The 57,671-nt window shown below is 58.7% G+C and carries 48 protein-coding genes and 2 pseudogenes (1 of these 50 running past the window's edge); 36 read left to right on the top strand and 14 right to left on the bottom strand.

Going from position 1 to position 57,671, the window contains the following annotated elements:
• From NTD87_RS00250 to NTD87_RS00225, 6 genes are all read left to right on the top strand, one after another.
• A protein-coding gene (locus tag NTD87_RS00250; RefSeq protein WP_262111061.1) for a hypothetical protein crosses the window boundary here: on the top strand, positions 1 to 251 show its 3' portion. Its footprint begins 13 nt before the window's first position; 251 of the gene's 264 nt are visible here — the last part of the coding sequence; the start codon falls outside the window, past its left edge; it ends in the stop codon at positions 249 to 251.
• Positions 244 to 894, top strand: coding sequence for a DUF2931 family protein (locus tag NTD87_RS00245; RefSeq protein ID WP_262111060.1), 651 nt, complete (start codon positions 244 to 246; stop codon positions 892 to 894). The genes NTD87_RS00250 and NTD87_RS00245 overlap by 8 nt, the downstream gene beginning before the upstream one ends.
• Before the next feature lie 19 nt (positions 895 to 913).
• Positions 914 to 1,138 (top strand): hypothetical protein, encoded by a 225-nt coding sequence (locus tag NTD87_RS00240; protein WP_262111059.1) that lies wholly within the window; start codon positions 914 to 916, stop codon positions 1,136 to 1,138.
• A 317-nt stretch (positions 1,139 to 1,455) separates the two neighbouring features.
• Positions 1,456 to 2,013, top strand: coding sequence for a hypothetical protein (locus NTD87_RS00235; RefSeq protein ID WP_262111058.1), 558 nt, complete (start codon positions 1,456 to 1,458; stop codon positions 2,011 to 2,013).
• A 216-nt stretch (positions 2,014 to 2,229) separates the two neighbouring features.
• Positions 2,230 to 2,493 carry a DUF2790 domain-containing protein gene (locus NTD87_RS00230; RefSeq protein ID WP_262111057.1) on the top strand — a complete coding sequence of 88 codons (264 nt, stop codon included), beginning with the start codon at positions 2,230 to 2,232 and terminating at the stop codon, positions 2,491 to 2,493.
• Positions 2,494 to 2,585: 92 nt separating this feature from the next.
• A complete protein-coding gene (locus NTD87_RS00225; protein ID WP_262111056.1) occupies positions 2,586 to 2,984 on the top strand; it encodes a hypothetical protein in 399 nt (132 codons plus the stop codon).
• Here the strand turns inward: NTD87_RS00225 and NTD87_RS00220 are convergent.
• The gene (locus NTD87_RS00220; protein WP_262111055.1) at positions 2,981 to 3,250 is read right to left on the bottom strand and encodes a DUF1652 domain-containing protein; all 270 of its coding nucleotides are present in this window, start codon (positions 3,248 to 3,250) and stop codon (positions 2,981 to 2,983) included. The two genes, NTD87_RS00225 and NTD87_RS00220, sit on opposite strands and share 4 nt — an antisense overlap.
• A gap of 306 nt (positions 3,251 to 3,556) precedes the next feature.
• Between NTD87_RS00220 and eco the strand changes: the two genes are divergently transcribed.
• Positions 3,557 to 4,036, top strand: a complete 480-nt coding sequence (gene eco / locus NTD87_RS00215; protein ID WP_262111054.1) for a serine protease inhibitor ecotin — start codon at positions 3,557 to 3,559, stop codon at positions 4,034 to 4,036.
• A 51-nt stretch (positions 4,037 to 4,087) separates the two neighbouring features.
• On the opposite strand, the pseudogene ilvA reads toward eco, so the two are convergent.
• Positions 4,088 to 5,089 (bottom strand): annotated as a pseudogene (ilvA, locus tag NTD87_RS00210) (threonine ammonia-lyase, biosynthetic); the annotation flags it as partial.
• A gap of 245 nt (positions 5,090 to 5,334) precedes the next feature.
• Here ilvA and NTD87_RS00205 point away from each other — a divergent pair.
• Positions 5,335 to 5,670 (top strand): DUF2834 domain-containing protein, encoded by a 336-nt coding sequence (locus NTD87_RS00205; protein WP_262111052.1) that lies wholly within the window; start codon positions 5,335 to 5,337, stop codon positions 5,668 to 5,670.
• A 5-nt stretch (positions 5,671 to 5,675) separates the two neighbouring features.
• On the opposite strand, the gene NTD87_RS00200 is transcribed toward NTD87_RS00205, so the two are convergent.
• Positions 5,676 to 7,304, bottom strand: coding sequence for a mechanosensitive ion channel family protein (locus tag NTD87_RS00200; RefSeq protein ID WP_262111051.1), 1,629 nt, complete (start codon positions 7,302 to 7,304; stop codon positions 5,676 to 5,678).
• 125 nt (positions 7,305 to 7,429) lie between these two features.
• Positions 7,430 to 9,016 (bottom strand): RimK family protein, encoded by a 1,587-nt coding sequence (locus NTD87_RS00195; protein ID WP_262111050.1) that lies wholly within the window; start codon positions 9,014 to 9,016, stop codon positions 7,430 to 7,432.
• A gap of 92 nt (positions 9,017 to 9,108) precedes the next feature.
• Here NTD87_RS00195 and NTD87_RS00190 point away from each other — a divergent pair.
• Positions 9,109 to 10,200, top strand: a pseudogene (locus tag NTD87_RS00190) (GNAT family N-acetyltransferase/peptidase C39 family protein); the annotation flags it as partial.
• Positions 10,201 to 10,295: 95 nt separating this feature from the next.
• On the opposite strand, the gene NTD87_RS00185 reads toward NTD87_RS00190, so the two are convergent.
• The 4 genes from NTD87_RS00185 to NTD87_RS00170 form a co-directional block, all read right to left on the bottom strand.
• A complete protein-coding gene (locus NTD87_RS00185; RefSeq protein WP_262111048.1) occupies positions 10,296 to 10,637 on the bottom strand; it encodes a nuclear transport factor 2 family protein in 342 nt (113 codons plus the stop codon).
• Between the two features lie 51 nt (positions 10,638 to 10,688).
• The gene (locus tag NTD87_RS00180; protein ID WP_262111047.1) at positions 10,689 to 11,405 is read right to left on the bottom strand and encodes a helix-turn-helix transcriptional regulator; all 717 of its coding nucleotides are present in this window, start codon (positions 11,403 to 11,405) and stop codon (positions 10,689 to 10,691) included.
• A 173-nt stretch (positions 11,406 to 11,578) separates the two neighbouring features.
• A complete protein-coding gene (speB, locus tag NTD87_RS00175; protein WP_262111046.1) occupies positions 11,579 to 12,538 on the bottom strand; it encodes an agmatinase in 960 nt (319 codons plus the stop codon).
• Between the two features lie 13 nt (positions 12,539 to 12,551).
• Positions 12,552 to 13,643 (bottom strand): polyamine ABC transporter substrate-binding protein, encoded by a 1,092-nt coding sequence (locus NTD87_RS00170; protein ID WP_262111045.1) that lies wholly within the window; start codon positions 13,641 to 13,643, stop codon positions 12,552 to 12,554.
• 101 nt (positions 13,644 to 13,744) lie between these two features.
• Here NTD87_RS00170 and NTD87_RS00165 point away from each other — a divergent pair, with 101 nt between their 5' ends.
• The 4 genes from NTD87_RS00165 to NTD87_RS00150 all read left to right on the top strand — a co-directional run bounded on the left by NTD87_RS00165 (position 13,745) and on the right by NTD87_RS00150 (position 17,870).
• Entirely contained in the window at positions 13,745 to 14,650 is a 906-nt protein-coding gene (locus tag NTD87_RS00165; protein WP_262111044.1) for a LysR family transcriptional regulator, read from the top strand.
• Between the two features lie 521 nt (positions 14,651 to 15,171).
• Positions 15,172 to 15,537, top strand: a complete 366-nt coding sequence (locus tag NTD87_RS00160) for a DUF6124 family protein (RefSeq protein WP_262111043.1) — start codon at positions 15,172 to 15,174, stop codon at positions 15,535 to 15,537.
• A gap of 328 nt (positions 15,538 to 15,865) precedes the next feature.
• Positions 15,866 to 17,338 carry a nucleobase:cation symporter-2 family protein gene (locus NTD87_RS00155; protein ID WP_262111042.1) on the top strand — a complete coding sequence of 491 codons (1,473 nt, stop codon included), beginning with the start codon at positions 15,866 to 15,868 and terminating at the stop codon, positions 17,336 to 17,338.
• A gap of 58 nt (positions 17,339 to 17,396) precedes the next feature.
• Positions 17,397 to 17,870, top strand: coding sequence for an LEA type 2 family protein (locus NTD87_RS00150; protein WP_262111041.1), 474 nt, complete (start codon positions 17,397 to 17,399; stop codon positions 17,868 to 17,870).
• 25 nt (positions 17,871 to 17,895) lie between these two features.
• Here the strand turns inward: NTD87_RS00150 and NTD87_RS00145 are convergent, their stop codons facing one another.
• Positions 17,896 to 18,816 carry a carbon-nitrogen hydrolase family protein gene (locus tag NTD87_RS00145; protein ID WP_262111040.1) on the bottom strand — a complete coding sequence of 307 codons (921 nt, stop codon included), beginning with the start codon at positions 18,814 to 18,816 and terminating at the stop codon, positions 17,896 to 17,898.
• A gap of 85 nt (positions 18,817 to 18,901) precedes the next feature.
• Between NTD87_RS00145 and NTD87_RS00140 the strand changes: the two genes are divergently transcribed.
• The gene (locus NTD87_RS00140; protein WP_262111039.1) at positions 18,902 to 19,816 is read left to right on the top strand and encodes a LysR family transcriptional regulator; all 915 of its coding nucleotides are present in this window, start codon (positions 18,902 to 18,904) and stop codon (positions 19,814 to 19,816) included.
• A gap of 12 nt (positions 19,817 to 19,828) precedes the next feature.
• Here NTD87_RS00140 and NTD87_RS00135 read toward each other — a convergent pair whose 3' ends face one another.
• Positions 19,829 to 20,080, bottom strand: a complete 252-nt coding sequence (locus NTD87_RS00135; RefSeq protein ID WP_262111038.1) for a hypothetical protein — start codon at positions 20,078 to 20,080, stop codon at positions 19,829 to 19,831.
• A gap of 165 nt (positions 20,081 to 20,245) precedes the next feature.
• On the opposite strand from NTD87_RS00135, the gene NTD87_RS00130 reads away from it, so the two are divergent.
• A complete protein-coding gene (locus NTD87_RS00130; RefSeq protein ID WP_262111037.1) occupies positions 20,246 to 20,563 on the top strand; it encodes a YqjD family protein in 318 nt (105 codons plus the stop codon).
• Positions 20,564 to 20,796: 233 nt separating this feature from the next.
• Here NTD87_RS00130 and NTD87_RS00125 read toward each other — a convergent pair whose 3' ends face one another.
• Complete coding sequence (locus tag NTD87_RS00125; RefSeq protein WP_262111036.1) at positions 20,797 to 21,837, bottom strand: Ldh family oxidoreductase; 1,041 nt, start codon at positions 21,835 to 21,837, stop codon at positions 20,797 to 20,799.
• 252 nt (positions 21,838 to 22,089) lie between these two features.
• Here NTD87_RS00125 and NTD87_RS00120 point away from each other — a divergent pair, with 252 nt between their 5' ends.
• Entirely contained in the window at positions 22,090 to 26,895 is a 4,806-nt protein-coding gene (locus NTD87_RS00120; RefSeq protein WP_262111035.1) for a dermonecrotic toxin domain-containing protein, read from the top strand.
• 332 nt (positions 26,896 to 27,227) lie between these two features.
• Positions 27,228 to 27,608: a fe2+ zn2+ uptake regulation protein gene (locus NTD87_RS00115; RefSeq protein WP_262111034.1), complete on the top strand. Its 381-nt coding sequence runs from the start codon at positions 27,228 to 27,230 to the stop codon at positions 27,606 to 27,608.
• 15 nt (positions 27,609 to 27,623) lie between these two features.
• Here the strand turns inward: NTD87_RS00115 and NTD87_RS00110 are convergent, their stop codons facing one another.
• Positions 27,624 to 27,812 carry a hypothetical protein gene (locus NTD87_RS00110; RefSeq protein WP_123424768.1) on the bottom strand — a complete coding sequence of 63 codons (189 nt, stop codon included), beginning with the start codon at positions 27,810 to 27,812 and terminating at the stop codon, positions 27,624 to 27,626.
• Between the two features lie 593 nt (positions 27,813 to 28,405).
• Between NTD87_RS00110 and NTD87_RS00105 the strand changes: the two genes are divergently transcribed.
• The 5 genes from NTD87_RS00105 to NTD87_RS00085 are packed head-to-tail and all read left to right on the top strand — an operon-like array spanning position 28,406 to position 35,524.
• Entirely contained in the window at positions 28,406 to 29,647 is a 1,242-nt protein-coding gene (locus tag NTD87_RS00105; RefSeq protein ID WP_262111033.1) for an MFS transporter, read from the top strand.
• A gap of 23 nt (positions 29,648 to 29,670) precedes the next feature.
• On the top strand, positions 29,671 to 30,798 hold the full coding sequence (locus NTD87_RS00100; RefSeq protein ID WP_262111032.1) for an acyl-protein synthase: 1,128 nt from the start codon (positions 29,671 to 29,673) through the stop codon (positions 30,796 to 30,798).
• 1 nt (position 30,799) lies between these two features.
• Positions 30,800 to 33,232 carry an acyl-CoA reductase gene (locus NTD87_RS00095; RefSeq protein ID WP_262111031.1) on the top strand — a complete coding sequence of 811 codons (2,433 nt, stop codon included), beginning with the start codon at positions 30,800 to 30,802 and terminating at the stop codon, positions 33,230 to 33,232.
• 34 nt (positions 33,233 to 33,266) lie between these two features.
• The gene (locus NTD87_RS00090; RefSeq protein ID WP_262111030.1) at positions 33,267 to 34,559 is read left to right on the top strand and encodes a phenylacetate--CoA ligase family protein; all 1,293 of its coding nucleotides are present in this window, start codon (positions 33,267 to 33,269) and stop codon (positions 34,557 to 34,559) included.
• On the top strand, positions 34,556 to 35,524 hold the full coding sequence (locus tag NTD87_RS00085; protein ID WP_262111029.1) for a GNAT family N-acetyltransferase: 969 nt from the start codon (positions 34,556 to 34,558) through the stop codon (positions 35,522 to 35,524). Before NTD87_RS00090 ends, NTD87_RS00085 begins: the two co-directional genes overlap by 4 nt.
• Here NTD87_RS00085 and NTD87_RS00080 read toward each other — a convergent pair.
• Positions 35,482 to 36,408, bottom strand: coding sequence for a LysR family transcriptional regulator (locus NTD87_RS00080; protein WP_262111028.1), 927 nt, complete (start codon positions 36,406 to 36,408; stop codon positions 35,482 to 35,484). The two genes, NTD87_RS00085 and NTD87_RS00080, sit on opposite strands and share 43 nt — an antisense overlap.
• 116 nt (positions 36,409 to 36,524) lie before the next feature.
• Between NTD87_RS00080 and NTD87_RS00075 the strand changes: the two genes are divergently transcribed.
• Positions 36,525 to 37,520 carry an aldo/keto reductase gene (locus NTD87_RS00075; RefSeq protein WP_262111026.1) on the top strand — a complete coding sequence of 332 codons (996 nt, stop codon included), beginning with the start codon at positions 36,525 to 36,527 and terminating at the stop codon, positions 37,518 to 37,520.
• Positions 37,521 to 37,795: 275 nt separating this feature from the next.
• Here NTD87_RS00075 and NTD87_RS00070 read toward each other — a convergent pair whose 3' ends face one another.
• Entirely contained in the window at positions 37,796 to 38,326 is a 531-nt protein-coding gene (locus NTD87_RS00070; protein WP_262111025.1) for a hypothetical protein, read from the bottom strand.
• Positions 38,327 to 38,731: 405 nt separating this feature from the next.
• On the opposite strand from NTD87_RS00070, the gene NTD87_RS00065 reads away from it, so the two are divergent.
• From NTD87_RS00065 to NTD87_RS00005, 13 genes are all read left to right on the top strand, one after another.
• A complete protein-coding gene (locus tag NTD87_RS00065) occupies positions 38,732 to 40,726 on the top strand; it encodes a methyl-accepting chemotaxis protein (protein ID WP_262111024.1) in 1,995 nt (664 codons plus the stop codon).
• Positions 40,727 to 40,880: 154 nt separating this feature from the next.
• On the top strand, positions 40,881 to 41,327 hold the full coding sequence (locus NTD87_RS00060; RefSeq protein ID WP_262111023.1) for a DUF411 domain-containing protein: 447 nt from the start codon (positions 40,881 to 40,883) through the stop codon (positions 41,325 to 41,327).
• On the top strand, positions 41,327 to 41,761 hold the full coding sequence (locus NTD87_RS00055) for a YqaA family protein (protein ID WP_262111022.1): 435 nt from the start codon (positions 41,327 to 41,329) through the stop codon (positions 41,759 to 41,761). Before NTD87_RS00060 ends, NTD87_RS00055 begins: the two co-directional genes overlap by 1 nt.
• 78 nt (positions 41,762 to 41,839) lie before the next feature.
• A complete protein-coding gene (locus tag NTD87_RS00050; RefSeq protein ID WP_262111021.1) occupies positions 41,840 to 42,865 on the top strand; it encodes an alpha/beta fold hydrolase in 1,026 nt (341 codons plus the stop codon).
• Positions 42,866 to 43,505: 640 nt separating this feature from the next.
• On the top strand, positions 43,506 to 45,074 hold the full coding sequence (glgA, locus tag NTD87_RS00045) for a glycogen synthase GlgA (RefSeq protein WP_262111020.1): 1,569 nt from the start codon (positions 43,506 to 43,508) through the stop codon (positions 45,072 to 45,074).
• Positions 45,075 to 45,087: 13 nt separating this feature from the next.
• Positions 45,088 to 46,896 carry a malto-oligosyltrehalose trehalohydrolase gene (gene treZ / locus NTD87_RS00040; RefSeq protein WP_262111019.1) on the top strand — a complete coding sequence of 603 codons (1,809 nt, stop codon included), beginning with the start codon at positions 45,088 to 45,090 and terminating at the stop codon, positions 46,894 to 46,896.
• Positions 46,889 to 48,970 carry a 4-alpha-glucanotransferase gene (gene malQ / locus NTD87_RS00035; protein WP_262111017.1) on the top strand — a complete coding sequence of 694 codons (2,082 nt, stop codon included), beginning with the start codon at positions 46,889 to 46,891 and terminating at the stop codon, positions 48,968 to 48,970. Before treZ ends, malQ begins: the two co-directional genes overlap by 8 nt.
• Positions 48,967 to 51,753: a malto-oligosyltrehalose synthase gene (locus NTD87_RS00030; protein WP_262111014.1), complete on the top strand. Its 2,787-nt coding sequence runs from the start codon at positions 48,967 to 48,969 to the stop codon at positions 51,751 to 51,753. The genes malQ and NTD87_RS00030 overlap by 4 nt, the downstream gene beginning before the upstream one ends.
• A gap of 21 nt (positions 51,754 to 51,774) precedes the next feature.
• The gene (locus NTD87_RS00025; protein ID WP_262111013.1) at positions 51,775 to 52,077 is read left to right on the top strand and encodes a DUF2934 domain-containing protein; all 303 of its coding nucleotides are present in this window, start codon (positions 51,775 to 51,777) and stop codon (positions 52,075 to 52,077) included.
• Positions 52,078 to 52,162: 85 nt separating this feature from the next.
• Positions 52,163 to 54,322: a glycogen debranching protein GlgX gene (glgX, locus tag NTD87_RS00020; RefSeq protein WP_262111012.1), complete on the top strand. Its 2,160-nt coding sequence runs from the start codon at positions 52,163 to 52,165 to the stop codon at positions 54,320 to 54,322.
• A gap of 242 nt (positions 54,323 to 54,564) precedes the next feature.
• The gene (locus NTD87_RS00015) at positions 54,565 to 55,323 is read left to right on the top strand and encodes a PIG-L deacetylase family protein (RefSeq protein WP_262111010.1); all 759 of its coding nucleotides are present in this window, start codon (positions 54,565 to 54,567) and stop codon (positions 55,321 to 55,323) included.
• A 97-nt stretch (positions 55,324 to 55,420) separates the two neighbouring features.
• Entirely contained in the window at positions 55,421 to 56,221 is an 801-nt protein-coding gene (locus tag NTD87_RS00010) for an endonuclease/exonuclease/phosphatase family protein (protein ID WP_410017443.1), read from the top strand.
• A gap of 320 nt (positions 56,222 to 56,541) precedes the next feature.
• The gene (locus NTD87_RS00005) at positions 56,542 to 57,609 is read left to right on the top strand and encodes an autotransporter outer membrane beta-barrel domain-containing protein (RefSeq protein ID WP_262111009.1); all 1,068 of its coding nucleotides are present in this window, start codon (positions 56,542 to 56,544) and stop codon (positions 57,607 to 57,609) included.
• Positions 57,610 to 57,671 lie beyond the last annotated feature (62 nt).

Genomic DNA, 57,671 nt, shown 5'->3' with positions numbered 1-57,671 from the left:
CCGAGGGGGCGCAACGGCTGGCGCTGCCTGCCGAACTCGTTCCAATTTCTGAAAAACTGATGAACTACGCATTGGGCAAAAATCCAACAGCTGGGCTGAGTCTGCAAGAAGAAGAGCTGCTTTTTCAACGGTATGTTCACCTGTCCGACAATTGGAATGCAGCCAAGAACCTCAATAACAGCGATCTAGACGTGGTCTTCATCAACCGCCCCAACGATGACTCCCTGCGCACGGTGCACCCTAATGAGTAAACCTTTACGTGTCGTCATCGTCGCGTTCTTGCTAAGCGGCTGCACTTTTGCCAATGGCGGCTCCTTACCCTACGACGCTTGGCGCTTGGGCTTCTATTCACCTAGTTATATGGACGTCTGGATCGAAACTGCTGACGTCATAGATATGCAGGGGAACGTCTACAGACGTGCCATGAGCGGAACTGCTGAAACCTTGAGGCCTCCGAACAATACCGGGAACCCCAAAGGCTGGCCTGCAAGACCAGGTTGGGGGAAGGGCAAATATGTAATGCGGGCGGACCTGCCGAAGAAAATCTATGTCCGCTGGCAGTCACTGGTAGAACCCCAAACGTACAAAATGGCTATCGACATTCCCGAGTCAACCAGGGAGATCATGCGAAAGGGTGAAAAGACCTTCTGTGCTGCCGATGGGAAATGGATTACCGGCTACCGGGAAGCGCTTGTCGTTGGCTTGGCCCCTGGCGGCATCGCCAAAGTCTGGGTAGTCGGTCCCTGCCTGACACCCATTGAAGTCACACGGGTACAAGCCGAGATTGATCCACGTGGGCCGTATGAAGGGCAATCGGGTGGAAAATACGACCCGCCCTCCGACGAGTCGAAAGCCTATGTCGAGAAGTTTGGTGTGCCGTATGGCTCTTGGTAACTGAAAAAACGGAGATCCAATGAAAGGAATCGTTCAACTGGCCTACAGCCTCGCGCTGATCAGCTTTGCCAGCGTGCAGGCATCAGAACAGAAAGAGTTGGCGGGACACTACTACCTTCAAGGTGCGATGGAAATGGGTTCGGAGTTGTTGCTGCGCGACAACGGTCGGTTTGAAGCGGGCATGGTGTATGGCGGTGCCGAAGGTTATGCCAAGGGTGACTGGACGTGGAGGGGCAGAATCTGACGCTTCATCGCGACCCTGCCGGCTCCGTTTCGACGGACGATATCGGGCAGTTGTTCGATGGCCTGATACTCCTCGTTCGTCCTGGCTGCCTGGCACTGCAAGAAAATGGCGGGTGTTACGTCAAAAGCGTCAAGAAAGGTTCGGCCAAGTAGTCGACGGCAACCCTGTAAAATCACCGTTCCGACACCAACCTCCGCATCAAAACATCCACCACTGCCCGCACGCCAGGCAGTTAGCCGCGCAGGTGCGAAAAACATCCCTTTTGCGCCCCTCCCCCTGTAGCTCGACTCAACGCAGGTACTCAGGAGTATGGTCAGATGAGACAGGTTTTACTTGGTTTTTCGCTCACCCTACTCACCATTCAGGTTTCTGCTGCACAACTTCAGCTAAAGACAGTAGCCCACTGTGAATTGGCAGGCTCCAAGAACACGATCGAGCTGTTACGCGGCTCATCCATTGCTGACTCTTACGTCTATAAAGTCCGCTACACCCAAAAAAACCGATTCATCTTTGACGGCCCAGATGCCTCTCGAGGTGCCTCAGTTCAGTGGCAGTGCACATCCAATCAATCGAACATGAAGGTGTTGGTGGTCTCCGGTGAGTTCACCGCAAACTTTCTCCAGGGTGCGTTCTTCTACTTTGACCCAAAGGCAGGCCAAGTAGAGCGTGTCGATTTCGCCGAAAGAAATCGCCCGCGCTGGGTGCAAATGTCCGAACAAGGACCCCGCGTGATTTTCGAGAACACGGGTAATGAGAGCTCGTACAAGTATTTGGTCTACGGAAAAGGTGATACTTATCTGGAGCTCAATGAGTTGCCGCACGCATCTGATGCAAATGAGGGGCCTCTGATCGAACTGAATGATCCTCAGCAGTAAGTCGATCACCATCAAGCCCCACTGCAGTAGGCGATTGAGCCCAAAACCTGCTCCCCCCTCTTCATCTCCTGAACACCCGCCGAACTTAACTCTTGGTTAATCCTGCGGTCCAACAGTAACTGGACCGCGTTCGCGCCGAACCTTCTGACGCCCTCCGCGGCAGGGCCGACATCTTCAGGTGTCGCGCTGACTTTTAGTCTGCATCGGAGATTTATTATGAACATGCGTATTTTGCTGGTGGCCTCTGCCCTCGCCTGCACCGGGTTTGCCGGGTTGGCGCTTGCCGACACTGCGTCGACTCAGCCTGTGCCCTATCACTACGGAATGCCGCTGGACATCAAGCAAGTGACTTCGATGACCGAACCCGCGACGCACGACTGCGTGGTGGTGACGGCAGAAATGAAGTTTATCGACAGCGCGGGTAAACAACAGGACATCAGCTACCTCAAGCTGTCAGATGCCTGTAAGTACAACAGCTGAGTGTTCGCTGTGCGCAGCAGTCATTGACGGTGGGCGTAAGCGAGGCCAAAGGTTATGCTTTGGCCTCCACCCTCCTGCCGCAAGGATCCGCCATGCAGTTGTCGTTCCGCACACTGTCTACCTTTACTGCTGGTTTGTGTTTTGTTCTGGCGCTGGTCTGGGGCTTGATGCCTGAAGTGATGCTGTCGATCTGGAGTGTCGGGTACTCAGGAGCAACAGGTTTGGTAGCCAGACGCAGCGCGGTGTTGTTTGTGGCGTTGGGGGTGATGTTTTACCTGGCGCGAAACACGCCACCGTCCGCTTCGCGCGGTGCACTGAGCAGCGGTTTGATGGTGGGGGTTTTCGGCCTCGCAGCGCTGGGTGTCGGCGAATGGCTTAACGGCCATGCCGGCCCCGGCATCTTGCTGGCGGTGGCGGTGGAGATCGCGCTGGGTCTGGCATTTCTCCAGACCCAACGTGCACCCGCTGAACTCACAGAAACCGTGGATTAATGCGTACGGGCTTTTAACTCGGTCAGGTGGCTGACGGGCTTGTGTTCCAGATCGTGGCGCAACTCGGCGATCAGTTCGTGGATTTCACGACAGCTGTTAAGAGCGGCCGCATCGATACCGGTCACCACCAGATCCAACTGGTCCGTCTGGTGGTCACCGTAGACTTTGACGGTCATCGACTGGTCCGGCGCCAAGGTGCATTGGCAACGTTTAGGTAAAAAACTGCTTTCAATGATATTGCGAAGTTCCAAGGCAGACAGAAACATGACAACCCTCCCTTATTATGAGACCGCCGATCAATTGTCGGGTTAACCGCAGTCGGTTGTGCCAGTCCTTATCTCGCGGTTTTTCCTGAGCTGAATAAAGCATAAAGCATGCCCGGAAACTCGCACGACGGATCGTCGGCAAATCATCAGTTTGTGCAACGAGCCGCCCAATGGTCTCATGCAAAACGCACGGATCGCCGCAAAGGATCCTGTGATTTTCCTGCTTCGCCGTCATGGTTTACATTGAACGGCCAGCACAGTAAGAATGCTCGCGTTCACTGACTCAACCCAGAGCAAGGAGGCGTCATGCGCTCAACTACCCTCACCGCGGCGGCGGTGCTGCTGTCCGGTCTGTCCACCCTCGCCAGTGCTGCGAAACTCGAAGACGTGGCCCCCTACCCCAAGGCTGAAAGCGGCTTTACCCGCCAGGTGATTCACCTGGCGCCGCAAACCCGGGAAGACAACTACCAGGTCGAGATCCTCGCCGGCAAGACCCTGACCGTAGACTGCAATCACCAGCGCCTGGGCGGTGTACTGGAGGAGAAGAACCTCGAAGGCTGGGGTTATCCGTTTTATCGGCTGGAGAAAGTCATCGGCCCGATGAGCACCCTGATGGCGTGCCCGGGTGGCCAGAGTAAACAAGACTTCGTGCCGGTCGTCGGCGATGGTTTCCTGCTGCGCTACAACAGCAAGCTGCCGATTGTGCTCTACGTTCCTAAAGATATCGAAGTGCGCTACCGGATCTGGTCGGCATCGGACAAAGTCGAGAAAACCGCTCAGGAGTAAGCCGGCCTTTCCGGTAACAATACCTCCAGCAGCTTACACCGGGGCGCCGCTCAATGCGGCGCGCTCGGCCACATGGCGCAAGCTATCAAAATTGATGTTGGCCCCTGAGTCGATCGCCACCAGGGTCTGTCCCCGGACACCGGTTTGCGCCACGTACTTCTTGATCCCGGCCACGGCCAACGCGCCGGATGGCTCGGTGATCGAGCGGGTGTCGTCATAGATGTTCTTGATCGCCGCGCAGAGCTCGTCGTTGCTGACCGTCAGCACTTCATCGACGTGATCGCGACAGATCTCAAACCCGTAAGCGCCGATCTGCGCGACCGCTACGCCATCGGCAAAGGTGCCCACGCTCGGCAGAACCACACGCTCGCCCGCCAGCATCGCGGCTTGCAGGCACGCGGAATGTTCCGACTCGACGCCGACGATACGGATCTCCGGCCGCAGGTATTTGACGTACGCGGCAATACCGGCGATCAACCCACCGCCGCCCACCGGGACGAAGATCGCGTCCAATGAGCCTTGGTGCTGACGCAGGATTTCCATGGCCACCGTACCTTGCCCGGCAATCACGTCCGGGTCGTCGAACGGCGAAACGAAGGTACGACCGGTTTGCCGGGCCAGGCTCAGCGCGTATTCCAGAGCGAACGGAAAGCTCTCGCCATGCAACAGCGCATCCGCCCCACGACTACGCACACCGATGACCTTCAGCTCCGGCGTTGACGTGGGCATGACGATGCTCGCCTCGATCCCCAACTCCCGCGCCGCCAGTGCCACGCCTTGGGCGTGATTACCGGCAGAGGCCGTGATAACGCCACGGGCCTTCTGTGCGTCACTCAACTGGGCGAGCTTGTTGTAGGCGCCGCGAATCTTGAAGGAAAAGGTCGGTTGCAGGTCTTCGCGCTTGAGCAAGATCTGATTGCCCAACACCTCGGACAGCGCCGGAGCCGCTTGCAAGGGCGTGCGCACTGCCAGTTCATAAACCGGTGCAGCGAGGATTTTTTTCACGTAGTGCTCAAGCAGAGCCTGCTTGGCGGTTGCAGTGTCGGTGTCCATCAACGTCTCCTTGCTGGGTTCACAACCCCGGAGACAGAAAATGAAAACCCGCCTCCAGGGCGGGTTGGGTGCAGTCGTCAGCTAGCCCGCCAAATAAGGAATGGCGATAATAATGCTTGGCTGGCGGCGCGATACGGTCGTAGTCATGGCTCGAAATTAGCCGCGTGCGAAAGGCAAGTCAATGACCATTTTCTGTCGAATGCGATAGTCTTCGAAAATCGTTCATCGACCCAAGGAAGGAACACATGAAGTCTGTCGCACTCCCGTTAATCGCCCTGCTCGCCTTCACCGGCTATACCGCTTCGGTGATGTTTCAGGCCGAGCAGTCGCTGATCGATTTCGGCATCAGCCTGATGTCCCGCCCCGACACTGCCCAAGTGGTGATCGACCTTTATCTGCTGGCCACCCTGGCTGGCGTCTGGATGTACAGGGACGCCCGTAGCCGTGGCCAGTCAGCGTTATCAGTGCTTCCGTACCTGCTGATCACCGCAGTATTCGTATCTGTCGGGCCACTGCTGTACCTGGTGGTGCGTGGGCTTCGCACCAGTAAAACCAGTCCCGTCTCCCATCAGGAAGCCTGACCCAGTCAGGTGTCATTGCGATGTTGCGCCGGTGCGGCGAACCACTGTTCCTTGGGTACCCGCTTGGCCTGAAGGGGGTCGAACATATAGTGTGGCGACATGATCTGCACGCCGTACTCGTTGAACACATCCTGAATGTTGGCGTGGAGCATGGTCAACAGCTCTGCTCGCGGCCGGGCCTGGGTCGGAATGGCCTGGGCCACCAGACGGTATTCGGGGTAGAAGTCGCTGAGTGCGATCTGGAACACCTGCGCCGGTGGTATTTCGAGAATCCCCGGCGTGCGCTTGGCCGCCTCCAGCAGCAACCCTTCGACCTGCCGCCACGGCGTGTCGTAGCCGATGGTGACGGTGGTGTCGACGACATAACCCGCACCTTGCACCGCGCGTGAGTAATTCTTGGTCACGGTGCTGGTAATCATCGAATTGGGGATCGTCAGCACTTCACCCAGCCCGGTGCGAATCCGCGTGGTGAACATGCCCAGCTCAGTCACCGTGCCTTCATGCTCGCCAATGCGTACGAACTCACCCGGTCGCAGTGTCCGCGTGTACGTCAGGATCAACCCGGCCGCCGCTTGCCCAACCACACTCGACGCCCCCAGCGAGATCATCAAACCGATCAACACCGAAAGCCCTTTGAACGCATCCGTGCCCGCACCCGGCAGGTAGGGATAGGCCATGGCCAACGCAAACAGCCAGATTGCCAGCGAGGTCAGGCGTGTGGTCGGCTGCAACGTCTCGTGATTGAGCCAGCTGAGGGTGCCGGGAGCAGCCATGCGTTTGAGCAGCCGCTGACTGAAACTGACGCCACCGCGGGCGATGAAGAAAATCGCCAGGGCAATGCCGAGCCCGGGAATGGCGCCGATGATCCCTTCGAACAGATAGCCGGTAACATTAAGCAGGTAACTGTTGAGGCTCTCGCCCCACGGACGGGTATAGGGAAAACGCGACAGCACAAAGCCCAGCCATTCGTAGCTGAGCAGCAGCACCAACACCCAACGCAGCATCCACAACAGACGACGGATCAACGGGTAAAAATAGTGGACGTCGACCACTTCTGTTTCGCCGACCTTCAGTGCATGGGGATGCCGCGTCATGATCTCGGGCAGAGCCTTGAGCATTTTGCGCCGAATGAAATAAATCCCCCACAGCAAACCAAGGTACAGCGCCGTGGCCACTGCGCAACCGATCAGGGCCTGAACGATGAAGCGTACGCTACGCGCTTCCTGGGTTTCCCCGACCACTTGGTGCAGTTTGTTCGCGGCGCCTTCGGCGGCCTGCTGGACCGAGCCATATTCCAGCTCATCGACATCCTTGGGCGTGACGATAAAGGCACGTTTGGAGCCCAACAACACCAGGTAACTGCTCTGGATCGGATCGATGCTGACACTGAGATCGTCCGTGCTATCGAGCGCCTCAGTGATCACCGCTTTGGCCCGTTTGACACGGAACTCCGGTGTTTCGCCAAGCAGCGACGCACGAAACACCATGATGCTGCGGTTGGCGACTTTGAGCTCGACGGGGGTCTGCGCAGCGGGTGCGGGCGCATCCGATGGCAGCGGGTCTGCCGCCCAGATCAGCATCGACCACAACAGACTGCCCCCAATCACCAGCCATTCACGCGCCCTACTTCGCATTTCTATCCCCCCGTCAGGACTCCTGACGACTGCCTGTGCTGCGCATCAGTCCATGTGCGGATTGCACCGCACTTCTGCTGGGGAGCGTAGTTCAGCTTAGGGAGGTTGTCGGCTGTCGCATCGGGTCACCAGGCCTGTCCGCGACGTTTGAGTTCGAGCCGGCGGACAAACTCTTCGAGCACCAGCGAATACAGATCGTCGTGCAAGTAGGCGTCTTCGATACCGGCGTCGATGTTGGGGTTGTCGTTGACCTCGATCACCACCACTTTGTCGCCGGACTGCTTGAGATCGACGCCGTACAGGCCGTCGCCGATGAGGTTGGCGGTTTTCACTGCAAGGTCCACCACGGCCTTCGGGGCCTCATGAACCGCCATCGTGCGGCACTCGCCGTTGATGTCCTGACCCTTGGCCTTGTGGTTGTAGATCTGCCAATGGCCCTTGGACATGAAGTACTGGCAGGCGAAGATCGGTTTGCGGTTGAGTACGCCAATGCGCCAGTCGTACTCGGTGTAGAAGAACTCTTGAGCCAACAGCAATACCGAATGCTCGAACAACTCGGCAGTGGCTTCGAGCAAGGCTTGCTGGCTTTCGACCTTGATCACCCCGCGAGAGAAACAACCGTCGGGAATTTTCAGTACCAATGGAAAGCCCAGGCGCTCACCCACCCGTTCGAAATCTTCCGGTCGCTCCTTGTAGAGAATTTCGGTGGCCGGCATGCCCAGTTGGTGACTGTTGAGCAAGTCGGTCAGGTAGACCTTGTTGGTGCAGCGCAGAATCGACGCCGGGTCGTCCATCACCACCAGCCCTTCGCTTTCGGCTTTCTTGGCAAAACGGTAGGTATGGTTATCGACACTGGTCGTCTCGCGGATCAGCAACCCGTCGTATTCGGCGATACGGGCGTAGTCCTTACGCTCAATCAACTCGACGTCGATGCCCAAACCTTTGCCCACTCGGACGAAACTTTCCAAAGCCTTGGCGTTGGATGGTGGCAGCGCTTCCTGCGGATCGTGGAGGATTGCCAGGTCATAACGGGCCAGGCGTCGTGAACGCGGCATACGCCAGATCTTGCGACTGAAACTGTCCAGGGAGTTGGCAAAGTGATCTTCCTGATCTTCTCGCAACTTATGTAACGCGCCGGACTTCACCCCTTCGATGTGCCAGCCGTTACTTCGACGAAACTCCACCAGCAATATCGGACACGGAAACACTTCAAACAATTGACGCGCCAAATCCTGCAACGGCTCGATATTCGTCTTGCCGAAATACAGCGTCAGGGTAAACCCTTCAGTGTCGCTGTAAAGATGATGATTCAGCGCCTTGTCCAGGGTTTTATCCAGATCATCCAGGGCCAGCCCGTACAGGGACTTGCGCGTCAGCTCACTGATGGTTCGCACCGAAGGAATCACTTTGTGTCCACGGGCTTCGGCCAGCAAAGAGCAGTAGTAGCCATGCCCCAGGTACTTGTAGCTGCGGCACAGGTTGATCACCTGAACCCGCTTGCCCTGCTCGCTGCCTCGGGTTTGCTCAAGGTATTCCTGGGCACTGACGATGTCTTCACTGGGGAAATAAGACGCCCAGTCTTCCTTGCGCTCGACAATAATAATCAGCTGACTGGAAGTTCTCGAAGCCTCTGATAAATAAGTGGCTTGGGTTATTGCTGTCGGCAATCTTTGCTCCGATACTTCACGCCAATGACCTTGTAGCGCTGACATAGTGATTGATCCGTTGGAGAACATGACACTTCTTATTAAGCACGAACTTTTTCGAAAGTCCCGTTTCGTTACGCAACTTTTACGGCGGTCATATGAATCTTGTCTTTCGCCTTGCAGTACTGGATGACCTGACAGCACTCCTGGAACTTGAGCAGCAATGTTTCACCACCGACCGGCTCAACAGCCGTAGTTTCCAGTGGATGATCAACCGTGCCCACGGGCAGTTGATCGTCGCCGAGCGCGCGGATCAATTGCTCGGCTACGCCCTGGTGCTGTTTCACCGAGGCACCTCGCTGGCGCGGCTGTATTCGATTGCCATCGCGGTTCAGGCTCGCGGCACCGGCCTGGGCAAACAGTTGCTGGAGCGAATCGAGGCCTGTGCGCTGGAACATGACTGCGCCTATCTGCGACTGGAGGTCCGTACCGACAACCCGGCAGCGATTGCGCTGTATGAGCGTAACGGCTACCGGCGTTTTGCACTGATTCACGACTACTACGAGGATCACGCCGATGCCTTGCGCCTGGAAAAACGCATCCTCGAACACCGCGATGGCCGCAGCATCAGCGTGCCCTACTACGCGCAGACCACCGACTTCACCTGCGGTCCGGCGTGCCTGTTGATGGCCATGAGTGCGTTGCAGCCGGCTCGCGTCATGGAGCGTCGCGAAGAAGTACAGCTCTGGCGGGAAGCGACCACCGTGTTCATGACCTCTGGCCATGGCGGTTGCAGCCCACAGGGCTTGGCACTGGCAGCCTGGCGGCGAGGTTTTCGCGTGCGGTTGCAGGTGAGCATGGCGGGGGCGTTGTTTCTCGACGGTGTACGCGATGAGCATAAGAAAGACGTGATGCGCCTGGTGCACGATGAGTTCGAAACTCAGCTGAAACAGAGCGACGTCGAGCAAGTGCCGGGCGGCTTGCTGGACCTGCCTCGGTTGCTGGCCGATGGTGGGCAACCGCTGGTGTTGATCAGCAGCTACCGCCTGACCCGCTCCAAGGCGCCGCACTGGGTGATCATCACCGATTGCGACGAAGAATTCGTCTACCTGCACGACCCGGACATTGACCACAGCCAGCACCGACAGCCGATGGACTGCCAGCACCTGCCGGTCAGCCATGGCGAATTCGACAAAATGTGCAGTTTTGGGCGCGGCAAGCTGCGGGCGGCGGTGGTGGTGTATGACCGAGGGTTAACGCAAACCCTGCAGGAAGCCCGACTCACCGGCGATAGCGATCTCATGGACGCCACCGCTGGTCAGCCTGCTCCCAAAGGGGTGATGGGTTAGAGCGAAATATCCAACCGGGCTATTTTGCCTTGCTCGTTCAGGCGGAACACATAGCGCAACGCCAGCGGGCTACCGGGGAACGTGCCGGAAATCAGGTTGCTGACCAGTACTTTGCCAGTGCGTTGCTGTACATCCAGCACCTCGACCCGAGGCTGGTAGCGGCGCGCGGTGTCTTCCATCCATTGCGCAATGGCGTGGGTGCCGACCTGATGGGCGCCTTCATCGAAAACATTGGCGTCCTCGGCGAAAAAACTGGCGACCGCCGAACTGTCACGGGCATTGGCGGCAGCGATATAGGCGGCAATGGCAGGTGCGAGTGAAACGGCTGGGTTCGACATGGTACGGCTCCTTGTTGGTTGATTCTGGAGCCATTTTAAAGCAGTGCTGTGTCAATTCTTGTCAGGAGTGAAACGCCCCGCTTCATCCAGTTGCATCGCCTTGCGCCAGGCCCGCAACAGGTCACTGCGACGCCCCGGATAGCGTTCACCCAGCTCTCGGGCGGCGGCAATCCGGTCGGTACGAAAGGTTCGAAAAGCCTCGCGCAACTCGCACCAGGCGACGATCACGCGCGCTTCATTGAGAAAACCCAGCGCCAACGGCCAGATCAGCCGCTGGCTGGGGGTTTTGTTCACGTCGGCGTAATCGATATGTAACTTGGCCTGCGCACGAATGGCCTGACGAAATACGTTCAATTCCACGGCGTTTTGCGGATAGCCGTAACCCGGCGGCCCTGGCAAGACCGTCGGGTTGCGCAAGGCCTCCTGGGCATCGGGGGCCAACACGGCGGCAATCTTCGCCAAGGCATCGGCGGCGGCTTTGCTCAACACCTCATCGCCACGCTGATCGACATAGCGCAAACCCAGCACCACCGCTTCGGTCTCATCGGCATTGAGCATCAGCGGTGGCAGAAACAAACCGCTGCGCAATACATAACCGATGCCCGCTTCGCCAAAGATCGGTGCGCCGAGGGCCGTCAGTTCGGCGATATCGCGGTACAGCGTGCGCTCGGATATCTCCAGTTCGCTGGCCAGTGTCGCCGCCGTCACCGGACGACTTTTACCGCGCAGCACCTGCAACAAGGTCAACAAACGACTGGTACGCGACACGATCAGTTGCTCTGTGGAATGTAAGTCGACGCAGCTTAGCAGAGGGTGCTGTCAGAAACTGTCAGCAGCAAAAAGCCCCCTGTGGGAGCGAGCCTGCTCGCGATGACGGTTTTACATTCGGCAGCAATGTTTACTGTCACACCGCTATCGCGAGCAGGCTCGCTCCCACAAGGTTAACGATCGACCTTATGCCTGGCTGCGTACAAGCACAGCATCTCCATCGCCAACGTCGCTGCCGCCAGTGAAGTGATTTCCGCGCTGTCATAAGCCGGTGCGACTTCCACCACATCCATACCCACCACGTTGATCCCGCGCAGCCCGCCGAGAATCTCCAGCGCTTGCACCGTGCTCAAGCCACCGCACACCGGGGTGCCGGTGCCCGGTGCGAAGGCCGGGTCCAGGCAGTCGATGTCGAAGGTCAGGTACACCGGGTTATCGCCGACCCGGGCGCGAATCGCTTCGATGATCGCGTCACAGCCGCGCCGATGCACCTGCCGGGCGTCCAGCACTTCAAAGCCCTGGTGATCGTTGTTGGTGGTACGCAACCCGATCTGCACCGAACGCGATGGATCGACCAAACCTTCCTTGGCCGCGTGCCAGAACATCGTGCCGTGGTCGATGCGCTTGCCCTCTTCGTCCGGCCAGGTGTCGCTGTGGGCGTCGAAATGAATCAGCGACAAGGCGCCATGTTTGCGGGCGTGGGCCTTGAGCAACGGGTAGCTGATGAAATGGTCGCCGCCGAAGGTCAACATCGCGCAGCCAGCCGTGAGAATTTTCTCGGCGTGGGCTTCGATGCTGTCCGGTACCGACGCCGGCGTACCGGAGTCGAAGGCGCAATCGCCATAGTCAATCACTGCCAGATGGTCGAACGGGTCAAACGTCCACGGCCAGTGACGTTCCCAGGCAATGCCAGTCGACGCAGCGCGAATCCCGCGTGGCCCGAAGCGTGCGCCGGGACGGTTACTGGTGGCGGTATCGAACGGCACACCACTGACCACCACATCCACACCGCGCAAGTCGCGGGTGTAACGGCGGCGCATGAAACTGGTGATGCCGGCGTAGGTGCTTTCGGCGGCGGTCCCGTAAAGACTGTCGCGGGTGATGGCCTGGTCGTTCTGTTCAGAGATATCCATGAAGCAATCCTTATTATTCGCGGCTACGGAAAGTGGCCCACAGGCGGGTGCGCTGACGCATGTCCTTGAGGCTCATGCTCTGGTCGGCGTACAGCCGGCCGCGCACGTCATCGGGTGGAAAGATGTCCGGGTCATTGCGCACCGCCGTATCAACCAGGGGCGTGGCGGCCTGGTTGGCGGTAGCGAAAAACAGCGTGTTGGTCAGCGACGCGACGGATTCGGGGCGCAGCATGAACTCGATGAAGGCCCGTGCGGCTTCCGGGTGTGGCGCGTCCTTGGGAATCGCCAGGTTGTCCTGCCAGACCAGCGTGCCTTGCGTGGGAATTCGGTAAGCGACCTCGAAGGTTTTATTGGCCTTGCGGGCCTGATCTGCGGCCATACTGGCGTCGCCGTTGTAGGTCAACGCCAGACATACATCGCCATTGGCCAGATCAGTGATCTGTCGGCCCGTGGCCACGTATAACACTGAAGGCTGCAATTGATGCAACAAGGCTTCGGCAGCCGCCAGATCGTGCTTGTCGGCGGTGTAGGGATCTTTACCGAGGTAATGCAGCGCCAGGCCGATGACTTCCTGAGGTGAATCGAGAATCGCGATGCCGCAATCCTTCAGCTTGCTGGCATATTCAGGTTTGAACAGCAGATCGAGGCTGTTGAGTGGCACTCCCGGCAAACGCTTTTGTACCGCTTCGACATTCATACCCAGACCCAGCGTGCCCCAGGTGTAAGGCACGCCGTAGCGGTTGCCCGGATCGACCGCCGCGAGTTTCTGCAACAGGTCCGGATCAAGGTTGGCATAACCCTTGAGCCCCTCATGAGGAATTTCTCTGAGTGCCCCGGCTGCCAGCCCACGGGCCAACACACTGGAAGACGGCACCACCACGTCATAACCGCTGCCACCGGTAAGCAGCTTGGTTTCCAGCACCTCTGCTGTATCAAAGGTGTCGTAGCGCACATGGATGCCGGTTTCCTGCTCGAATCGCTGCAGGGTTTCGGGTGCCACGTAATCGGCCCAACTGTAGAGATTGACCACCTTGTCTTCGGCCTGAGCCGACAAAGCGACGGCAAAAACCAGTGCCGGACAACACAACCTGAAAAACGTACTCATGACGACTACCTGCAGGATTGGAGTCGTTGCAGCTTGCGCGCACTGATACATTGGTAAAATATTAAGTTTATTATCCTGACTTTAACCATGAGTAATGTTTGATGCTAGGTCAACTGCACGATCTGGACCTGCACCTGCTGCGCCTGTTCGTCAGCGTCGTCGAATGCGGCGGCTTCAGCGCCGCCCAAGGCGAGTTGGGCCTGAGCCAGTCGAGCATCAGCCAGCAAATGGCCAAGCTGGAAACCCGCCTCGGCTATCGGCTGTGCAGCCGTGGCAAAGGTGGCTTCAAGCTGACGCCCAAGGGCGAACAGTTGCTGCTGGCGACCCGTGGGTTGTTCGAATCCATCGAAGCCTTCCGCCATCAATCCAACGGCGTCGCCGGGAGGCTGATTGGCGAGGTGCGTGTGGGACTGTCCGAAGCCCTCGAACAGTCCGTGCTGCAACAGGTGGCCGAAGCGATTCGACGCTTTCGTGAACGGGATGAATCGGTGCGCATCGAGCTGATCAGCGCCATGCCTGCGGAAATGGAACGGTTGCTGTTGCAGCAACGGCTGGACCTGGCGATTGGTTACTTCTCTCAGGTGCAAAGCGCCTTCGACTATCGCCCGATTTTCGCCGAAACCCAGCATCTGTATTGCGCTGTCGGACATCCCTTATTCACCAACAACGCCCCGAATGAAGAAGCGTTGCGCAACACCGACCGGGTCGATCACCCCTACCGCTTCCTGCGCAGTGACGAGCCGCTGCACAGCAAACTCAGCTCGGCGCGCTCGGAACAGGTCGAAGGCACCCTCGCCTTCATACTTTCCGGCAAACACGTCGGCTACCTGCCCGAGCATTTCGCCCGTTCGTGGGAAGACAAAGGCTTGCTCAAGGCTGTTGGCCAACCGGAGCTGAGTTTTGACGTGACCTTCCACCTGGCCCGGCACCGTGCTCAGGTGCCGGGGGATGCACAGTTGGCGTTTGAAGAGGATTTGCTGGCGGCGTTTGCACTTTCGGTGCAGTAGCGCCAAACCCGACCCCGTACCTCGTACCCGTAGCAGCTGTCGAGCCCGCGAGGCTGCGCTCGGCCGCGAAGCGGTCGTAAAATCAAGCAACACGTTCTTTCAGGCAAACCGCATGCACAGGATTTACGAGGACTTCGTCCTCGAACGCAGCCTCGCGGGCTCGGCAGCTGCTACGGGCGTTTATGCTTGCCCACGCAACCTCCGTCGCGGGCTACAACGCCTTGCGTCGCGCCCTACACCTGCGCCAGAATCCGCCGGCTTGTGCGCTTGGGTCCTCGCCTCTATCGTTTCCGTGTCGCTGATTATCAGCGATCGGGTTTGGTAGCCCGGGTAAGGCGCACAGCTCCGACACTTCCATTCAGTGACGCTTTTTTTCGTCTGCTGTTTGTTATGGCGGCTGTGCGCAGGGCGCCTTCGGGTGCGCCGGTTTCCTTACCCGGTCTACCAACCTGCGTTCAGTCGTCACCCTATCGTTTGGTAGCAATAGGTTGCGACTCCACTTTTAAGTAAGGAGTTTCACCATGTTCAAAGCCACACCGAATCCCCCCGAAACCGACCCGGTTTCCCCCTACGCCTCCCTCGATTCAAAAGAACTCCACGCCGCCGCGCACCGTGCGCTCGATCATTACCTGGTACTGCCTGAGACCAAAGCATTGCTGGCCGACCGTCGCCCCGGCTGCATTTTCGTCATCGCCCCCGACGTCGACAACGAAACCCTGCTGGCCCACGTCTGCGAGACCCTTGCTTCGGCCAATGTCATGGCCAGCGATCTGGCGTTCGACCTCGAAGGCCCCAAACGCAATACCGCGCTGGCGATTCAGCAGATGATTTCCCTGGCCGAATTGGCCGTTAATCGCGCACTGGATCACCTCGATCCACCGGAATAACGGATAAGAACGCAGCTCCCGTAGCAGCTGCCGAGCCCGCGAGGCTGCGTTCGAGGACGCAGTCCTCGCCAATCCTGCATACGCGGTTCACCTGAAAGAACGCAATGCCTGATTTTACGACTGCTGCGCAGCCGAACGCAGCCTCGCGGGCTCGGCAGCTGCTACGGAGTGTGTAGCGGATTAACTGATCGATAGACCCCGAACAACACAAAACCCGCCACCTTTTCACCAGGCTGGCGGGTTTGTCGTTTCCGTGCGTTGCCCTCGATGCCCGTGGCTGGCATCCTGCGCCTCCATTTTCTGACCTGGCCTTATTGGCACCCTCCCCGTGACCTCATCTGACCACTCGAAAACTACGCTTCGTTCCGACCTGATCTACGGTCTCTACGACCGCCCGCACTTCACCGCGACCGTCTTTGCCGCCCTGCAACACGTGCTGGCGAGCTTCGTCGGGATCATCACACCGACCCTGATCATGGGCAGCGCCCTGGGTCTGCAAAGTGAAATTCCGTACCTGATCAGCATGGCGCTGTTCGTTTCCGGCCTGGGCACTTTCGTTCAGGCACGACGTTTCGGCCCGATCGGCTCCGGCTTGCTGTGCCTGCAAGGCACCAGTTTCTCGTTCATCAGCGTGATTCTCAGCGCCGGCTTCATGGTCAAGGCCCGTGGCGGCGGCACCGATGAAATCCTCTCGACGATTTTCGGCGTGTGCTTCTTTGCCGCGTTCATCGAAGTGGTGCTGAGCCAGTTCATCGGTAAGTTGCGGATGCTGATCACCCCGGTGGTGACCGGCACCATCATCACCCTGATGGGCTTGTCGTTGGTCAAAGTCGCCATGACCGACATCGCCGGCGGTTTTGGCGCGCCGGATCTGGGCGCCGCGAGTCACCTGGCCTTGGCCGCACTGGTGCTGGGCACCATCGTGGTGCTCAACCGGGTCGACGTACCCTTCTTGCGCCTCGGTGCCATCGTCATCGGCCTGACCCTCGGCTACGTCGTCGCGTGGCTGATGGGCGACGTCGATTTCGCCAACATGACCGCCGTGCCGCTGATGAGCGTCCCGGTGCCGTTCAAGTACGGCTTCAACTTCGACTGGGTGGCGTTCGTTCCGGTGGCGGTGATTTTCCTGGTCTCACCGCTCGAAGCAGCCGGCGACCTGACCGCCAACTCGATGATTTCCCAACAACCGGTCAAAGGCCCGATCTACATTCGGCGGATCAAGTCCGGCTTGCTCGCTGACGGCCTGAATTCGGCGATGGCGGCGGTCTTCAACAGCATGCCAATGGTGACCTTCGCGCAGAATAACGGGGTGATCCAGCTGACCGGCGTGGCCAGTCGTTATGTCGCGTTCTTTATCGCCGGGCTGCTGGTATTGCTGGGGCTATTCCCGATGATTGGCGCCGTGCTGCAACTGATGCCCAAACCGGTATTGGGTGGCGCTGAGCTGGTGATGTTCGGCACCGTGGCGGTGGCCGGGATCAAGATTCTTGCCGAGGCCGGCCTGCATCGGCGCAACATGCTGATCGTGGCGATTTCGCTGGGTATGGGCCTGGGTGTCGCCGCCGTACCGGAAGTACTGCGTGAGTTGCCCAAGGCGTTGCACAACATCTTCGAGTCGCCGATCACCGTCGGTGCGTTGTGCGCTATCGTGCTGAATATCTTCCTGCCCGAAGAATTCATGGCGCTTGAAGAGGACGATTTCGATCCGGAAGCTTCGATCCTCACGGTCATGGAGAACCCGGATGTCACACCTCACGGCGAACCACTCAAGCCTGCCGTGGTCGCACAGGTGAACCGCTAACGCCGCTCGAGGGTCGAGCCGCCAGCGCTTCGACCCTTATCTTTTCGAGAGCTCGTTCATGCGCAGATTCCTCGCTTTAAGCCTTTCCCTGCTGTTGCTCAGCTTGAGCGCCTGCGCCCTGTTTCCCAATCGCGATCCGCTGAATGTCAACGTGGTCGGCATCGAACCGTTGCAAAACCAGGACCTGGAAGTGCGTTTTGCGGTGAAGCTGCGCCTGCAAAACCCCAACGAAACCCCCATCGACTACAACGGCGTGGCCCTGAGTCTGGAGGTCAATGGCCAGCCCCTGGCCTCTGGCGTGAGCGATCAAACGGGATCGATCCCGCGTTTCTCCGAAGCAATCATTACCGTGCCGGTAAGCATTTCGGCGTTTTCCGTGCTGCGCCAAACCCTCGGCCTGAGCCAGACGCAATCCCTCGACAACCTGCCTTACGTGTTACGCGGCAAGCTGTCTAACGGCCTGTCAGGCACCCTGCGCTTTGTCGACAAAGGCACACTCAACCTACCGGGCTCGACTGCAGGCACCTGGTGATTCACCGACAAAGACTCGCAACGCCTCAGATAAACCGAACACCCGGCTTGGCCCGTTCATCCACGGTCAACTCGAACACGTCCGGGCGCGCATAGTGCCCGACCACGTCGTAGTCGTAGCGCGCACGCACCAGTTCATCGGTGTCGATTTCGGCCGTGAGCAATCCCGCGCCACCTAATAGCGGCCCGGCCAGCACGTCGCCCATCGGGCCGATGATCACACTGCCACCGGCAATCAATGGGCGCTCGGCCGGCCAGTTGGCAATCTCCAGTCCCAAGGCTTGCGGTGATTGCTGGACCTGACAGGCGCTGACCACGAAGCAACGCCCTTCATGGGCAATGTGGCGCATGCTGACCTGCCACATTTCGCGCTCGTCGACCGTTGGCGCGCACCAGACTTCCACTCCCTTGGCGTACATCGCCGTGCGCAGCAGCGGCATCATGTTTTCCCAGCACACGGCGGCGCCAATGCGCCCGACCTGGCTGTCGATCACGGGCAGCGTCGAGCCGTCGCCCTTGCCCCAGATCAACCGCTCGGTGCCGGTGGGCATCAGTTTGCGGTGCTTGGCCACCAAGCCGGTTTGCGGTTCGAAGTACAACGCGGTGCAGTACAAGGTGCTGCCTGAACGCTCGATCACGCCCAGTACCAGATTCGCACCGGTACGCGCAGACAATCCCGCCAAGGCTTCGGTTTCAGCGCCCGGCACATCAATGGCATTGGCGAAATAGCGCGCAAACGCCTCACGACCTTCCGGCAATCGGTACCCCAACTGCGTGCCGAAGCCTTCGCCCTTGGGGTATCCGCCGAGCAGAGCCTCGGGCATGACCACCAGCCCGGCGCCGGACTCGATGATCGCCTGTTCATACGACAGAATCTGTTCCAGGGTCTCGCCCTTGCCACCTGGCAACGAACCGATTTGCAACGCAGCAACGATGGATTTTGGCATCGCGGTATCTCCCTGAGCATTGAGGTATTGCTCATTCTCCGGCCACCGCCGATCATGAATAAAGCCCCATTCACTGCTGAATGATATGAGCCAAATGAATATCGCCGACATTGACCTCAACTTGCTCAAAGTCTTTGAAGCCCTGCACGACGAGTCCAGCGCCAGCCGCGCTGCCCTGCGCCTGGGCATCACGCAGTCTGCCGTGAGTGCGGCATTGCGCCGTTTGCGCGATGTTTACGCTGATCAATTGTTCGTGCGCACCGGCCGTGGCTTGGCGCCGACGTTGCGCGCCAATCAATTGAAACCGGTGGTAAGCGATGCACTGAACAAGTGTCGACAAAGTCTGGCAATGGTCGACCCGACCGCCAACCAGTACGAAGGCCGCTCAGTGATCGTGGGCTTGTCGGATGATTTCGAGATTGCCTATGGTCGGCGATTGATCGAAGAGATCGCGCAACGAGCGCCGAAGCTGCGGCTGATCTTTCGTCAGACTCACAGTCAGATCGCTGCCAACGCCTTGATGGAGCGTAGCCTTGACCTGGCAATCACTGCCGGTGGTTTTACCGAACGCTTGCTCAGCCGTCAGGTGCTGGGTGAAGGCGGCTATCAGTGTCTGGTCGACCCCGACAGCCTGGACGATGGGCAACAGGAAATCAGCCTCGACGAGTTTGTCGCCCGCGAGCACATTCTGGTGTCGTCTGGAGGGTTTATCGGGATTACCGATGAGGGTTTGGCTGGCCTGGGGCTGAGTCGGCGAGTGTGCGCGTCAACCACGCATTTTGCCGCGCTGCCGTTCTTGCTCAAGGGCAGCCATGCCGTGGCGACCATCCCGGCCCATGCCGCGCAGAGCATCGCCGCACTCAGCGGGCTGGCACTGCTGCCCTGCCCGCTGAGCCTGCCGCGCTATCCAATCGAGCTGGGCTGGCGGACCAACAGCCAACTCGACCCGCTGCTACTGAAGGTGCGCGAAGCGATCGTCGCCAGTTTCAAGACACCCTGAATGAGCTGAAGGTTACTTGGCAGCCATCAGGCGATTGACTTCGCTGCGGACCATGTTCGCGTATTCCGGCGGCGACATGGCGTCCAGCTCGGAACGCACCCATTCAGACCATTTACCTTTGCGCTTGGAGCGCTCGCCGAACAACCGTGCCGCTTCACCTTTGGATTTACCCAGGTTGCTCTGCCAGAGGTCGAACAGACGGGACTTTTCATCTTCAAGCGCAGCGCGCTCGGCAAGGGGCTTGTCGGCCAGATTGAAGCTCATGGGAGTTACCTGCGGCATAAAATAGGCGACATCTTACACTGTAGGCGGAAATCTCCGGAGGCGGATTTACCACTGGCGTTGAGTTTCAGGGTAAAAAGACTGCAACTTTTCCGCGACGCCTACACTCCATTGTTCACTGCCCATTGACCTGCAAGGAGTCACCCGATGGCCCGAAAAACCCCGGTGCAAGCAAACGACGAGCAAATCAAGGATCAAGTCTTCAGCGAGCTTCACGCGCTGATCGAAGAATCGGAAAAACTGCTCAAAAGCAGCGCTTCACTGGTCGGCGAAGAGGCTGAAAACCTGCGCGGACAAGTCGCGCTAAAACTGCGGCAGGCACGCGATTCCGTGTCCAGCGTACGTGAACGCACCCGGCCGGTGGTCGACGCGACCGAAACCTACATCGGCGGTCATCCTTGGCAAACCATAGCGATCTCGGCCGGTTTTGGTCTGGTGGTGGGGTTGTTGCTGGGGCGTCGGTGAAGAACCAACGAAGGCAAGCCCATGACTTAATGCCAGCCAGTTAAGAGCTTCCGGGGGAACGCATAACCCGTAGCAGCTGCCGAAGGCTGCGTTCGAGTGCGTAGCACTCGTAAATCCTGCATGCACGATTAATCTGAAAGACCGCATGGCCAGATTTTACGACCGCTCTGCGGCCGAACGCAGGCTACGCCAGCTGCTACGGATTGCTTACTGGCTTAACTTACCTTTTCACATCAGTTACCCGCCAGTTCCTGCAATTGCGCCAGGGTCTGCGCATCCAGCGCTATGCCTTCAGCCAGCGACTTGGCCCGCTCGCGATGACGTCGGTCTCCCGGCAAACGCCGCAGCCCTACAGCATGCATTTGCCTGACCAGTTCCTGACTGCGTTCAGCGAAACTCTGCCCGGCGGCTTTGCTCGGGTCGATCACGATCAGTAACTGACCCGTCCACGGGGTTTTCGCCCCGGGATGATTGGACCAGTCGAACTCGAACGAGAAGTTGCCGCCGGTCAACGCCGCCGCCAGCAGCTCGACCATCATCGACAATGCCGAACCCTTGTGCCCGCCGAATGGCAGTAATGCGCCGCCCTCCAGAATGGCTTTCGGGTCCTGTGTTGGCTGGCCAAGGCTGTCCACGCCCATGCCGGGTGGCAGACGCTCACCCTTGCGCGCCGCGATCTGTACATCACCATGGGCAATGGCGCTGGTGGCGAGGTCAAACACTATCGGCTCGGCACCCGCACGTGGAGCAGCGAAGGCAATCGGGTTAGTGCCAAACAAGGGGCGATCGGCACCGTGCGGCACCACGCAGGTCATGCTGTTGACCACGCTCAGCGCCACCAGGCCTTCATAGGCAAAGGGCTCGACATCCGGCCAAAGTGCAGCGAAATGATGGGAGTTGCGGATCGCCATGACCGCGATCCCTGCGCTGCGGGCTTTCTCGACCAACAATGTGCGGCCCGCGGCCAACGCCGGTTGGGCGAAGCCGTTGCTTGCGTCCACCCGAACAAAACCCGAGGCCACGTCTTCGACCACCGGAACCGCCTTGCCATTGACCCAGCCGCTGTTCAGCGTCGAGACGTAACCCGGCATCCGGAATACCCCATGGCTGTGGGCGCCATCGCGCTCGGCGCCGGCACAGTTTTCGGCCAGTACCCTGGCGACTTCCATAGAGGTGCCATGCCTTAAAAATATCGATTCCAGAAGGCCAACCAATTCTTCATACGACAAACGTTGCGTGACTGCATTGACAGCATGATCGTGTGGCACAGACATCTGAAGCTCCGGATTTATTATTGGAGTGGGCAACAGCGTACGTAGACCTAGCGAGCTGATTAAACACCGCTTCCCGAGTCCTCTGTCAACCTTCGTCGTTCAACGCTGCCGAGACGTCCCGCGGGCCTGATCATCAAATACGTAGGTGCCGCTCATGCACTAACTATTTACCACCTTCCGATATGACGAGGGTCCTAGCCTTGCGCTTTCTTCCCGCGACGCGCAACCGTCGCCTCAAGCGAGACAAGAGCAATGACCGAACGACCTTTACCGCTTTTTTTTCCTGAAGCACTACGCGACACAAAAACATTGAGCCCACGCGTCAGAGCCATGGGGTTCACACTCGCGGACCTGACCTGGCTGCGTAATGTTGAACTTGCAACCCACGCGCTGCGCTCGGCGCAAACATCGCCGATGATTGTTGAGAACATCCTGCTGAACGTCGCCGGTTCAGACGCCGAACCTCTTGCCGGTAGCTTCATGATGCACTCGGTGCCCAACGGCACGCAGGCCATTCTCTACACACCCTATGGCGGGCTGGTGAAGTTTGATGACCAGCAGGCGCTATTGAAGGCGCTGGACGACACACTGAAAGATGCTGAAGCGCGTAAGGATCTGTTGAGCTTTCTGCCCATTTCCCAACGCGACTCATTGACTATCGACACCCCATTCAGGTTGACAGGCCGAGTGATCGACGGTCCGGTGTTCGAAGACCAGAGCAGTCTTGTCAAACAGTGCCATCGCAAGAATATCGAGGTCATGCTCCAACAGCTGAGTGAATTGCCAACGCTGACAACAATGCTCAATCAGTTACTCAACACTGTATTGAGCAAGACTTTTCCCGGGCAGGATCAAAGCGCCACCCGTGTCAGCTATTTTGTTGAAAGCCCGGCCGTTGGAACGTCGGAGACGACCACCACCCGCCGCAGGGTTGACTCTGTAACTTTGAGTGATGCGCTATTGCGTTTTTACCTGCATCAGACATGGCCTTCGGAACAGGTTCGGGAGTTCTCCAACCCTCAACAACCCTCTTCCACCAATAATCCGACACACCAGCAACTGTGGGAAAAAGCCGTAAAAGAGATCGCTGCCGGTTTGACGCCAAAGCTGGCAAGCCTGCTTCAGGCGTATTGGGCAGCAGACTTTCGCGCAGGCGTCTCCCGTCGAAACTTCTTTGCTCAAGCCATGAGCGACAAGGCCCGAATGGATCTGTTGTTCAAGCGTCAAGACGCAATCATCAGCCCGGAGCAAAGCCAGGCATTAACCGGACTCCTCGACCGCGATAGCGCTGCCAGCTCAACCGATACCAGCGGCCTGCGCCCTGAAAAAGTTCGTCTCTGGGAGCGCCGCAACCATTTCGTGGAGCTTGCCGGCACACTGATGCTCAACAGCAGCTCCACGGCGTATCTGTATACCCAGTCCAATGGTTTGCAAGTCCTGAAAAATGACACGGACCTTAAAGCGACCCTACGCGCCATGGCCACAGCCGCCGGGTATGCGGACGAACTGTACAGCCTGTTGACCCTGCGAGAGCGTGATGTGTTTCTGGGCTTCGATAAGCCTGATGTGTCGGGAGAGCCGATTCTCGGTCCCGTCTTTCAGGGCATGGTCGATGACATCATCACCAAGCAGCAAGACAACATCACTTATGCGCTGGACAGCTGTCGCAACAGCGATGGCGCCTTTGATATTCAGGCCCTGTTCGATCAGGCACTGGATGTTCGCGGCCTGCTCGACAACCAATTGCTGGAGACGGTCACCACGCAGCGCTGGCGTGCACGCGCTGCGAATAGTCCTTCGATTGTGTTGGCGGTACAGGCCGCCCTGTCGATTAAGAAATTTCAAAGCGCTCAATCGTCCCTTGATTTGAAAACAGCAGCACTGCCTTCAGGTAGCGTTGAGCAACAACGCACTTCTCTGGAGGCCATCAAGGCTGATCTGGCCCATGCAATGTCGGTCGGGATTCGGGGTGAAGCAACACTTCGCGTGCTCACCAAGACACTGCGGGCAGACGAAAAAGCGATCATCGATACCGTGCTCAACCCGGACAAACCGACTCGCAGTCAAAGGGACAAGCTGCACGGGTTTCGACCAGATGCCTGGTCATTGATGCTTGAGTGCTCGAATGAGCCGAATCTGATACCGCTGGCAAACTGCTTTTTGCTGACCGAACGTGGCGGACTTGACCCGTCCACCTCCGGTCGGGCGATCCTCTGGACGCCTGGGCGTGGGCTCGAATCCTTCAGTTCCATCGCCAGCGCCAAAGTCGAATTGGATAGACGTCTTTTGGATAACAATAAACGACTGTCGCTCCTGGAGAATCTTCCCCGCACGCAATACCGTCCGCACCGGACTTACACACTCGAGTCTTTTCGACTGATTGAAAGCAATGTGCTTCAGGACCGCCAGCAATCCGCCATCGAGCATTATCTGGACGCCAGGAAACTCACTCTCTCGCTAAAGTTACCCGCCGCCTCGGTACTGGCTGATGTTGAGCAACACAAGCGCGCGCCCACCCCACTCAACCTCAAGCGTGCGACGCAAATTGCCGAGGCAATCATCACGCGACAGTCGCTACCGGTCTGGCTGGGGGCGGCACCCGACAGCGACGTGCAACGCCATATAGAACTACTGGAGCAGTATCGGCACAGCGTTGAGAACAGCGAAGACTACCTGCATGGCATCAAGCCGTTGACAGACTACGTCCGCGAACAGCTGAAAACACTGATGACAGGGCGATTCCCGGGAGTCAGCCTCGATCCAGACCAATTGAGGGTGACGCCCAATCCGACGTCCGCTGGTGCTGTGCAAACATTGACCGATTTCGCGCTGAACCCTACCCATGGGTTGCAAAGCACCGGTTTCACCCTTACATCGAAAATCGCCCAGACGCTCCCGGCAGGCCTGGACGCCAACGAAGTCAAAAGGCTGTTGCAGCAGCTGGATATCCAGACGGCATACCGCCAGTTCCTGACAGAGAAATTGGCGAGCGACGCAACAGACGTCGCCTCCCGACAACAACGGTTCATCAAGCAGTTGCCTTGGCAGCTACTGCTGCATGCCCACACGCTGAAACTGCAGGGCAAGCTCTCCGAACGCAGCTTCGGCTTGATTCAGCAAGTTCTGGACATGCCGGACGCCCTGGCACGTGCAGCCGTAAGCGGAGCCAACGCCATCGTTCGTCCTTTGGAACTGATCGCAACCGAAGGCGCCGCGGCAGTCAAAACATTGGGGCTCTACCTGATAGGAGAAAGCGCCACAGGGCCGCAGATTCTTTACGCGCCGTACGACAAACATCTGGGGCTCACCGAATATGAAAATGAAGCCGCCGTCCTGAGCTCGATCAACCGTGCGGGGCCACTGCGGGATCTTGTCCTCAGACGCCTGCCGGATCCGCATAAGGCAACCTACGAAAACGTGTTGGCAAGCACCAGCAATACAGCTATTCGGCTGGCGTCCAACCCTATCGATGGAAACCTGTTGCACCTGCTATTCATCGATAACAAAGACCTGCTGTCACACCTGCTCGGCAGTCAGTCTCAGCGTAGCGCAGAGTCCGACTGGGAAACGCTCAAAGTATTGTTCTCCAAAGGCATCAAATTCGGTATCCAGTTTTTGCCTGGCAAACTGGCGATCCCCCTCATGCTCCGGGATAGCTACACAGCCTTCAAACAGTCGGCCGAAGCCCTTCAGGACCATCACTGGAAGACGGCGCTCAGAACCTTCATCAATGGCGTTGCGCAAATGGTCTCGCTGGGTAAGTTGCTTCGTGAGCCCGCGGCCTCGACTGCCGAGCCGGTTGTGCGCAGCGAACCGGTGGTCGAAACACCTTTCGTTGCCACTGACGTGACCAAGGTCGATGTCACTTCACCTTCACGCACCCTGCTGCAACCCTTTGAGGCCACAGGTGTCGAGTTGAAAAAACTGGGGGCAAAGGCTTCTGACGGCGCTTACCTTGAGTCGACGACCAGCCACAAATACGCCCCTGTCGATGGAAAGGTTTATCGAATCGAAAAATCCGGTGCGGCATCACGCATCGTCGATGACCAACGCCAGGGTCCTGATCTTTTAAACAGTGGCACACAGTGGGTACTGGATCCGGAAGTGCATACCGCTCATTTCGGTAAAGCCATGTCGCTGCTGCGCAACAAACACCAGCCTCGCGACTCAGTGCGAAAGTTCATCAACGTCGAGGCCCGGGGCATGGAGGCCATCCATCGGCTCTACCCGGAAAAGGCCAGGATGATTCTACAGGCGCTGGATATGGCGCGTTTCTACGCATTCAACAGTCTGCATAATTTGGCTCAATTGAGAGCGGCCACATCGGGAACACGACTGGATGGTTTTCTCAAAGAGTTCTTTAACGTGCCGACGATCGATAGCGCCATTCTGAATAAGATCAAGGCCACCATCGTTCCGTTGTGCGAGGCGCTGGTGGACCCGACTCTGGACAGACTCGATCACCAGCGTTTCATCGTTGGTTCAAGCCGCTATCCCGAGGATGCCGTGATCGCCTTCGTACTCGCTGCAGATCAGCAACAAACTGTGCATTTCACAGAATTGTTCTTCAAGCCAGGCCTGAGTGAATATGACCATGCGCTGACAGAACCTTTCGATGTCGTCGCCCATGCTCAAGCGGCTTCATTGATCCATGAGTTTTCACACCTGTTTTCCGGAACCATTGACATTGCATACGTGGAATCCAGAAGACCCTTTAGCGACCTGATCTCGACATTCACCATGCAAAACAACTTATTGAAACTGGCTCAAGAGCAGTTTCAGCGCGAGGCATTGTCGCTACACACCCCCATCGATGAATTGTTCGCCTATTGGAATAGCGAGCTGAATGTCTGGCAGGACCTTGATGACATTCCCGAAGCTAAAAAACTGCGTGACCTGATAAACAGCATCACCGGCACCGGCAGCATGGCCGAGGCACGCAGTGTATTTCTTGACCCGGCCTCAGCAGAGCGGCGGATCGACACCATCCTGCGCAATGCCGATTCTGTTGCGCGGCTGGTCTGTGAAATGGGGCGTCGGCTCGATCCGGTGCCCTAGGCCCATGAACCAAGCCTCAACCGCCATCTCGGCAATCACCAGCAACCCGGTTTGATTGAGCATTTTTCCACGCCCACTCAGGACAGTGCTCAGTCATGTCCTGACGTGGGACATCGAAGGCTGGAGGGAATGTGCCCTGCCAAGGTAACGATTCAATATGAAAAAATTTAACCGTCCACATCCCGGCAAAACCGGGCATCTCACCTTGCGCTGACGTGGTTCCGACAAATTTTCTACATTCGAGCCTTCATGATTTGCTCAGCTCATTCGTCATTAATCAATGAGAGCGCCCATCACTGTTTCCTGATCAGGCTCTGAAAAGGAGTTATTGCATGTACAACTCGCAACTGCCAACGGATGGCAACACTGCACCCAACAGCGCTTCGCTGAATCTGGACGCCGGCACGTTCGCCAAAAACGCCGATCGCCACAGCAATGAGCGCATCCGGCAGCTACTGAAAAGCTTCGGCCTGCGCACCAGCCTGATTCGCCTGAAAGTGATCGACGCACTATTGACCGCCGCCGAGAACGATCAGCCTCTAGGAGTGCGAGGCGTGCACAGCCACTTGCTGGAGCTGGATATTCCCCTGTCCTTTCTCAGCGTTCGCGAAGTGTTGAAACGACTGTGCAGCGAAGGCGTGATTGTCTTGAACCCGGACAAGAGCTACAGCCTGCACCCGCAAGCGACCGCCGTGCTCTACGGCAAACAATGATGCATGCCGCGTCGCTTAAGGTTTGACCTTGCGACGCATCACGCCGTTGATCACCACCACGATTACCGCCACGCCGATGGCGATGTACTGGAACAGCTTTTCGCTGATCATTCCGGCGTTCTGCATGTACGACAGACCAACCATGATCCCCAGCACGACAAGGGAGATCAGAATCGAATATTTCAAACGTTGCGACTGGGTCATTGCGGGTTCCTGAACCTGAAAATATGTATCCGGTTTGTATCCTGATGCATGCCAAGCCCCTACGCTACTTCGGGGATGAGCGGCTGCAAACGAGGTCTCATGTTACAGCCCGTGAAGCATTTTGGCTCCATGCGGTTCAAACGATGAGGATTGAGAAATGTTCCGTCGAATCACTGTGCTGATTCCCCTGCTGATTATCCTGACCATGAGCGGTTGTGTATGTTTCCCATGCGGAGGTGGCTGGCATGGCGACCACCGCTACTACCATGATGGCTACTACCGCCGTTGACCTGTATTAAGGGGGGGGATTCATACCATTAAGTGTTCCCATGCCCTCACTGTTTGACAACCCTATATAACTTCAAGATAAAAGCCCGCTACTTAGCGGGCTTTTTCGTACAAGGGCTTTACACCAAGTTCTGTAAGACAATATCCCGAACATATACCGGCATAATTACCAAATACATACCCCCGACATAAAGCGACAACTATCATTTTCGACAAACCAACAATTTGGCTTGGCTTATTATTATTCCAGACTACTCTAATGCTGAAATACCCGTATAAATCAACCGTGAAAATTCTGGAACTTTATGCTCAACCCCCTTATAAAAATCGGATCTTTCCGGGCGCTGGGCTTTTGCCTGGCGATTACACTTTTTGAACTGCTGACCTATATGGCCAGCGACATGATAATGCCTGCCATGGTGACAGTAACCGATGACCTGAATGCCAGTGCAAACCATATTCCGTCGGCCTTCAATCTGTACTTGCTGGGAGGCGTTCTTCTGCAGTGGCTGATTGGCCCGCTTGCGGATAGTTTCGGACGCCGAAAAGCACTCTTGATGGGCTGCGCGGCCTTTGCCGTGACGTGTGGCATGACCGTCTGGGTGCAGAGTATTTTTGCATTCAACCTGCTGCGCCTGCTTCAGGGCATGGGATTGGGGTTTGTCATCGCCGTCAGTTACCCCGCACTGCAGGAGGTGTTTTGTGAAGCCGACGCGGTTCGGATCATGGCCGTGCTGGGCAACCTCGCCCTGCTCTCTCCGCTCCTTGGTCCGTTGGCTGGCAGCCTGATGCTGAAATGGATTAGCTGGCGTGAGCTTTTTCTCATGCTCGGCGTCCTCGGCACCCTGGTGTGGCTCGCGCTTTATTGGGTCATGCCGGAAACCATAGGCGTGCTACGCCAGGACGGTACACGGCTAAACCCCACGCCATTCAGGCTGCGGACGATAGCCCTTCGATACATCGCCCTGCTCAAGAACCGCAGATTCCTCTGCGCCAGTGTCGCGCTCGGGTTAATGAGCTTGCCACTGATCGCCTGGATCGGCCTGTCGCCTCTCCTGCTGATTCAGGGACAAGGGTTGTCCGTTCTTGAGTACGGGCTGTGGCAGGTGCCGGTCTTCGCCGCCGTCATCATCGGCAATCTGGTACTGAACCTGATGATTGCCAGAACCCGCCTGGAAGGTCTGATCCAGCGTGCGCTCTGGCCATTCTGCGCAGGTCTGCTGCTACTGATCATCGCCAGTCGGTTTTCCCTTTCGATCCCGGTTCTGGTCAGTGGCCTGATGCTTTACGGCATAGGTCTTGGGATGAGCAATGCAGCGCTGTACCGCGCGGCGCTGTTCACCAGTGACGACAGCAAAGGATTGGTCTCGGCCATGGTGGGGATGATCTCCATCGCACTAATGGCCGGCGCAGGCTCAGTCATCGCAGCGCTGGGCGCCGGCGAAGCCCCGGGCTACTTCGCCCTGACTGTCGGTATCGCAGGACTTCTGGCACTGCTGCCATTGCGCTGGTTTCTGCTTCCGGCCGGGCCCGCGCTCCCCATATAACTCAATCAAAAAAAGGATTTTTGATGATTCATCTACCCTACACCGATGCCTTGTGTGCATTGCCACGACCGTATGGCCAGGACGCTGTCCCGTTAGGCTTATTCGACCACTCGATGCGTGAAATAAGCCTCTTTCATTGCCACCACACGCCAGGTTATGAGCATTGGCTGGAGGCTAACGGCCTGAGTGCCAGCACGCTGGATGAACTGGACGACTGGTCGCGCTTACCGCCGCTGTACGCCAACTACTTCAAGCAGCGCCTGCTGCTCAGTCCCACCGGGCAAGACGCCCTGGAGCTGACCTCTTCGGGCACCAGCGGCCAGAAAAGCCGCATGCGCTATGACGTACGCAGCATCACAGCGGCCCAGAACATGGTCAGCCGGATCTTCGAGCATTACGACTGGATCAGCCACACCCCGTGCAACTACCTGTTGCTGAGTTACGAACCGGTAGGTGCAATCAGCCTGGGAACGTCCTATACCGATCAGTTCCTGTGCCAATACGCGCCGATCAATCGAGTGGTCTACGCGCTACGCGCCACGGGCAGCGGCCACGAGTTCGATGTATTTGGCGTGATCGAAGCGCTGCGTCAGTTTGCCGATGAGGGTTTGCCCGTGCGCATTTTTGGCTTTCCGGCGTTTCTTTGGCAAGCCTTGCAACGAATGAAAGACCTTGCGGCACCCGTGCTTGAACTGCATCCCGATTCGCTGGTGTTCCTGGGTGGCGGCTGGAAAACCCGGTCGAGCGAGGAAGTCCCCAGGCAGCAGCTTTACTCCCGGGTTGCGCAACAGTTGGGGATAGACGTCAGTCGTTGTCGAGACGGGTACGGCGCTGTCGAGCATGCGGTGCCGTACATCGAATGCGCCAACCATCACTTCCATGTCCCGGTCTATTCGAAGGTATTTATACGAAACCCAAGCGATTTCGCCGTCCAACCCTATGGCAGGCGTGGTCTGTTGGCGTTCGTGTCACCCTACATTTCATCGAGCCCGGCCCATGCCGTGGTCATGAGTGACCTGGCAACACTTCACCCGGGTGCAACCTGCGGCTGTGGCCTGGCGACCGACTGGTTTGAGCTGCATGGCCGCGCCGGAACCAGCGCCAGTCGTAGCTGTGCGATGGCCGCCTCCGAACTGATCAGGAGCGCTTGATATGTACCTGATCAACGGCCAACGGTATGACACGCTCACACCTGAAGCGGCCCTCGACACGCTGCTGCCAGGATTGGCACAACAACTGGAGCATCCGCCGAGCAGCGAAAGGGTTCTGGAATGCGCAGACCTTTTCGCACAGCAACTGCGGACCCATCACCACCACCTTGAACTTGATGAAGGGCAACGCCAGGCGCTCATCGCGTTCTGCCAACGGAGCACGCTGAGCGCAAAACTGGAGCGTGAGTTGGGCGTACAGCCGCGTTCGTTGCGGCGTATTGCCTACGATCAACAGCCTTTTGAAAACTGGCACCCGTTAGGACTCGTGGTGCATATCACGCCGGCCAACGCTCCGTTGCTGGGATTTTGCGCGGCACTGGAAAGCCTGCTGGTGGGCAACATCAACTGGTTGCGCCCAAGCTCCAGTGACGATGGGCTGAGTGCACAGTTACTGGCAGCGTTCCTCGATTGCGACCCTGGCGGGTTGCTGACCAACTGCATCGCCGTGCTACCGGTAGACATTGCTCACATCGGTCTTCTGTGCGCTCACGCCGATGGGGTCAGCGCGTGGGGTGGCGAAGCTGCGCTCAGCGCCATCCGCCAGCAGATTCCCAGCGGCTGTCGCTGGATCGAGTGGGGACACAAAATCAGTTTTGCCTACCTGTCCCCTGAAGCGGTGTCGCCCTCGGCACTGGATGCCTTGGTCGATGAAGTTTGCCGACTGGACCAACAAGCGTGCTCCAGCCCGCAGTGGCTCCTGGTGGACAGTGATGACCCGCAAACGCTGCACGCCATCGGCGAACAACTCGCTGACGCATTCGAACGCCGCGCCGACCGCTGGCCAGCGTTACCCCCCACGCCTCGGGAAGCCTCGGAGATCACCACCCGGATAGCCTTCGCACAACTCGATCAGAGCTTTGCCAATCAGACCGGACGCGTCTGGTCCGGTGAGGGATGGCGGGTCATTTGGGAGCACCATCTCCTACTCGCGCCTTCACCGTTGTTTCGTACCCTGTTGTTACGGCCAATGCCACAGGCGTTGATCGCCGAGTCGTTGCTGCCATGGCGGGCCTTTCTGCAAAGTTGTGCACTGATCAGCACACCCAGGCAAACGCCAGGTCTGGTCAGGACACTGCTGAGCGCCGGCGTCCATCGAATCGCACCGCCCGAGCTGATCCACGAGGGCTACGCGGGCGAACCCCATGACGGCGTTTACGCCCTGTCACGCCTGACCCGCAGGACCTCGGTCACCTTGCCACCGCAGGTGTTGGCCAACCGCGCAACACTGGACTCGCCCCCTGGCGAGCCTGCACGACTGAACACCTGCGCGGTGATGAGCAAGGCAGATTTCATCGCGCAACCTTTAGCGCCCGAAGCCCGGCTGTTTTTTCGCTCGGGTGGCACCAGCGGAGTTCCGGCCCTGGCCGGCTTCAGCTACCCAGACTTTAACCGGCAAATGCGCGCTGCGGCTGACGGCATGTTCGCCATGGGGCTGACCCCGGGCCAGGATCGCGTGATGAACCTGTTCTACGGCGGCAACCTGTATGGCGGACTGTTCAGTTTCTCCAGGATTCTCGAACAAATGGGCGTCACACACTTCCCCATGGGCGGGCCCAACGACGACGACTTCAGTGAAATAGCCCAACTGATTGTGAGCCAGCGTATCAACACCCTGATAGGCATGCCCAGCACGTTGCAGCGCCTGTTTTTCAGCGAGCAGGATCGCCTGAAAACCTATGGCGGGGTCAATAAGGTCTTCATGGGCGGCGAGCATCTCGGCGCTACCAGCCGACAGCTGATGGAGCGTTGCGGGGTCTCGACGATTCGTTCTGCTATCTACGGCTCTGTCGACGCAGGCCCGCTCGGTCATGGGTGTCCGGCGACGGCAGACGGCGTATTTCACCTGATGAGCGACACCCAATGGCTCGAAATCGTCAACGTTGAGCACGACGTTCCCGTCGAACCCGGCGAAGTTGGTCGCTTGCTCTTTACCTCGCGGGCACGCGAAGGTCAGACAATCAACCGTTACGAGGTCGGGGACTGCGGGCGTTGGGTGCCGGGCGCCTGCCCGTGCGGCCTGGACACACCTCGATTTGAATTGCTGGGACGACACGGCCGACTGCTGCGTATCGCTTCGGATTTTGTCTCGACCCGCGATCTGGAAGAAAAAGCCGTCACTCAACTACAGCTTGTTCTGGATCACAACGCGAATGGAAGCGAGCGCTTACTGGTGCGCGCGGAACACGATCCACACACCCTGCGCCAACGTTTGCTGGAGATCCCCGTTATTTCATCGGCCGTGAATGGTTGTCTGCTGGAACTTGTTGTTCAGCGGTGCTCTCCACACCTGTTCGAACGCAATCAGCACAGTGGAAAAACTCCACTGCTCATTGATTTGCGAAGTAACTTCCCGGCGAACTGGTGCCGAAATTAAATCCACATTCATAAACTATCAAGAGCACAAGCCAATGAATAAGAGTTATTCATTTGAAGAGCTGCTGTCGCACTCGAGAAAGCACTCTCGCTATTACAAAACACACTTCAAGCATCTGCCAGAACGCCACTGCACGATCGACAACTTACCGCTGACTGTCGCCTCGGATTATTGGAATGGCAGCAACAACTTGAATACCTGGTCAGTACTGACAGGTAAAACCGAAAACGCCCTGATCTATAAAACCGGTGGCTCAACCGGCCAGGAAAAACTGGTGGCGTACACACGCGCTGAATGGCAGAACATGGTGACTCAATTCGGTCACTCCCTGTCGGGACAACTCTGCGACGGTGACCGGGTTGCCAATCTGTTCTTTGCCGGTGACCTTTATGCCAGTTTTCTGTTCATCCATGACTCACTGGCCCACGTAACCTGCGCCATCTGTGAGTTTCCATTTGCCGGCGAAGTCGATGGCGCAACGCTGGCGGCGGCCATTACCGAACAGCAGATCAATGTCCTCGCCGGCGTGCCGGCACAACTCCTGCAATTTGCCGCTTATCTGGCCGAGCAACACCACGTCCTGCCACAGGTAACGACCGTGCTCTACGGTGGCGAGAGTCTGTTTGCCGCTCAATGGTCGATGCTGCTAGAGGTCTTTCCCAATGCACGCGTCGCATCCATTGGCTACGCCTGTGTCGACGCCGGCCTCGTAGGCGCCAGCACCCGAGATTGTGAGCTAGGTGAGCATCGAGTGTTCGATGAACAGACCGTGGTGGAAATTATCGATGAACACACCCATGAGGTCATCGAAGAATGTAACCGTCCAGGTCTATTGATCATCACCAACCTGACTCGCACGTTGATGCCGCTGCTGCGTTATCCGGTGGGTGATCGAGCCTGTTGGCGCGAGCCAAGCGCAGCCCCACGGCGCAAATTCGCCTTGTTGGGGCGTAGTGAGCAAAGTCACCGTATCCGCATCGGTGTGATGTCGCTATTCCAGGAAGAAATCGGCGAAATCCTTCAGCGCCTGGCCGATTGCTGGCAATGGCAGTTAGTGCTCGAAAGCGTCGGGATCAAGGATCGAATCAGCGTGATGTGGGTCCCGGAGCAAGGCGCAAGCTCAGTCAACGCCTCGACCCAGGCTATTTACGCGGCGCTGCTCGCTCAGTACCCGGACATCCGTCAAATGATCGGCAATGATCAGCTTGAATGTGTGGTCAGTCCCTGCACAGTCAGCACATTGCAACTGCATCCGCGCTCCGGAAAACAGCGGCGGATCGTTGACCTGCGTGTCTATAGCACCCCCAAGCGACAACCCACCCCATGAGCAGAGTAAGACTTCGACGCTTCAAGCCAGCGGACTCTGCAGCGGTCAGTGCGTTGTTTCGTCAGGTGTACGGGGAGAATTATGTACAACCCGACGTCTATCTGCCGTCGATGATTGACCAGCACAATGCCGACAACCAATGGTACTCAATGCTCGCCGTGGACAATGAACACATTGTGGGCCACGCGGCGCTGTGTCGAGACACGCACTGCCGGGATCACGCAGAACTTGCCTTGAGCCTTGTGCACCCGGCAGCCCGGGGAAAAGGCATCGCCAGCCGACTGGGCCGTGAATTGCTGCGCCGTGCCAGCCGACTCGGACTCAAGAGCGTCTCGATCAAGCAGGTCACCGATCATCCCTACACCCAAAAGATGGCGCAAAGTCTCGGGTTCACAAGCATCGGGCTGCTTCCCGACTATGTTCCGTCACCCTTTGGTGGGCCCTACGAGGAAAGCGTTGTCCTTGGCTATCAACTGGTCAAAGGGCATGCGCGTCCGTTACCGCAACTGGAATGGCCGCAGGCTTATTCACACTTCATGGGGCAACTGTCTGCTTCATTCGGCACCCGACATGACTCGCCGTCGAAACGGGCTTATCCCATTCAGATAAGCCAACATCATGAGCGTGTGGAAGTCGTTCTTTACCAGTTGGACGACAGCATACTGCTTCAACTCGGGCAGTTACCCAGACACTGGATGATCTCGATCAAGCTTGAGCTGTCGCGGCATTTTCCACGAAACATGCACAGGCTCTGCGCCATCAACTTCGCATTTACCGGCCTGATGCCTGCACCCGGGGCATCCGGCTGGTACGCGTTGTTCCACCGTGGCGCAAGACAGCGCCCCGTCAGCTTTTACTGCCCGCACATGCAGCAGCTGCATGACGGATTACTACGCCGGCCGCCGAGTCGGCTACAACACACTCAATTGCCTGAACTTCTGCGCACTAGCCCGTTACCCGGCTGAGCACAGAGCTGCACCAGCCAATCGACAAACACCCGTACCCGCAGAGACAACTGGCGGTGCGGGGGATAGAGCGCCGTCAGGGGCAACCCTGGCGGCGGAAAATGTTCCAATACCTCGCACAAACTGCCCTCACGCAACTGCCGAACGACGTGGTAATACGGCATTTGGACCAGACCGTAACCCGCTTCACAGGAGGCCAGGTAACCATCGGCGCTGTTGACCGCAACCTTTTTGGGCAAATCCACCAGACGCACGAGCCCATCGATTTCAAACTCCAGACCGAAACGCCTGCCGGTGGTGCTGGAGAAATACTCGACCATCTGGTGCCCCGCCAGGTCTTCCAGGCCACGCGGTGTGCCTTGGCGTTGCAGATATTCAGGACTGGCACAGGTGACCTGATCGAGCATCGCCAGCGGTCGCGCCACCAACGACTCATCCAGAAACGAACCACCCCGCAGCACACAATCGACGCCCTCGCGAATCAGGTCGACCGGACGATCGTTCAAGCCGATTTCCAATTCGATCAGCGGGTAACGACGGGTGAATTCCGGCAAGGCCGGGATCACCAGCAAACGGCCGATGCCAGCGGGCATGTCGATGCGCAAAAGCCCACGCGGGTTTTGCCGGGAGGTGGAAAACGCCGCCTCTGCTTCATCCAGATCAGCCAGAAGTCGAACACATCGCTGGTAATACGCTGCACCATCGGCCGTTGGACTGACGTGCCGCGTGGTGCGCTGCAACAGCTGTACGCCCAGATGCGCCTCAAGCTGCTTGATCAGGATAGTCACCGAAGCCCGGGGCATTTGCAGGCTGTCAGCAGCCTTGGCAAAGCCTTCCAGCTCGACGATGCGCGTGAACACACGCATGGCACTAAAACGGTCCATTGCTCTCGGCTACCCGATGATTATTTAGAAATTACAAACAGTGATAGTGCTTTTAGCCGGTTTATCTTGTTTTTGTCGAGCGCAACAATGGGTCCACACTGAAAAGGAGCGACAGCATGCGCACTCGTCAACTGGGCAAAAACGGCCCTCAGGTTTCTGCGATCGGTCTGGGCTGCATGGGCATGACCGACTTCTACACCACCGGCGTTGATACCTCTGAGGCACTGGCGACATTGCATCGCGCGATGGAGTTGGGCATCAACCTGCTCGACACCGCCGACATGTACGGCCCGCACACCAACGAAGAGCTGATTGGCAAAGCCATTGTCGGCAAGCGCGATCAGGTGTTTCTGGCCAGTAAATTCGGGATCGTGCGTGATCCGGCCAACCCCACCGCACGCGGGGTCAACGGCCGGCCCGACTACATCCGTGCCGCCATCGACGGCACACTGAAACGTTTGGGCGTGGACACCCTGGACTTGTATTACCAGCACCGCGTCGATCCGGACGTGGCCATCGAAGAGACCGTGGGTGCCATGGCCGAGCTGGTCCAGGCCGGTAAGGTGCGCTACCTCGGCTTGAGCGAGGCATCGGCGAACACCCTTGAACGAGCGCACAAGGTTCACCCGATCAGCGCACTGCAAAGTGAGTACTCGCTGTGGAGTCGCGATCAGGAGCACAACGATTGCCTGGCCACCTGTCAGCGTCTGGGGATTGCCTTTGTGCCGTATAGCCCACTCGGTCGAGGCTTTTTGACCGGTGCGCTGAAAAGTCCCGATGATTTTGCGGCGGACGATTACCGGCGCTTCAGCCCGCGCTTTCAGGGCGAAAACTTCAACAGGAATTTGCAGTTGGTCCAGCAAGTGCAAACGCTGGCGGCGGACAAGGGTGTGACGGCCGGGCAACTGGCGTTGGCCTGGGTATTGGCGCAAGGCGATTACCTGATCCCTATTCCGGGCACCAAGCAACGCAAGTACCTGGAGGAGAACGTCGCGGCGCTGGAGGTTGTGTTAAGCCCGCAAGACCTGTCGGCGCTGGAAGCGATTTTTCCGGATGACGCGGTGGTCGGGGCGCGCTACCCGCAAACGGTCATGCAGATGCTTGATCGATAACACCGGCATCGCATAGGTATTTACACAACTTTGAAATACGGTGAAGGACTATGTCCGTAGCAGCTGTCGAGCCTGCGTTCGGCCGCGCAGCGGTCGGCGCCGCGTTCTTTCCGGCAAACCGTGTACCCAGGATTTGCGAGGACTTCGTCCTCGAACGCAGCCTCGCAGGCTCGGCAGCTGCTACAAGAGCTGGAAGAGCAAGATGTGTAGATACTTATGACCAGCATCGGCAGGCCCGTTCATGTCGTTGCTGACGGGCCTGTCGCGCTTGAGGGTCAGGCTTTGCCGTTGACACCCTTGGTGTTCGGAACGGCGGTGCCATTGCCCATGCCATAGGTCTTGAGGTTCTGCAGGACGTAAATCGCCTTCTTGTACTCAGGAATCAGGTGATTGGCGTACTTGTTACCTTTGAGGTTGTTGTTCTGAATGTTATCCAGCTGCGTGGCGAAGTACTCCAGCGCATTGAATTTTTCATCCGGGTTCTTCTGCACCCCAAAACGATCGAACTTGTCGCCGGCGTTGAGCAGCGTCAGGGCCGTCACATCGCTGATCAATCCCCGATCCCGCAAAAAAGCGCTGACGTTTCCGAGCTGTTTGACCGTGACTGTCTCGGGATCGAATCCCTTGAAATTCTTGTAGAGCCTCTGCTCGTTCATTTTCGCGGTGTTCAGCGCCAATGGATCGTTGCCCACCAATGCGAGCATCTGCTTGACCTTGACGCTCTGCGGCACGGGCTTACTGCTCCCGCCCTCGCGAACCAGTACTCCGGCCTTGCTGGTCCACCCACCGACATAACCGATTGTCATGAGTGTGCCCCTGTGTGCAGACGTCCTTGTAAGGCGAGCATAAAAAAGTCCTTATTCAACCGATGGAATTGCGCGCAAGTATCAATGTGCCAGCGTCCCTCCAGCTACAAATATTTCAGCTTTTTACAATTCTTGTACATTTCAGATACAAATCATAAAACCCCTGATTTCATTGACTTGTAACCATTGTTTAACAATCAGACCATCACTGAATTCGGTTTGAAAGCATCCAAAAAACCACGTCGTCAGCCCGGATTGGAAGCACAAATGTCCCGCGCCCGTGACTAACCGGTCGTCCGTAAAAGACCTGTTTTGGGACCATAGTACTAAAGACCGCCTGCCGCAGGCCGATAGCTGCTAAACGCCGTACTAAATCAACAAGAGCGCCGCACAAGGACAGGTTCAATGCCCGCATTCCGTACCATTCAAGCCCGTTACACGCTGTTTCTGGTGCTGTTCATCCTATTGTTGTTCGCGTTGACGGTAGTGGGCATCAGCCAGTTGGTCGCGCCGAAACTTCGGCACACAGAAGAACAGGTGGCCCTGAACCGCATTGCCGAAGTGGCCGAACAGATCCAGGGCGAACTGAACAAGGTTCAGGCGCAACAACGCAGCATCACCCAGACCATCCCCCTGCTCGACAGCGCAGCTATCGACACCGTACTGCCGGGGCTGGTGGACCAGTACGGTGAACTGAAGGTGTTCGGTGGTGGAATCTGGCCACTGCCGGGCCAGCGCGAAGCCGGACGCAACAAATTCAGCACCTTCTGGCACCGGGATGCGTCGGGCAAGCTGGCCGTCAACACCTTCTGGAACAGCGACGCGGCGCCCAACTACTACGACCAGTCCTGGTACAAGGGCGGCATGCAGACGCCTCGCGGCCAATGCGCCTGGGCCGCCGCCTATAAGGACGACGCCAGTGCCGAGCCGCGCACCAACTGTGCCATGGCGATAGCACGCAATGGCGTGCCGTACGGGGTCGCGACCATTGACGTCACCCTGGGGTTCTTCAATGACCTGGTGGCGCGCAAGGAAAAAGACCTGGGCGCCGAAATGCTGATCGTCGAGGCCGACGGCAAGATCATCAGCAACAGCTCACGCATCAATGGCCCGATTGTTCTGAAAAACATCAGTGAGCTGGCAGGCAACTCGCCGTTTGCCGCGCAGATCAAAACTGCGCTTGAGCGCCGTGACGCTTCGCTGCAACGCGTCGAGTTCGACAATCAAGGCGTAGCGAGCACCTTCTTCATGCGTCCGATCGAAGGCACGCCGTGGTTCCTCGCCACCGCCCTGCCGACCACACTGATCACCGCGCAACGCGACGATGTCTTGAGCACCTTGTGCCTGTTGCAGATCCCGATGGTCGTGCTGCTGGTGCTGCTGCAAATCTATGCGATCCGCCAACTGATCCAGCGCATGAAAGCCTTGAAAGCCAACATTGACGCACTGTCCACCGGCGACGCCGACCTGACCCGACGCATCACCATTCGCGCGGAGGATGAACTGGGCGCAATCGGCCACTCGGTCAACACCTTCATCGCCTACCTGCAAAACATGATCGGTGAAGTCACCCAGGCCACGGGCGCCATGGCTTCAAGCCTGGAAAAACTGCAACAGACCTCGGCGCACACCAACCAGATCCTGCAGCGTCATGCCTCGGAAACCGACCAGACCGTCACCGCCATCACCGAGATGAGTTCGACCGCCGACAGCGTCGCCGAGAACGCCGCTGAAACGGCCGCATTTACTCAACGCGCCAATGAACACGCCGACCGTTCGCGGGTGGTCGTGGGTGAAGCGTCCAACAGTGTGGTTGCGCTGATCGACGAAGTGGCCAGCGCCACCCACAAAGTCGAAAGCATGCAGCAGGACGCCCAGCGCATCACCGAAATCCTTGGGGTGATCGGCGCTATCGCCGGGCAAACCAACCTGCTGGCACTCAACGCAGCGATTGAAGCCGCGCGAGCCGGTGAACAAGGCCGAGGCTTTGCAGTGGTCGCCGATGAAGTGCGCGCCCTCGCCGCTCGTACACAGGCCAGCACCTCGGAGATCAACGAGATGCTCACCCGCCTGACCCAGGGCGTCAGCTCTTCGGTGGCGGCGATGGAAAACACCCAGGCCAGCTGTCAGTCCGCCGCCGATGCGACGGCGCGAGTCAACGCCGGGCTGGACGAAATGGCCGGCTCGGTCAGCCACATCAACAGCCTCAGCACCCAGATCGCCACCGCCGCCGAGCAACAGAGCGCGGTGACCGAAGAGATCAACCGCAGCATGGTGCAGATCCGCCACATGGTTGAAGAGCTGGTGCAAAGCGGTCACGCCACCGACCTCAATACTCGCCAGTTGCTCGACGCCAATAGCCGGGTCAGTTCGATCATGGGGCGCTTCAAGGTCAAATGAGCCCGCAAATGATGCCCACGTGTTTGGCGTGGGCATTAACTTCAGGACCTGCCTCCAAGGGATGTCTATGTATAACTTTGAAACATAAGTGCCCTTTTTCATCGGGAAAAATGGTCAAAATGCGCTGCGTGAAATGATCAACGAGAGATACCCGATGAAAACCACACTTCGCCTGGCAGCCCTTGGCGCCCTGCTCATCAGCTCCCTGGCCCAGGCGGCCGAGCTGATTCCGATCGATGTACACCGCGATGCCAATTGCGGTTGCTGCAAAGCGTGGATCGCGCACCTGCAAGCCAACGGCTTCAAGGTCAATGACCACGTCGAAACCAACATGAGTGAAGTCAAACAGCGCCTCGGTGTCGCCCCGCGTCTGGCGTCCTGCCATACCGGCGTGATCAACGGAAAATTCGTCGAAGGCCATGTTCCGGCCGAACAGGTGCTGGCGCTGGCCAAGCGTTCCGATCTGCTGGGCATGGCTGTACCGGGCATGCCGTCCGGCTCGCCGGGCATGGAAATGGGCGATAGGGTTGACCCGTATCAAGTGATCGGCCTGACCAGAAATGGCACAGATGAAGTGATCGCCGACTACCCGGCCCGGTAATGCTCGTAGGTTACCTCGGGCTGTTCTTCGCGGCGTTTGGCGCCGCGACGCTGTTGCCGTTGCAGTCCGAAGCCGTGCTGGTGGGGTTGTTGCTCAACGGCCAGTATTGGCTGTGGCTGCTGCTCGCCGTCGCCACGGTCGGCAATGTGTTGGGTTCGCTGGTGAACTGGTGGCTGGGCCGCGGTATCGAGCGTTTCAAGGCGCGCCGCTGGTTTCCGGTCAGCCCTGAACATCTGGAAAAAGCCCGCGTGCGTTATCAGCGCTACGGTCACTGGTCCTTGTTGCTCAGCTGGGTGCCGATCATCGGCGACCCGCTGACCCTGGTGGCCGGCATGATGCGCGAGCCAATGGGGCGTTTTCTGCTGATCGTGACCTTGGCCAAGAGTGCACGTTATGGTGTGCTAGCGCTGGCGACACTCGGCTGGATGCCTTGAGCCTTTGCGGCCGCCCACTGTTAATGTCGCCCTAATCACGACGTTCCAGCATCGGCCGATTCGCAACGGAGTTCACCTATGCCCAGCTCACCTCATCTTTGGTTGTCCGGCCTGTTCCTGACGGTCGCGATTCCGGTCCTGGCCCACGCCGAAGGTCCCGCCTATGGGCCGGAACTGCAAGGCTTCGACTATCCCTACACCGTTAAGCATTTTGCCTTCGAGTCCCAGGGTAAAACCCTGCAAATGGGTTATATGGACGTCGCCGCCAGTGGCAAGGCCAACGGCCACAGCGTGGTGCTGATGCATGGCAAGAACTTCTGCGGCGCGACCTGGGACAGTTCGATCAAGGCCTTGAGCGACGCAGGTTACCGAGTGATCGCCCCGGATCAGATCGGTTTCTGCACCTCCAGCAAGCCGGACAACTATCAATACAGTTTCCAGCAACTGGCGAGCAATACCCACGCCCTGCTGGTCAAGCTCGGCATTCAGAAGACCAGCCTGCTGGGCCACTCCACCGGCGGGATGCTCGCCACCCGTTACGCACTGCAATACCCCGGGCAAGTCGAACAACTGGCGCTGGTCAATCCCATCGGCCTGGAAGACTGGAAAGCCCTCGGCGTGCCTTATCGCACGGTCGATCAATGGTATGAGCGCGAGCTCAAACTGTCCGCCGACGGCATTCGCAACTATGAACGCAGCACCTATTACGCCGGCCGCTGGAAACCCGAGTTCGACCGTTGGGTGGATATGCTCGCGGGCTTGAACAAGGGCCCGGGTCATACACAGGTGGCGTGGAACTCGGCACTGATCTACGACATGATCTTCACGCAACCGGTGTTCTACGAGTTCAAGGACCTGAAAATGCCGACCCTGCTATTGATCGGTACGTCCGACACCACCGCCATCGGCAGCGACATTGCGTCGCCCGCGGTCAAGGCAAAAATCGGTCATTACGACGTATTGGGCAAACAGGTTGCGCAACTGATTCCACAGTCGACACTGATCGAGTTTCCCGGCCTCGGTCACGCCCCACAAATGGAAGAGCCCGCCCTCTTTCACCAAGCGTTACTTGGCTGGCTGGCCAAGACCACGTCGACCCTTTGAAGAGGCAATAGCACACCGCAAATCCCGTAGCAGCTGCCGAAGGCTGCGTTCGGCCGCGCAGTGGTCTTAAATGCTGACGACGCGGTGAGCCTGAAGCACCGCAGGGCATGGTTTCACGACCGCTTCGCGGCCGAACGCAGGCTGCGCCATCTGCTACAGGATCGGCGGTGTCTTCTTCTGCAAACCATTCGCACCAACATGGTGCGGATGACTCTTTGCCGTGCCCTACCCTCTGGCAACCCTCTCCCTCTTTTCGTGCCAAACCTGCGAAAAAACTGCAACTCATCGGTGCAACGCTCCTTCACAAGCCCCGGAAATCGCGACCTCAGAACCGATTGTCGAACAATTTCAAAACGTCACATACCGCGCTCTATGTTCTGTCCTAGACTCCATTTCGTGACTGGAGACCGGCCGGTCATTTTGTGGGGGAAAAAACTCGAAACTTTCTGCCGAAGCGACGGGTCAGGTTAAAGGTGGGCCGCAGCGACTGGTGCAATCCTTGCAACAACCACTACAGCCTTTGAGCTTCAGCGCATCGACCAGCGTTTGCTGTTCCTTGCGTAGCGCTTTTGCGCCCGGCCACAGGAAGTGGCTGCTTGTATCACCGGTGAGAAACAGATCAATAAAACGGGAGAACCACATGAACAGTGCCGCTTTAGAAATCCAGGGAGAGCATTCTCACCAACACATCGGCGAACCGACCTCGATGTCGGTTCTTGCCCCGGGTGCGAAAACGGTACTGCCCGCTCCACGTCAGAATCCGAATAAAAAGAAAGTGTTGTTTGTGACCTCGGAAATCGCCGATCTGGTGAAAACCGGTGGCCTGGGCGACGTCTCCGCCGCATTGCCGCGAGCCATGGCCCATTTGCACGATATTCGGGTATTGATCCCCGGTTATCCGCAGGTGCTGCACAGCGAAAACCCGATCCACATCATCGGCGAGCTGGGCGGTCACGCCGCCTTGCCACCCTGCAAGATCGGCCGCATGGACATGCCGGACGGGCTGGTGATCTACGTCTTGATCTGCCCCGAGCTGTACGAGCGTGAAGGTTCGCCCTACGGCGCCAACAATGGCCGCGACTGGCCAGACAACCACATCCGTTTTGCCCGCCTGGGCCTGGCCGCCGCCGACATCGCCGCCAACCTGGCACAGATTCACTGGTGCCCGGATCTGGTGCACGCCCACGACTGGCCCGCCGGCCTCGCCCCGGCCTATATGCACTGGCGTGGCCAGCGCACACCGACCCTGTTCACCATTCATAACCTCGCTTACCAAGGCGTGGTGAGCCTGGCGTCCTGCCCTGAACTGGGCATTCCCGAACATGCCCTGCAACAGGAAGGCATGGAGTTCTACGGCAAGCTGTCGTTCCTCAAGGCAGGCATGGCCTATTCGAGCCATATCACCACCGTCAGCGCCACCTACGCCCAGGAAATCACCACCCCGGCCTTCGGCTGCGGTCTCGACGGTTTCCTCGCCAGCAAGACCCAACAAGGTTTGCTCAGTGGCATCCCGAACGGCATCGACGAAAGTTGGGACGCTGCCACCGATCCCCACCTGTTTTGCCCGTTCAGCATCGGCGACTGGGACGGCAAAGCGGTGAATGCCGCCCACGTGCGTGAGATGTTCGGTTTGAAAGACTCCAAGGGCCCGCTCTTCGCCGTGGTATCGCGACTGGTCTACCAAAAAGGCCTGGACCTGACCGAAGCCGTGTCGGAGTTCATCGTCTCTTCGGGCGGGCAAATCGCGATCATCGGCCGTGGCGAGCCGGAAGAAGAGCAAGCCATGCGTGCCCTGGCCCTGCGTTTTCCGGGACAGATCGGTGTGCACATCGGGTTTAACGAAACCGATGCGCGGCGGATGTTCGCCGGCAGTGATTTTCTGTTGATGCCCTCACGCTATGAGCCCTGCGGCTTGAGCCAGATGTATGCCCAGCGTTTCGGCTCGTTGCCGGTGGCCCGCAATACTGGCGGGCTGGCTGACACCATCGAAAATGGCGTCACCGGTTTTCTCTTCGATGAATCCACCGTTGCCAGTTACGAGGAAGCCTTGCGCCGGGCGTTCAAGGTGTTCGCCTTCCCGGCGCTGTTGAACGCCATGCGCTGCAGGGCCATGGCCGCGCCGTTCAACTGGTGCAAAGCGGTCGAACCCTACGCAGAGCTCTACGAACAACTTGTCGCGAAGACATTGGGTAAGTCGGTCCAGCAATGAGAGGGATTCTTGAATGCCGTTTCGGACTCTGGAAACCTGGCCTCACGGCGCCGTTATGCTGGATGCCGAGCACACCCGTTTCGCCCTGTGGGCGCCAGACGCGTTTTATGTGAGTGTCGAACTCGAAGACGGGCAATCGCTGCCGATGCTGCCCCAGGCGGACGGATGGTTCGTGATCACGACCCATTGCCCGGCCGGCAGCCGCTATCGCTACAGCATCGATGGCGAGCGGGACGTGCCGGACCCGGCTTCCCGAGCCCAGGCCGGCGGTCTGGAGTCTCCGAGCGTGGTGATCGACCCGCACGCTTACCGTTGGCAGCACCTCCTCTGGCAAGGCCGGCCCTGGCATGAAGCGGTGATCTACGAACTGCATGTTGGCTTGCTGGGCGGTTTTGCCGAGGTCGAAAAACACCTGCCGCGGCTAGCCAAACTGGGCATAACGGCCATCGAGCTGATGCCCCTGGCGCAGTTTCCCGGTGAGCGCAATTGGGGTTATGACGGCGTGCTGCCCTACGCGCCGCAGTCTTCATACGGCACGCCTGAAGCGCTCAAGCATCTGATCGATACCGCCCATGGCCTGGGTCTGGCGGTGATCATCGACGTGGTTTACAACCACTTCGGCCCGGACGGCAATTACCTGCATCACTACGCCAAGGGCTTTTTCCGCGAAGACCTGCACACGCCCTGGGGCGCGGCCATTGATTTCCGACGTCGCGAGGTGCGCGACTTCTTTATCGACAACGCGTTGATGTGGCTGCTGGAGTACCGTTTCGACGGTTTGCGCCTGGATGCGGTGCACGCCATCGAAGATCCGGATTTCCTTCAGGAACTGGCGACGCGGGTACACCAGTACATCGATCCGCCACGCCATGTCTGGCTCACCGTGGAAAACGAGCACAACCAGGCCAGCCTGCTGGAACAGGGCTTCGATGCACAGTGGAACGACGATGGGCACAATGCACTGCACGTGCTGCTGACCGGAGAAACCGACGCCTATTACGCCGACTTCGCCGAGCATCCCACCGAACAATTGGCCCGGTGCCTGAGCCAGGGCTTCGCCTATCAGGGTCATACCAATCGCCACGGACAGGCCCGAGGCGAACCCAGCGGGCATTTGCCGCCCAGCGCCTTCGTGCTGTTTCTACAGAACCACGACCAGATCGGTAACCGTGCCTTTGGCGAGCGCCTGCACCAGTTGACCTCACCGCAGGCGCTGCACGCGGCGACAGTACTTTTGTTGTTGTCACCGATGATCCCGTTGCTGTTCATGGGCGACGAATACGCCGCTGAAGAACCCTTTCTGTTTTTCACCAGCCACCACGTTGAGCTGGCGCAGTGGGTGCGTGAAGGTCGACGCAACGAGTTTGCGGCCTTCAGCGCCTTCGCCGATCCGCACGCGCGCGCGCAGATTCCCGATCCGAACGCTTTGCCCACCTTCAAGGCTTCGCGCCCGACACTGACGTCATCCGGTTCGATAGCGCAGCAAGCAACCCTGGCGCTCTATCAACAGCTGCTGCTGATCCGTCATCGAGAAATCATCCCGCGCCTGCCTGGCGCTCACGCCCTGGGTGCCACGGTACTGGCAACAGGCGCGGTGAGTGCGCGTTGGCACATGGGCGATGGCAGCCTGCTGTGCATCGACCTGAACCTCAGTGCGCAGCCTGTGCCCCATTCGCCACTCCCCCACGCTCGACGGCTGTTCGACTGCCCACAACAGTCCTTCGACCACCTGCAACAAGGCACCCTCGCCCCCTACTGCGCGCTTGTCAGCCTCACGGCAGCGGCACCCTTGCGACCCCCATTGGAGAGCGCCCATGAGTGATGCCCAACTGGAAATTCTCGCCAGCCGAGCAGGCCTGGCAGTCGACTGGATCGACGCCAATGGCCGACCGCAAAAAGTCGCTGCGACCGCATTGCGAGCAGTCCTCGCCGGGCTCGGTCATCCGGCCGGTAGCGCTCGGGAAATCGACGCCAGCCTGCAAGAATTGCATCAGAACCAACAGCAAAAACACCTGCCGCCCTTGATGACCGTCGACGTGGGTGCCGGGCTCGAGCTTGCGCATTATTTTGCCCCTGAAACACCCTGTGAGATTCACCTGGAAGACGGCGCGACCCTCAGCCTGAAACTCGATGGCGACGCGGTTCTGCCAGGATTGATCCCGGTGGGCTATCAGGAAGTCAGCATCGCCGGCCAACATTTCACGCTGGCGGTGGCCCCCTTGCGGTGCCATAGCGTGGCCGCCGCCGTTGGCAACCAGACACCCAGGGCCTGGGGCCTGAGCGTGCAACTGTATTCATTACGGCGCCCCGGCGACGGAGGCTTTGGCGACATGCAGGCGCTGGAAAACCTCGCCCGCGTTGCCGGTGAACGCGGCGCCGACGCGCTAGCGATCAGCCCGCTGCACGCGATGTTCAGCAACGACACGCAACGCTACAGTCCCTACTCACCTTCCAGCCGTTTGTTTCTCAACAGTCTGTACGCCTCCCCAGGGGAAATTCTCGGCGAGCGCGCCTTGCGCCTGGCCATCGACGCCACCGAACTGGCTGACGAACTCAAGCGACTCGAAGCCCAACCGCTGATTGACTGGCCAGCCGCGGCCAAGGCCAAGCAGCAATTGTTGCAAGCGCTGTATGAGGGGTTTTCCCGGGGCGATCATCCCTTGCACGCGGACTTCAGCAGCTTTCGCCACTGCGGTGGCGAAGCCCTGGAAAACCATTGCCGTTTCGAGGCCCTGCAGGAAGCCTGCGCCGCCCGTGGCGAAAGCCTCGACTGGCGCCAGTGGCCTGCGCACTGGCGTAACCCGCGCAGTGCCGAACTGGCGGTATTTGCCGAGCAAAACGCTGGGCGCATCGGTTTTTACGCCTTTTGCCAATGGTTGATCGCCCGCAGCTTGCAACGCGCGCAAACCGTTGCACGCAGTTGTGGTATGGGCATCGGTTTGATTGCGGACCTGGCCGTCGGTGCGGATGGCGGTGGCAGCCAGGCCTGGAGTCGTCAGGACGAATTGCTCGCGGCCCTCACCGTTGGCGCACCACCGGACATTCTCAACCGCGCGGGTCAAGGCTGGGGGATCTCTGCGTTTTCTCCCGAAGGGCTGATACGTAACGGTTTTCGTGCGTTCATCGAGATGCTGCGGGCCAACTTTGCCCATGCGGGCGGTCTGCGAATCGACCATGTCATGGGCCTGCAACGGCTGTGGGTGATCCCCCTCGGCGCGCCACCGAGTGACGGCGCCTACCTGTATTACCCGGTGGACGACCTGTTGCGTTTATTGACCCTGGAATCCCATCGACATCAAGCCATCGTACTCGGCGAAGACCTCGGCACCGTGCCCGATGGCCTGCGCGACAAACTGATCGCCCGCTCGATCCTTGGCATGCGCGTGCTGCTGTTCGAGCAGGACCATGGCGCGCACTTCAAGCCGATTCTCGATTGGCCGGACAACGCGCTGGCCACCACCAGCACCCATGACCTGCCGACGCTCAATGGTTGGTGGCATTGCCGCGACATTGAGTGGAATGCCCGGCTGGGGCTGGTCGACAGCGACGGTGAACAGCACTGGCGCGAACACCGCCAGCGTGAACGCGAAGGCTTGCGTCGGGCCTTGAGTCAGGACCCGCAAAATTTCCGTGAGGAAACCCACGAGACCGACCAGGTGCTCGACGCCAGCGTGCGCTTCCTTGGCCATACCCGCGCGCCATTGGTGTTGCTGCCGCTGGAAGATGCGCTGGGTATCGATGAGCAGGCCAACCTTCCCGGCACCCTCGACAGCCACCCGAACTGGCGTCGGCGCTTGTCCGATAAGAGCGAAGTGCTGCTGGATGACGCGGATGCCGCACGACGCCTGGAATTGCTTGCCTGCGCGCGCCTTCAGGCGGCCGAGCGTGATCAATGAACGAGGCGCAAGACCCGAGCGTACGAGCGACGTTGCGCGTGCAATTTCATCATCGCTTCACGCTGGATGACGCCGTGCCGCTGGTGCCGTACTTCGCCACGCTAGGGATCAGCCACCTCTATGCCTCGCCACTGCTGAACGCACGGGCCGGGTCGATGCACGGCTACGACGTGGTCGACCCGACCCGGGTCAATCCCGAGCTGGGTGGCGAGGCCGCGTTGCGTCGGCTGGTCAGCGCGCTGCGTGCACAGAACATGGGGTTGATTCTGGACATCGTGTCCAACCACATGGCCGTGGGTGGCGCCGACAATCCGTGGTGGCTGGACTTGCTGGAATGGGGGCGGCTGAGCCCCTACGGTGAGTTTTTCGACATTCAATGGCACTCGCCAGACCCGCTGCTCGAAGGTCAGCTGTTACTGCCGTTCCTGGGCAGCGACTACGGCATCGCCCTACAGGATGGCACGCTCGCGCTGCGCTTTGATCCGGGACAGGGCAGTTTCCATGTCGAGCACTATGCGCACCGCTTCCCGATCTGCCCCGCCGATTATGCTGAACTGCTCAAGCCTGACGACTCGCTCGACGTCGAATACGCGCAGCAACTCAAAACATTGGCCGATCAATTCACCACCCTGCACTACCAGACCGATGCCCATTCCCTTGCGCGTCCCTTGCAGCAGGCGCTGACAACACTGGCGACTGATCCGCCGATCCGGCGCTGCATCGAGCACAACCTCAGCCTCCACGACTCACGCCAGCCCGAAGGTTTCACCCGGCTGCACGACCTGCTCGAACGCCAGAGTTATCGCCTGGCCAGTTGGCGCACGGCGGCCGACGACATCAACTGGCGGCGCTTCTTCGACGTCAATGAACTCGCGGGGTTGCGGGTCGAACGTCCGGCCGTGTTCGAAGCCATCCACGCTAAAATTTTCGAGCTGATTGCCAACGGTCTGGTGGATGGTTTGCGTGTAGACCACATCGACGGACTCGCCGACCCGCGTGGTTACTGCCGTAAACTCAGGCGCCGGGTGAAGGCGTTGTCGCCCTCGCGGCACGTGCCGATCTATGTCGAAAAAATCCTCGGCGAAGGTGAAACCCTGCGCCACGACTGGCAAGTCGATGGCAGCACCGGCTATGAGTTCATGAATCAAGTGTCGTTGCTGCAACACGACCCACAAGGTGCGCAAGTGCTTGGTGAGCTGTGGAGCCGGCACACCGAGCGGCCCGCCGCGTTCATCGAGGAAGCACAACTGGCGCGGCAACAGATTCTCAACGGTTCGCTGGCCGGCGACTTCGAAAGTGTCGCGCAGGCCTTGCTGCAAGTGGCCCGCGATGACCTGATGAGCCGGGATCTGACCCTCGGTGCGATTCGTCGGGCCTTGCAGGAGCTGATCGTGCATTTCCCGGTGTACCGAACCTACATCAGCCCACGAGGACGTTCAGCGCAAGACGAAGTGTTTTTTCAGCATGCCATGACGGGCGCCCGCCAGACCTTGAGCGAAACCGACTGGCCGGTGCTCGACTACCTGGCGCACTGGCTCGGCGGGCAGCCTTGGCGCGCCCGCCCGGTGGGCCGTCAACGCAAGATCCTCAAGCACGCCTGCGTACGCTTTCAGCAGTTGACCTCGCCGACCGCCGCCAAAGCCGTGGAAGACACCGCGTTCTATCGCTCAGGCGTGCTGTTGTCGCGTAACGATGTCGGCTTCAATACCGAACAGTTCAGCGCCCCCCTCGCCGACTTCCACGCTGCTTGCAGCCAACGTCTCGCGAAGTTTCCGGACACTCTGCTGAACACCGCCACCCATGATCACAAACGCGGCGAAGACAGCCGGACACGTTTGGCCCTGCTCAGCGAACGCAGTGCCTGGTATGCCGAACAGGTCGAAGACTGGCGGGCACAGGCCAGCGTCCTGCGCGACGATCCGTCGATGCCCTCGGCTGCCGATGAACTGATTCTGTACCAGACCTTGCTCGCCAGTTGGCCGCTGACGCTTCGTTGCGATGCCCCCCCTTCGCTGACGGCCTACACCGAACGCCTGTGGCAGTGGCAGCAAAAAGCCCTGCGCGAAGCCAAACTCCAGAGCAGCTGGAATGCACCGAATGAGGTCTACGAACAGGCCACTCGGGCATTTCTCGAACGCCTGCTGCTCAGCCCCGAGGGCTTGCCATTACGCAGTGCCATCGCCAGCGCTGTGCAGGCCATTGCTTGCGGCGGCGCGCTCAATGGATTGGCGCAAACCTTGCTGCGTATGACGGTGCCCGGGGTTGCGGACCTGTATCAGGGCAACGAGTTTTGGGACTTCAGCCTGGTGGATCCGGACAATCGGCGAGCGGTTGATTTCACCATCCGCCAGCAAGCATTGAAAACCCCGGTGGACACTGAGCAGTTGCTGCACAACTGGCGCGACGGGCACATCAAACAGGCGCTGATTGCTCGCACGTTGGCGGTACGCGCGCAATATCCGCAGCTGTTTCGGCGGGGTCGTTATCAAGCGTTGCAGGTGGTGGGCAGCGAAGCTGAACGGGTGTTGGCTTTCGCCCGTGAACTCAACGGCCAACGGGCGATTGTGCTGGTACCGGTGCGGGTCGCGCCGCTGCTGGCAAGCAGTGCCACACCCCAGGTGCCTGCCCCGCGCTGGGGCGACACCCGGGTCAAACTACCGTTCACCGCCTCTGGCGAAAAGCTGACGGGCCTTTTTTCAACAGGCCCAGTTATACACCACAAGGAGCTGCTGATCAGCGCCGCGCTGGGGGACTTCCCGGTTAATCTGTTTATCCAGACTTGAGTTCAACTCAGGAGCCTTGCAATGAGTACCGATGACAAACGCATTCGTGAATTTGCCTATCAGATCTGGGAGTCCGAGGGGAAACCCGAAGGCCAGGAGGCCCGCCACTGGGAGATGGCGTGCAAGCTCGCCGAGGCCGAAGCCTTGGCCCCGACCAAGCCTGCCAAGGCCGCCAAAACCAACAGCGGCAAAACCGCAGCCAGCAAGCCCTCGGCGGTCAAGCCCAAAGCCAAACCCTCTGCAGCCGCTCACGCTGTGACGCCGCAGGGGGAAAAGCCTGCGTCCGCGAAAAAAACCCGAGCACCGCGCAAGCCGGCCAGTTGAGGGCGCCAGTGCTGATTGACCGCGTGGCGGGCAGGCTCGCCACTTCGAGGTGGCACGGCCCGGAAAAACACCTGGAGGAGCTGTTATGACCACGCCCAAGAAAACCGAGCCCGAACCTCACGCCGAGGCCTCGCGTATCCGTGAAGGCCTGCCCTTCCCGCTGGGTGCGACCTGGGATGGTCTGGGGGTCAACTTCGCGATATTTTCGGCTAACGCTACCAAGGTCGAACTGTGCCTGTTCGACGATGCCGGTGAAGTCGAACTTGAACGTATCGAGTTACCGGAATACACCGATGAAATCTTTCACGGCTATTTGCCGGACGCCCATCCGGGGCTGATCTACGGCTACCGGGTATATGGGCCTTACGACCCGCAGAACGGTCACCGCTTCAACCACCACAAATTGTTGATCGACCCCTACGCCAAGCAGTTGGTGGGGCAATTGAAGTGGTCCGAAGCCTTGTTTGGCTACACCATCGGCCACCCCGACGCCGACCTCAGTTTCGATGAGCGCGACAGTGCGCCCTTCGTGCCCAAGTGCAAGGTCATCGACCCTGCGCACACCTGGGGTCACGACCATCGGGTCAGCGTGCCGTGGGATCAAACGATCATTTACGAAACTCACGTACGCGGCATCAGCATGCGTCACCCATCCGTCCCGGAGGCGGTGCGTGGGACTTTCGCCGGGTTAATGGTCGATGACCTGCTGGAACACATCCGCAAACTCGGCGTGTCGTCGGTGGAGTTATTGCCGATTCACGCCTTCGTCAACGACCAGCACCTGCTGCACAAGGGCATGACCAATTACTGGGGCTACAACAGTATTGCGTTCTTCGCCCCCGATCCGCGTTACCTGGCCAGTGGCAAGATCGCCGAGTTCAAGGAAATGGTTGCGCACCTGCACGAAGCCAACCTTGAAGTGATTCTCGACGTGGTCTACAACCACACCGCCGAGGGCAATGAGCAAGGCCCGACCCTGTCGATGCGCGGCATCGACAATGTTTCCTACTACCGCGTGATGCCGGACGACAAGCGCTTCTATATCAACGATTCCGGCACTGGCAACACGCTGGACCTGAGCCACCCCTGCGTACTGCAAATGGTCACTGATTCGCTGCGTTATTGGGCCTCGGAAATGCATGTCGACGGTTTCCGCTTTGACCTGGCGACCATCCTCGGGCGTTACCACGACGGTTTCGATGAGCGTCACAGCTTCCTCGTCGCCTGCCGCCAGGACCCGATTCTGCGTCAGGTGAAAATGATCGCCGAGCCCTGGGACATTGGCCCCGGCGGCTATCAGGTCGGCGGCTTTCCGCCGGGCTGGGTCGAGTGGAACGACCGTTTCCGCGACACCGTACGCGCGTTCTGGAAAGGTGATGACGGCCAGCTCGCCGACTTTGCCGGGCGCATGACCGCCTCTGCCGAGATGTTCAACCAGCGCGGTCGCCGGCCCTACGCCTCAATGAACTTCGTCACCGCCCATGACGGTTTCACCTTGAATGACCTGGTCTCCTATAACGACAAACACAACGAAGCCAACGACGAAAACAATCAGGACGGCAGTAATCACAACCTGTCCTGGAATCACGGCGTTGAAGGTCCCACCGACGACCCCGAGATCAATGCGCTGCGCCAGCGGCAGATGCGTAATTTCTTCGCCACCCTGCTGCTGGCCCAAGGCACACCGATGCTGGTGGCCGGCGACGAATTTGCCCGAACCCAGCACGGCAACAACAACGCCTACTGTCAGGACAGTGAAATTGGCTGGGTCAACTGGGACCTGAGCGAAGACGGCAAAGCCTTGCTCAAGTTCGTCAAACGGTTGATCAAACTGCGCCTGACCTATCCGATTCTGCGTCGTGGGCGCTTTCTGGTGGGCAATTACAACGAGGACATTGGCGTCAAGGACGTCACCTGGCTGGCACCGGACGGCAGCGAAATGTCTACCGAACAATGGCACGACAGCCACGGCCGGTGCCTGGGCATGTTGCTCGATGGTCGCGCCCAGGAAACCGGAATTCGCCGCAAAGGCGCTGACGCCACCTTGCTGCTGGTGGTCAACGCTCACCACGACATCGTCAACTTTCTGCTGCCAGAAGTACCTGACGGCGGTTTCTGGACCTGCATGATCGACACCAACCAGCCCTCGATTCGGGGCCAGGAACGGTTCGAGTTCAGTCACGAATATTCCGTGACCGGACGCTCATTGCTGTTGTTCGAGTTGCAACACGAGGACGAAGACTGAGACGACACTTTATCGCCGCCGGCAGCGATCGCCGGTGCTTGAATCAGCTACATGAAGAAAAAAACACTCGCTGAGGAGGTGACAGGGGCGACGAATGGTGTTGTATGAGCAATACTCTGCACGCAGCAATCCAGGGTTTGGAGCGCTGTGCCCTGCGATCATCTGGCCGCAAGGGGTCTGCGCCGGCGTGTTCAGCCAGCCGCAATACGTGTGACGGCAAACCAGAACAAGGACGTATCGCCATGAAATCCACTACCCTCGTCGACAGTAGTTTGCCTGCGCAGATCTGGAACACTGCCCGGCAACTGGATAACGTTCCAGTCATCAGCACCTCTACCCTGATCCCCGCCGGCGCTCGCGCTGTGGTGATTGCGCCGCATCCTGGCGATGAAGTGGTGACCTGTGGCGGCCTGCTGCAGTTGTTCGCCAACCTCGGCCATCCCTTGCAATTGATCTCGGTTACCGACGGTAGCGCCAGTCATCCGGGCTCAAACCTGTGGTCAGAGAAACGCCTGAGCGTGTTTCGCCCTCAGGAAAGCGTCGAAGCCCTGCGCCGCCTCGGTTTGCCCATGCATAGCCTGAAATGGATCCGCGGCGGTTTTACCGATAACGGGCTGGCCGAGCGTGAACTGCAGTTGACGCAATTCATCGCGCGCTACCTGCGGCCGGGCGATGTGGTGTTCACTACCTGGAGTGAGGACGGCATCATCGACCATAACACCGTGGGTCGAGCCGCCGCAAAAGCAGCGCTCATGGTCGGCGCGAGTTTCAATGAAGTGCCGTTCTGGGCCTGGCATTGGCCCGCACGCGATCAGGGGTTGATTCCCTGGCACCGCGCTCGCAAGGTTCGCCTCGACACCTGGACCGTCGCGCGCAAATGCCACGCCACCCATGCGTACGCCAGCCAGCTGGACGGTGAACCGGAGATCGGCATCGCGCCGAAGCTGCCCAGGGTTATCCTGGCGCGGATGCGCCAACCCTATGAAGTCATTTTTGTGTGATCCTCAAAGGCGTGATGCATTGGCCTTGGCCAATACTCTGAACTGCTGGCCAATGCATCAGTCGCATAGATAACCCGCCCGATTCAGTGGAGTGAACGTGAGTCCCGATTCAGACCGGCACGCCGCCGATCCAGCCTCGATGAGTCCACCACCGGCCATTCATCGTCTCAGGGTTCTGACCGTCAATACCCACAAGGGCTTCACGGCCCTCAATCGGCGTTTCATTCTTCCGGAACTGCGTGAAGCCGTGCGCAGTACCTGCGCCGATCTGGTGTTTTTGCAGGAAGTGCTCGGCGAACATGATCGCCATGCCTCACGCCATAACAATTGGCCACAGTCCTCGCAATACGAATTTCTCGCCGACAGCATGTGGAGCGACTTCGCCTACGGCCGCAACGCGGTGTATCCCGACGGCCATCACGGCAATGCGCTGCTGTCCAAATACCCGATCCGTCACTATCGCAACCTCGATGTTTCCATCACCGGGCCCGAGCGCCGTGGGCTGCTGCACTGCGTGCTCGATGTACCGGGGCACGCCGAAGTACACGCGATCTGTGTCCACCTGAGCCTGTTGGAAAGCCATCGCCAATTGCAGCTGGCCCTGCTCTGTCAGCTGATCGAGTCATTGCCCGACGATGCCCCGGTGATCATCGCCGGCGACTTCAATGACTGGCAACTTCAAGGCAACGCCACGCTCGCGCAACGCGACGATCTGCACGAAGCCTTCGAGCTCCATCACGGACGCCCGGCCAAGACCTATCCGGCGCGCTTTCCACTGCTGCGACTGGACCGCATCTACCTGCGCAACGCCAGCAGTCACGAACCGAAGATTCTAGGGAACAAGCCGTGGACCCACCTCTCCGACCATCTGCCGCTGGCGGTTGAAGTGCATTTCTAAGACCTTCCGGACGTGGAAAAAAACTCTAATTTGACGTCAAAATATGATTCTCCAGATAAACAACGACTTAGATAATTGCCAATAATCAGTCAGTTGCAGAGCCTAATTTAACCATACCGCTCATCGTTCAATTTCTTGACGCGACGCCAGCAGTCTTCTTAGCTAAACCTTACTACCCCCGGAAATACCTCCTGGGGCAAGCCCCGGAAACCCGCTGCAGCGGGCCGACGGGTTTTGCCTCAATGAAATCGGTCGCCCCTCGTTCGGGGTAGGAGAGACGCCAAGTCGAGATACGGCATGCGATTGCCAGGTAGACCTCCATGAACACCTCCTTCATCCAACACGAGATCAAAATCACTCTGTACACCGTTTCCACTTCACTGCTGCTGTGCACATCCATGGAGATTCAGGCGTCCCCTACCGATGACCAGGCGATCCCCTGGTATCGGCAAGATGTCCCGGCGTTCAACCTGCCGACACCTGATACGAGTAACAGCATCCGTTTCATCCGCAATCCCGGTCTTGATAACCAGTTGCTGACAGTCGAGCAAGCCGCTCCTTCAGACTGGGATCGGGTTTACGGCCAACCTGCCAGGAACGCAGAACGCGATGCCCTCAACTCACAGTTTTCCGGCATGACCGGCGCCGAACTCAAAAGCCCGGCGTTGATTACCCTGCAAAACAACAGCGGCAGCACTCAGCGCGTGGGTCTCGTGGGCGGCATAAGCCAGTTCCAGAGCAATGGCAACGGCCTGTTGATCGGCCCTGCCATCGTCGATCCAAACAACACCCTTAACGTGCAAGGCCCCAACCTTGGCGCTTATTGGAGCCTGACCGCCGCCAACGGCTGGCACGTGGACTTGACCGCCAGCGGCGGTCGGGTCAATGGCTACAGCCTCAATGATCAGGGTCAGCGGCAAGTCGCTGAAGGCAACGCAATGACCCTTTCGGTGGAAGGTGGGTTCCCCATCGGTATCAGCGATAACTGGGTAATCGAACCCCAGGCAGAGTTGATCAACCAGCGTGTCACCCTGGACACCCCGTATGCCGGCAGCGGCAATGCCTCGTCCAGCGACTTGACGTCCTGGAGCGGCAGGGTCGGTGCAAGCTTGAAAGGGAGTTATGACATTAAGGGCCTGCCGATCGAACCCTATGTTCGTACCAACTTTTGGCACACGGTCAATACCAGCGACACCGTGACCCTCGGTCAGGTCGACAAGCTCAGCAGCAGCAGCCGAAACTCGTCCACGGTCGAACTGGGGCTGGGATTGGTGGCCAAAGTCACGCCCTCTGTCAGCCTGTATGTCAGCGGCGATTACAGCGCCGCTACCATTGCCAACGATTTGAATGGGTTGATGGGCAGTATTGGGGTGCGGATGCTCTGGTGACTCCCCCGAGCGTGGGGGGGGCGGGGGGGGGGGGCGGCCCCCACGGCGCCTAATTTGAACCC

Origin of the sequence: Pseudomonas sp. 6D_7.1_Bac1 (genome assembly GCF_025465945.1) — a bacterium.
In the GTDB taxonomy this organism is placed as follows: domain Bacteria; phylum Pseudomonadota; class Gammaproteobacteria; order Pseudomonadales; family Pseudomonadaceae; genus Aquipseudomonas.
The sequence above is the reverse complement of the archived record's forward strand: the minus strand, read 5'-3'. Positions and strand labels throughout refer to the sequence as shown.

Bases quoted from the DNA above. Each gene is read 5' to 3' on its own strand.
- NTD87_RS00245 (WP_262111060.1), top strand. From the start codon at position 244: ATGAGTAAACCTTTACGTGTCGTCATCGTCGCGTTCTTGCTAAGCGGC.
- NTD87_RS00240 (WP_262111059.1), top strand. From the start codon at position 914: ATGAAAGGAATCGTTCAACTGGCCTACAGCCTCGCGCTGATCAGCTTT.
- NTD87_RS00235 (WP_262111058.1), top strand. From the start codon at position 1,456: ATGAGACAGGTTTTACTTGGTTTTTCGCTCACCCTACTCACCATTCAG.
- NTD87_RS00230 (WP_262111057.1), top strand. From the start codon at position 2,230: ATGAACATGCGTATTTTGCTGGTGGCCTCTGCCCTCGCCTGCACCGGG.
- NTD87_RS00225 (WP_262111056.1), top strand. From the start codon at position 2,586: ATGCAGTTGTCGTTCCGCACACTGTCTACCTTTACTGCTGGTTTGTGT.
- NTD87_RS00220 (WP_262111055.1), bottom strand. From the start codon at position 3,250: ATGTTTCTGTCTGCCTTGGAACTTCGCAATATCATTGAAAGCAGTTTT.
- eco (WP_262111054.1), top strand. From the start codon at position 3,557: ATGCGCTCAACTACCCTCACCGCGGCGGCGGTGCTGCTGTCCGGTCTG.
- NTD87_RS00205 (WP_262111052.1), top strand. From the start codon at position 5,335: ATGAAGTCTGTCGCACTCCCGTTAATCGCCCTGCTCGCCTTCACCGGC.
- NTD87_RS00200 (WP_262111051.1), bottom strand. From the start codon at position 7,304: ATGCGAAGTAGGGCGCGTGAATGGCTGGTGATTGGGGGCAGTCTGTTG.
- NTD87_RS00195 (WP_262111050.1), bottom strand. From the start codon at position 9,016: ATGTCAGCGCTACAAGGTCATTGGCGTGAAGTATCGGAGCAAAGATTG.
- NTD87_RS00185 (WP_262111048.1), bottom strand. From the start codon at position 10,637: ATGTCGAACCCAGCCGTTTCACTCGCACCTGCCATTGCCGCCTATATC.
- speB (WP_262111046.1), bottom strand. From the start codon at position 12,538: ATGGATATCTCTGAACAGAACGACCAGGCCATCACCCGCGACAGTCTT.
- NTD87_RS00170 (WP_262111045.1), bottom strand. From the start codon at position 13,643: ATGAGTACGTTTTTCAGGTTGTGTTGTCCGGCACTGGTTTTTGCCGTC.
- NTD87_RS00165 (WP_262111044.1), top strand. From the start codon at position 13,745: ATGCTAGGTCAACTGCACGATCTGGACCTGCACCTGCTGCGCCTGTTC.
- NTD87_RS00160 (WP_262111043.1), top strand. From the start codon at position 15,172: ATGTTCAAAGCCACACCGAATCCCCCCGAAACCGACCCGGTTTCCCCC.
- NTD87_RS00150 (WP_262111041.1), top strand. From the start codon at position 17,397: ATGCGCAGATTCCTCGCTTTAAGCCTTTCCCTGCTGTTGCTCAGCTTG.
- NTD87_RS00145 (WP_262111040.1), bottom strand. From the start codon at position 18,816: ATGCCAAAATCCATCGTTGCTGCGTTGCAAATCGGTTCGTTGCCAGGT.
- NTD87_RS00140 (WP_262111039.1), top strand. From the start codon at position 18,902: ATGAGCCAAATGAATATCGCCGACATTGACCTCAACTTGCTCAAAGTC.
- NTD87_RS00135 (WP_262111038.1), bottom strand. From the start codon at position 20,080: ATGAGCTTCAATCTGGCCGACAAGCCCCTTGCCGAGCGCGCTGCGCTT.
- NTD87_RS00130 (WP_262111037.1), top strand. From the start codon at position 20,246: ATGGCCCGAAAAACCCCGGTGCAAGCAAACGACGAGCAAATCAAGGAT.
- NTD87_RS00125 (WP_262111036.1), bottom strand. From the start codon at position 21,837: ATGTCTGTGCCACACGATCATGCTGTCAATGCAGTCACGCAACGTTTG.
- NTD87_RS00120 (WP_262111035.1), top strand. From the start codon at position 22,090: ATGACCGAACGACCTTTACCGCTTTTTTTTCCTGAAGCACTACGCGAC.
- NTD87_RS00115 (WP_262111034.1), top strand. From the start codon at position 27,228: ATGTACAACTCGCAACTGCCAACGGATGGCAACACTGCACCCAACAGC.
- NTD87_RS00110 (WP_123424768.1), bottom strand. From the start codon at position 27,812: ATGACCCAGTCGCAACGTTTGAAATATTCGATTCTGATCTCCCTTGTC.
- NTD87_RS00105 (WP_262111033.1), top strand. From the start codon at position 28,406: ATGCTCAACCCCCTTATAAAAATCGGATCTTTCCGGGCGCTGGGCTTT.
- NTD87_RS00100 (WP_262111032.1), top strand. From the start codon at position 29,671: ATGATTCATCTACCCTACACCGATGCCTTGTGTGCATTGCCACGACCG.
- NTD87_RS00095 (WP_262111031.1), top strand. From the start codon at position 30,800: ATGTACCTGATCAACGGCCAACGGTATGACACGCTCACACCTGAAGCG.
- NTD87_RS00090 (WP_262111030.1), top strand. From the start codon at position 33,267: ATGAATAAGAGTTATTCATTTGAAGAGCTGCTGTCGCACTCGAGAAAG.
- NTD87_RS00085 (WP_262111029.1), top strand. From the start codon at position 34,556: ATGAGCAGAGTAAGACTTCGACGCTTCAAGCCAGCGGACTCTGCAGCG.
- NTD87_RS00080 (WP_262111028.1), bottom strand. From the start codon at position 36,408: ATGGACCGTTTTAGTGCCATGCGTGTGTTCACGCGCATCGTCGAGCTG.
- NTD87_RS00075 (WP_262111026.1), top strand. From the start codon at position 36,525: ATGCGCACTCGTCAACTGGGCAAAAACGGCCCTCAGGTTTCTGCGATC.
- NTD87_RS00070 (WP_262111025.1), bottom strand. From the start codon at position 38,326: ATGACAATCGGTTATGTCGGTGGGTGGACCAGCAAGGCCGGAGTACTG.
- NTD87_RS00065 (WP_262111024.1), top strand. From the start codon at position 38,732: ATGCCCGCATTCCGTACCATTCAAGCCCGTTACACGCTGTTTCTGGTG.
- NTD87_RS00060 (WP_262111023.1), top strand. From the start codon at position 40,881: ATGAAAACCACACTTCGCCTGGCAGCCCTTGGCGCCCTGCTCATCAGC.
- NTD87_RS00055 (WP_262111022.1), top strand. From the start codon at position 41,327: ATGCTCGTAGGTTACCTCGGGCTGTTCTTCGCGGCGTTTGGCGCCGCG.
- NTD87_RS00050 (WP_262111021.1), top strand. From the start codon at position 41,840: ATGCCCAGCTCACCTCATCTTTGGTTGTCCGGCCTGTTCCTGACGGTC.
- glgA (WP_262111020.1), top strand. From the start codon at position 43,506: ATGAACAGTGCCGCTTTAGAAATCCAGGGAGAGCATTCTCACCAACAC.
- treZ (WP_262111019.1), top strand. From the start codon at position 45,088: ATGCCGTTTCGGACTCTGGAAACCTGGCCTCACGGCGCCGTTATGCTG.
- malQ (WP_262111017.1), top strand. From the start codon at position 46,889: ATGAGTGATGCCCAACTGGAAATTCTCGCCAGCCGAGCAGGCCTGGCA.
- NTD87_RS00030 (WP_262111014.1), top strand. From the start codon at position 48,967: ATGAACGAGGCGCAAGACCCGAGCGTACGAGCGACGTTGCGCGTGCAA.
- NTD87_RS00025 (WP_262111013.1), top strand. From the start codon at position 51,775: ATGAGTACCGATGACAAACGCATTCGTGAATTTGCCTATCAGATCTGG.
- glgX (WP_262111012.1), top strand. From the start codon at position 52,163: ATGACCACGCCCAAGAAAACCGAGCCCGAACCTCACGCCGAGGCCTCG.
- NTD87_RS00015 (WP_262111010.1), top strand. From the start codon at position 54,565: ATGAAATCCACTACCCTCGTCGACAGTAGTTTGCCTGCGCAGATCTGG.
- NTD87_RS00005 (WP_262111009.1), top strand. From the start codon at position 56,542: ATGAACACCTCCTTCATCCAACACGAGATCAAAATCACTCTGTACACC.